The sequence below is a fragment of the Dermacoccus sp. Tok2021 genome (assembly GCF_019895135.1).
GTDB lineage: Bacteria > Actinomycetota > Actinomycetes > Actinomycetales > Dermatophilaceae > Dermacoccus > Dermacoccus abyssi.
The window spans coordinates 111,978-159,731 of sequence record NZ_JAGTHU010000003.1 but is presented as its reverse complement, the minus strand read 5'-3'; the positions used below and the strand labels follow the sequence as shown (position 1 = coordinate 159,731).

General features: G+C 67.9%; 38 protein-coding genes and 4 tRNA genes (1 of these 42 cut by a window edge). 30 read left to right on the top strand and 12 right to left on the bottom strand.

Going from position 1 to position 47,754, the window contains the following annotated elements; all coding sequences use genetic code 11:
- Positions 1 to 225 precede the first annotated feature (225 nt).
- The 4 genes from K9D12_RS03625 (at position 226) to pepN (ending at position 5,633) form a co-directional block, all read left to right on the top strand.
- A complete protein-coding gene (locus K9D12_RS03625) occupies positions 226 to 1,473 on the top strand; it encodes a proton-conducting transporter membrane subunit (protein ID WP_223059507.1) in 1,248 nt (415 codons plus the stop codon).
- 130 nt (positions 1,474 to 1,603) lie between these two features.
- On the top strand, positions 1,604 to 2,515 hold the full coding sequence (gene htpX / locus K9D12_RS03620; protein WP_047310428.1) for a zinc metalloprotease HtpX: 912 nt from the start codon (positions 1,604 to 1,606) through the stop codon (positions 2,513 to 2,515).
- A 31-nt stretch (positions 2,516 to 2,546) separates the two neighbouring features.
- A complete protein-coding gene (locus K9D12_RS03615; protein WP_223059506.1) occupies positions 2,547 to 3,014 on the top strand; it encodes a GNAT family N-acetyltransferase in 468 nt (155 codons plus the stop codon).
- Positions 3,015 to 3,116: 102 nt separating this feature from the next.
- Positions 3,117 to 5,633, top strand: coding sequence for an aminopeptidase N (gene pepN / locus K9D12_RS03610; RefSeq protein ID WP_223059505.1), 2,517 nt, complete (start codon positions 3,117 to 3,119; stop codon positions 5,631 to 5,633).
- A gap of 98 nt (positions 5,634 to 5,731) precedes the next feature.
- Here the strand turns inward: pepN and K9D12_RS03605 are convergent, their stop codons facing one another.
- Genes K9D12_RS03605 through K9D12_RS03590 form a run of 4 tightly spaced genes read right to left on the bottom strand, consistent with a single transcriptional unit; the run spans position 5,732 to position 9,314 of the window.
- The gene (locus K9D12_RS03605) at positions 5,732 to 6,184 is read right to left on the bottom strand and encodes a MaoC family dehydratase (protein WP_047310426.1); all 453 of its coding nucleotides are present in this window, start codon (positions 6,182 to 6,184) and stop codon (positions 5,732 to 5,734) included.
- Positions 6,185 to 6,195: 11 nt separating this feature from the next.
- Entirely contained in the window at positions 6,196 to 6,948 is a 753-nt protein-coding gene (locus K9D12_RS03600) for an SDR family oxidoreductase (protein WP_222617816.1), read from the bottom strand.
- Between the two features lie 41 nt (positions 6,949 to 6,989).
- Positions 6,990 to 7,748 carry an SDR family oxidoreductase gene (locus K9D12_RS03595; RefSeq protein WP_193642449.1) on the bottom strand — a complete coding sequence of 253 codons (759 nt, stop codon included), beginning with the start codon at positions 7,746 to 7,748 and terminating at the stop codon, positions 6,990 to 6,992.
- A 45-nt stretch (positions 7,749 to 7,793) separates the two neighbouring features.
- The gene (locus K9D12_RS03590) at positions 7,794 to 9,314 is read right to left on the bottom strand and encodes a long-chain fatty acid--CoA ligase (RefSeq protein ID WP_225910884.1); all 1,521 of its coding nucleotides are present in this window, start codon (positions 9,312 to 9,314) and stop codon (positions 7,794 to 7,796) included.
- A 192-nt stretch (positions 9,315 to 9,506) separates the two neighbouring features.
- Between K9D12_RS03590 and K9D12_RS03585 the strand changes: the two genes are divergently transcribed.
- On the top strand, positions 9,507 to 10,040 hold the full coding sequence (locus K9D12_RS03585; protein ID WP_223059503.1) for an isochorismatase family protein: 534 nt from the start codon (positions 9,507 to 9,509) through the stop codon (positions 10,038 to 10,040).
- Between the two features lie 168 nt (positions 10,041 to 10,208).
- On the opposite strand, the gene K9D12_RS03580 is transcribed toward K9D12_RS03585, so the two are convergent.
- On the bottom strand, positions 10,209 to 11,363 hold the full coding sequence (locus K9D12_RS03580) for an acyl-CoA dehydrogenase family protein (RefSeq protein ID WP_047310422.1): 1,155 nt from the start codon (positions 11,361 to 11,363) through the stop codon (positions 10,209 to 10,211).
- A 220-nt stretch (positions 11,364 to 11,583) separates the two neighbouring features.
- On the opposite strand from K9D12_RS03580, the gene K9D12_RS03575 reads away from it, so the two are divergent.
- Positions 11,584 to 13,272, top strand: a complete 1,689-nt coding sequence (locus tag K9D12_RS03575) for a TIGR03767 family metallophosphoesterase (RefSeq protein WP_223059502.1) — start codon at positions 11,584 to 11,586, stop codon at positions 13,270 to 13,272.
- A gap of 10 nt (positions 13,273 to 13,282) precedes the next feature.
- On the opposite strand, the gene K9D12_RS03570 is transcribed toward K9D12_RS03575, so the two are convergent.
- A complete protein-coding gene (locus K9D12_RS03570; protein WP_223059501.1) occupies positions 13,283 to 13,783 on the bottom strand; it encodes a hypothetical protein in 501 nt (166 codons plus the stop codon).
- A gap of 7 nt (positions 13,784 to 13,790) precedes the next feature.
- Entirely contained in the window at positions 13,791 to 14,291 is a 501-nt protein-coding gene (locus K9D12_RS03565; protein ID WP_129664264.1) for a YajQ family cyclic di-GMP-binding protein, read from the bottom strand.
- Between the two features lie 162 nt (positions 14,292 to 14,453).
- On the opposite strand from K9D12_RS03565, the gene K9D12_RS03560 reads away from it, so the two are divergent.
- Positions 14,454 to 14,534, top strand: a tRNA-Tyr gene (locus K9D12_RS03560).
- 62 nt (positions 14,535 to 14,596) lie between these two features.
- On the opposite strand, the gene K9D12_RS03555 is transcribed toward K9D12_RS03560, so the two are convergent.
- The 3 genes from K9D12_RS03555 to K9D12_RS03545 all read right to left on the bottom strand — a co-directional run bounded on the left by K9D12_RS03555 (position 14,597) and on the right by K9D12_RS03545 (position 17,933).
- Positions 14,597 to 14,953, bottom strand: a complete 357-nt coding sequence (locus K9D12_RS03555) for a DUF952 domain-containing protein (protein ID WP_047310418.1) — start codon at positions 14,951 to 14,953, stop codon at positions 14,597 to 14,599.
- Positions 14,954 to 15,078: 125 nt separating this feature from the next.
- Entirely contained in the window at positions 15,079 to 17,130 is a 2,052-nt protein-coding gene (locus K9D12_RS03550; protein ID WP_052946730.1) for an acyl-CoA dehydrogenase, read from the bottom strand.
- Positions 17,131 to 17,207: 77 nt separating this feature from the next.
- Positions 17,208 to 17,933: a TetR/AcrR family transcriptional regulator gene (locus K9D12_RS03545; protein ID WP_223059500.1), complete on the bottom strand. Its 726-nt coding sequence runs from the start codon at positions 17,931 to 17,933 to the stop codon at positions 17,208 to 17,210.
- A gap of 132 nt (positions 17,934 to 18,065) precedes the next feature.
- On the opposite strand from K9D12_RS03545, the gene K9D12_RS03540 reads away from it, so the two are divergent.
- From K9D12_RS03540 to K9D12_RS03500, 9 genes are all read left to right on the top strand, one after another.
- Entirely contained in the window at positions 18,066 to 19,346 is a 1,281-nt protein-coding gene (locus K9D12_RS03540; protein WP_223059499.1) for an acetyl-CoA C-acetyltransferase, read from the top strand.
- Positions 19,346 to 20,710: a 3-oxoacyl-ACP reductase gene (locus tag K9D12_RS03535; RefSeq protein ID WP_047310415.1), complete on the top strand. Its 1,365-nt coding sequence runs from the start codon at positions 19,346 to 19,348 to the stop codon at positions 20,708 to 20,710. Before K9D12_RS03540 ends, K9D12_RS03535 begins: the two co-directional genes overlap by 1 nt.
- A 1-nt stretch (position 20,711) precedes the next feature.
- The gene (locus K9D12_RS03530; RefSeq protein ID WP_197078918.1) at positions 20,712 to 21,578 is read left to right on the top strand and encodes a MaoC/PaaZ C-terminal domain-containing protein; all 867 of its coding nucleotides are present in this window, start codon (positions 20,712 to 20,714) and stop codon (positions 21,576 to 21,578) included.
- A 430-nt stretch (positions 21,579 to 22,008) separates the two neighbouring features.
- Positions 22,009 to 22,081 (top strand) — tRNA-Thr (locus K9D12_RS03525).
- A 40-nt stretch (positions 22,082 to 22,121) separates the two neighbouring features.
- A tRNA-Met gene (locus tag K9D12_RS03520) sits at positions 22,122 to 22,198 on the top strand.
- A 46-nt stretch (positions 22,199 to 22,244) separates the two neighbouring features.
- Positions 22,245 to 22,415, top strand: coding sequence for a 50S ribosomal protein L33 (gene rpmG, locus K9D12_RS03515; protein WP_047311061.1), 171 nt, complete (start codon positions 22,245 to 22,247; stop codon positions 22,413 to 22,415).
- Between the two features lie 132 nt (positions 22,416 to 22,547).
- Entirely contained in the window at positions 22,548 to 22,970 is a 423-nt protein-coding gene (locus tag K9D12_RS03510) for a MaoC family dehydratase N-terminal domain-containing protein (RefSeq protein ID WP_047310414.1), read from the top strand.
- Positions 22,967 to 23,392 carry a MaoC/PaaZ C-terminal domain-containing protein gene (locus tag K9D12_RS03505; protein ID WP_223059498.1) on the top strand — a complete coding sequence of 142 codons (426 nt, stop codon included), beginning with the start codon at positions 22,967 to 22,969 and terminating at the stop codon, positions 23,390 to 23,392. Before K9D12_RS03510 ends, K9D12_RS03505 begins: the two co-directional genes overlap by 4 nt.
- Before the next feature lie 11 nt (positions 23,393 to 23,403).
- A complete protein-coding gene (locus tag K9D12_RS03500) occupies positions 23,404 to 24,510 on the top strand; it encodes a UDP-N-acetylmuramate dehydrogenase (RefSeq protein WP_223059497.1) in 1,107 nt (368 codons plus the stop codon).
- A gap of 3 nt (positions 24,511 to 24,513) precedes the next feature.
- Here K9D12_RS03500 and K9D12_RS03495 read toward each other — a convergent pair whose 3' ends face one another.
- Entirely contained in the window at positions 24,514 to 25,578 is a 1,065-nt protein-coding gene (locus K9D12_RS03495) for an adenosine deaminase (protein WP_223059496.1), read from the bottom strand.
- Between the two features lie 156 nt (positions 25,579 to 25,734).
- On the opposite strand from K9D12_RS03495, the gene K9D12_RS03490 reads away from it, so the two are divergent.
- The 5 genes from K9D12_RS03490 to rplA all read left to right on the top strand — a co-directional run bounded on the left by K9D12_RS03490 (position 25,735) and on the right by rplA (position 28,567).
- Positions 25,735 to 25,807, top strand: a tRNA-Trp gene (locus K9D12_RS03490).
- A gap of 30 nt (positions 25,808 to 25,837) precedes the next feature.
- A complete protein-coding gene (secE, locus tag K9D12_RS03485) occupies positions 25,838 to 26,089 on the top strand; it encodes a preprotein translocase subunit SecE (RefSeq protein ID WP_223059495.1) in 252 nt (83 codons plus the stop codon).
- A 118-nt stretch (positions 26,090 to 26,207) separates the two neighbouring features.
- Entirely contained in the window at positions 26,208 to 27,035 is an 828-nt protein-coding gene (gene nusG, locus K9D12_RS03480; protein ID WP_047310410.1) for a transcription termination/antitermination protein NusG, read from the top strand.
- A gap of 98 nt (positions 27,036 to 27,133) precedes the next feature.
- Complete coding sequence (gene rplK, locus K9D12_RS03475; RefSeq protein WP_047310409.1) at positions 27,134 to 27,562, top strand: 50S ribosomal protein L11; 429 nt, start codon at positions 27,134 to 27,136, stop codon at positions 27,560 to 27,562.
- 285 nt (positions 27,563 to 27,847) lie between these two features.
- On the top strand, positions 27,848 to 28,567 hold the full coding sequence (rplA, locus tag K9D12_RS03470) for a 50S ribosomal protein L1 (RefSeq protein WP_187035911.1): 720 nt from the start codon (positions 27,848 to 27,850) through the stop codon (positions 28,565 to 28,567).
- A 70-nt stretch (positions 28,568 to 28,637) separates the two neighbouring features.
- Here rplA and K9D12_RS03465 read toward each other — a convergent pair whose 3' ends face one another.
- Complete coding sequence (locus K9D12_RS03465; RefSeq protein WP_223059494.1) at positions 28,638 to 31,028, bottom strand: lamin tail domain-containing protein; 2,391 nt, start codon at positions 31,026 to 31,028, stop codon at positions 28,638 to 28,640.
- A gap of 402 nt (positions 31,029 to 31,430) precedes the next feature.
- On the opposite strand from K9D12_RS03465, the gene rplJ reads away from it, so the two are divergent.
- From rplJ to tuf, 9 genes are all read left to right on the top strand, one after another.
- Positions 31,431 to 32,021: a 50S ribosomal protein L10 gene (rplJ, locus tag K9D12_RS03460; RefSeq protein WP_047310406.1), complete on the top strand. Its 591-nt coding sequence runs from the start codon at positions 31,431 to 31,433 to the stop codon at positions 32,019 to 32,021.
- A 102-nt stretch (positions 32,022 to 32,123) separates the two neighbouring features.
- Positions 32,124 to 32,510: a 50S ribosomal protein L7/L12 gene (rplL, locus tag K9D12_RS03455; RefSeq protein WP_129664284.1), complete on the top strand. Its 387-nt coding sequence runs from the start codon at positions 32,124 to 32,126 to the stop codon at positions 32,508 to 32,510.
- A 134-nt stretch (positions 32,511 to 32,644) separates the two neighbouring features.
- Positions 32,645 to 36,160 carry an ABC transporter ATP-binding protein gene (locus K9D12_RS03450; protein ID WP_223059493.1) on the top strand — a complete coding sequence of 1,172 codons (3,516 nt, stop codon included), beginning with the start codon at positions 32,645 to 32,647 and terminating at the stop codon, positions 36,158 to 36,160.
- A 467-nt stretch (positions 36,161 to 36,627) separates the two neighbouring features.
- Entirely contained in the window at positions 36,628 to 40,113 is a 3,486-nt protein-coding gene (gene rpoB, locus K9D12_RS03445) for a DNA-directed RNA polymerase subunit beta (RefSeq protein ID WP_187035904.1), read from the top strand.
- A 150-nt stretch (positions 40,114 to 40,263) separates the two neighbouring features.
- Entirely contained in the window at positions 40,264 to 44,160 is a 3,897-nt protein-coding gene (locus tag K9D12_RS03440; protein WP_047310402.1) for a DNA-directed RNA polymerase subunit beta', read from the top strand.
- Between the two features lie 354 nt (positions 44,161 to 44,514).
- Positions 44,515 to 44,889 carry a 30S ribosomal protein S12 gene (gene rpsL / locus K9D12_RS03435; RefSeq protein ID WP_047310400.1) on the top strand — a complete coding sequence of 125 codons (375 nt, stop codon included), beginning with the start codon at positions 44,515 to 44,517 and terminating at the stop codon, positions 44,887 to 44,889.
- A complete protein-coding gene (gene rpsG / locus K9D12_RS03430) occupies positions 44,889 to 45,359 on the top strand; it encodes a 30S ribosomal protein S7 (protein ID WP_047310399.1) in 471 nt (156 codons plus the stop codon). The genes rpsL and rpsG overlap by 1 nt, the downstream gene beginning before the upstream one ends.
- A 99-nt stretch (positions 45,360 to 45,458) precedes the next feature.
- The gene (fusA, locus tag K9D12_RS03425) at positions 45,459 to 47,573 is read left to right on the top strand and encodes an elongation factor G (RefSeq protein WP_047310398.1); all 2,115 of its coding nucleotides are present in this window, start codon (positions 45,459 to 45,461) and stop codon (positions 47,571 to 47,573) included.
- Between the two features lie 119 nt (positions 47,574 to 47,692).
- Positions 47,693 to 47,754: the beginning of an elongation factor Tu gene (gene tuf, locus K9D12_RS03420; RefSeq protein WP_047310397.1), read on the top strand. Its footprint extends 1,135 nt past the window's final position; the window shows 62 of its 1,197 coding nt (coding positions 1-62); it begins with the start codon at positions 47,693 to 47,695; its stop codon lies off the right edge, out of view.

Here is a 47,754-nt window from a genome sequence, read left to right as displayed (position 1 = left end):
GCGCCGGCGTATCAGCGAGCTGGAGAAGAACGCCGCGAAGAAGCGCGGGGGGGGGGGGGGGGGGGGGGGGCGGGGGGGGCGCGGCGGGCCCCCCCCCCCCCCCCGGGGGGGGGGGGGCGCCGGGCCCCCCCCCCCACGAGCCTGTGCGACGCCTCGGGCGGCTGCTACTGGCAGGCCGACCAGACCGGCGTCGGTCTGCAGGGCCTGGCGCTCGCCTCCGCGGCGGTGGTCGCGGTGCTCGCCCTCGCCGAGAAGACCAGCGACGTGCCCGGCACGAAGGGCCACCCCGCTGTGCGGGCGATGCTCGTGCTCGCCGCGACGGCCGGCTGCGTCGGCGTCGTTGCGGCCCGTGATCTCGGCTCCTATCTCGTGCTCATCGAGCTCGCCACGATTCCCAGCGTCGCGCTCGTCGCTCTGCGTGGGGGCCGGCAGGCCGCTCACGGCGCCCTCACCTTGCTCGTGACGGCCCTCGTCTCGTTCGCCGTCCTCGCCCTCGGCGCGGCCGTGTGGTTCGCGGCCACGGGTACGGCGTCGATGACCGGCGACCAGGTGCTCGACGCCTTCGCCGACCCGGCCCGCAAGCCCCTCGTCGTCCTCGCGATGATGCTCGTCATCGCGGGTGTCGGCTTCAAACTCTCCCTCGCTCCGTTCCACGCGTGGACGCCGGAGGCGTTCGAGGGCTCGGGCTCCTGGGTCGCGGCTTTCCTTGCCACGACGTCCAAGGTCGGTGCTCTCGGCGGCATGCTCGTCGTGCTGCGCGCCGCGTCGTCGCTCGGCTCGTCCGCGCTCACGGCGCTCGCCGTCGTCGCGGCCCTGTCGATGACGGTCGGCAACGTCATGGCTTGGCGTCAGGACGGCGCGCTGCGCTTCATAGCGTGGTCGACGGTGGCGCAGGCCGGCTGGGTCGTGCTGCCGATGACGGTCGTCGCCGGTGGTTCCGTCACCGCGGCCGCCGCCTACCTCGCGCTCTACACGATCGGAACGCTCGCTGTCTTCGTCGTCCTGGCGGCCCTCGAGGACGCCCGTTCGCGCGAGTACGAGACGACGATCGGTGACCTGCGCGGCCTGTTCCGCACCCGCCCGATGATGGCCGCGACGCTCGCGCTCGGCCTTCTCGCCCTGGCCGGGCTGCCGCCGAGCATCATCGGCGTCGTTGCGAAGATCGTGGCGCTCAAGCCGGTCGTCGCCGGGGGAGTGTGGTGGCTCGTCGTCATCGCTCTGGTCAACGCCGTGCTCGGCGTGGCGGTGTACCTGCGCTGGATCGCCGCGATGTTCGCGCCCGTCGCCACCCCCGCGCCCGAGAACGACGACGTCTCCGAGGAGGCAGCCGCTGTGGCGGCGCTGTCGGGCAACGAACCCGAACTCACGCCCTTGCCGCGCCCCAAGAAGATCTACGGCGTGCTCGCCGCGCTCGGCTCGCTCGCCGTCGTGACGACGAGCCTCGCGCCGAACGTCCTCCTCGCCCTCTTCTGACGCGCTCCGCCGCACAGGCTGTGATCTTTGGCTCGGTCTGTGACCTGCGCCGGTCACAGATCGGGCCAGAGTTCACATCTGGGGCCGACCGCGCCGGAACATCCGCACCCGAGCCTTCGTTGAACCGGACATGCACAGGCATTTCAACGGGCTGAAGACGGCCGCGCTGTTCGGGCTCATCTGGGCTCTGCTGCTCGGCCTCGGCGCGGTGATCGGCAACGGCCGCTACATCGGTGTGTTCGCCGTCATCGGTCTCGCGATGAACTTCTACGCGTACTGGAACTCCGGCAAGCTTGCCATCCGCGCGATGCAGGCCTACCCGGTGAGCGAGACGCAGGCGCCCGCGATGTACCGCATCGTGCGTGAGCTGTCGACGAAGGCCGGCAAGCCGATGCCCGAGCTGTACATCTCGCCGACGCAGGCACCCAACGCGTTTGCCACGGGCCGCAACCCGAACAACGCGAAGGTCTGCTGCACCGAGGGCATCCTCGGCCTGCTCGACGAGCGTGAACTGCGTGGTGTGCTGGGCCACGAGCTCATGCACGTCTACAACCGCGACATCCTCACATCGTCCGTCGCCGGAGCCCTCGCCGGCCTCATCACGAGCGTCGCGCAGATGATGATGTTCTTCGGCGGCGGCTCGAGCAGCGAGAACCGCCCGAACCCCATCGTCATGCTCTTCATGGCGTTCCTCGCGCCGCTCGCAGCGTCGGTCATCCAGATGGCCATCAGCCGCACGCGTGAGTTCGACGCCGACGAGGACGGTTCCAAGCTGACGGGCGACCCGCTCGCGCTCGCCTCGGCGCTCGCCAAGCTCGAAGCGGGAGTCGCCTCGGCCCCGCTCGCGCCGACACCGCAGCTGCAGAACGCGAGCCACGCGTTCATCGCCAACCCGTTCCGCGCGCAGGACATCTCGCGCATGTTTTCCACGCACCCGAAGACGGCCGACCGCATCGAGCGCCTCGAGCAGATGGCCGGCCAGCGCATCCGGATGCCCCAGCGGTTCGACGGGCCCTACCGGCCCGGTCCGCACCAGGGCTGAGCGTCGAGCGCTGCCTCGATACTGTGATCGCATGAGCGGCGAAGGAATGGCCCGGCGCGCGGGGCGTCGGGATGTTGACGCGTTGGTGGCGCTTCGAGCGGAGATGTTCACCGCCATGGGCGCCGAGGGCACCCGCGCCTGGCAGCCAGAGGCCCGACGCTGGTTCGCCGAACGCCTGGACAGCCCTGACCACGGGTTCTTCGTCGTGGAAGCCGACGGCGAGGTCGTGGCAGGTGCCGTCGGGGCCGTCCGTGACGTGGCGCCTTCACCGGCGGTTCCGCACGGCCGCGACGTTCTCATCAGCAATGTGTGTACCTTTGCCGACCACCGCGGGCGCGGCTTCGGGCGTCAGGCCTTCGACGCGGTGCTGGCGTGGGCCAGAGGAACGGGTGTGGGTCGGGCCGAACTCATGGCCACCGAGGCGGGCCGCGTCTTGTACGAGCGCGCCGGCTTCACCGAGGTGGCCTTCCCCGCGATGCGCGTCACGCTCACGTCGTAAGGAACGTTCGAGGAGCCAGCCCGTGAGGCGTTCGGCTTTCGGCGTGTCGCGACGCGTTCGCGCTCCCCTCGACGACTCGGTCGCGGGTGGCAGGATGAGCCCATGACGCTGACCCGTGACGAAGCCCGCGAGCGCTCGCAGATCGTTCGCCCCGAGCACTACGACATCGAGCTGGATCTCGACCGGGGCCCACGAGAGTTCGCCTCGACGACGCGGCTGACGTTCACGGCGCAGAACGGTGCCTCGACGTTTGCCGACCTCGACCCGGTGAGCCTCGAGTCGGCGATGCTCAACGGCCGCAAGCTGCCCGCGTCGGCCCTCGAGGGACGCCGTCTGCACCTGACGGATCTCGCCGAGCACAACGAACTCGTCGTCACCGCTACGATGCGCTACGGCCGCGACGGCCAGGGGCTGCACCGTGCCGAGGACCCGGCGGACGGCGAGGCCTATGTCTACGGTCACCTCTTCATGGATGCTGCGCCGCGCGTCTACGCGTGTTTCGATCAGCCCGACCTCAAGGCGCCCTACGACGTCACGGTGCGCGCCCCCGGCGGCTGGAGCGTCGTGGCGAACGGAGCGATGCGTGAGGTCGAACCCGGGCTCTGGCGTGCCGAGACGACGAAGCCACTGGCCACCTACTTCGTCACCGTCTGTGCCGGCCCGTTCGCCACGGTGACCGACGAGCACGACGGCATCCGCCTCGGCATCCACGCCCGCGCGTCGCTGCGAGACCACCTCGAAGCGCAGGCGCCCGAGATGCTCACGGTGACGAAGCAGTCGTTCGACCACTACCACTCGCTCTTCGGCATCCGGTACCCGTTCGGGGAGTACCACCAGGTGTTCGTGCCCGAGTTCAACGCGGGCGCCATGGAGAACCCCGGCTGCGTCACGTTCCGCGACCAGCTCGTCTTCACCGGGGCGGCCGGGCGCACCGAGCATCTCGTGCGCGCCAACACGATCAGCCACGAGATGGCGCACATGTGGTTCGGCGATCTCGTCACGATGCAGTGGTGGGACGACCTGTGGCTCAACGAATCCTTCGCCGAGTACATGGCGAACCGGACGCTCGAGGCCGCCACCGAGTTCGACGACACCTGGGTCGACGTCGCAGCCTCCCGCAAGGCCTGGGGATACGCGGCGGAGCGCTCGCCGTCCACGCACCCCGTCGCGGGGGCACCCGCCCACGACACGGACACGGCCCTGCAGAACTTCGACGGCATCTCCTACGCCAAGGGCTCGGCCGTTCTGCGTCAGCTCATCCACCACATCGGGGACGACGCGTTCGTCGCCGGGGTGCGCGCTCACCTCGAGCGTCACGCCTTCGCGAACGCCACCCTCGCGGACTTCCTCGAGGCACTCTCGCAGGCGGCGGGACGCGACCTCACCGAATGGGCGCAGGCGTGGCTCGAGACGGCCGGAATGGACACGTTGCGGATCGAGCATGACGGCGACAACGTGGGCGAGACCGCGAGCCCCCGACTCGTCATCACGCCCGACCCGGATCGCCCTGCGACGCGTGTTCACACGGTGCGCGTCGCCGCCTACGACCAGGCGGGCGCCGAGGTGTTCGCCGACGATCTGCACGGCGTGAGCGGGCGCGTGAAGCTGCCGAACATCGCCGCTGCTACGGGAGGCGAGAGCGTTGCACTCGTCGTGCCGAACGCGGGTGACCTCACGTGGGCGGGTGTGGCGTTCGACAACGCGAGCCTCGAGGCCATGGCGGGGGCGCTACCGGGAATCGACGACGCGACGACGCGCGCCATGATCTGGACGGCGCTCGCGCACGGCCTGGCCCGCGCCGAGGTGGCGCCCGAGCAGATCCTCGCGATAGCCGAGGCCGCGCTTCCGGCCGAGACGCAGATGCCCGTGCTCGACGTCGCCACCTCGCTCGCTCTGGGCGCAGTCGTCGGTCGTTTCCTGCCGTGGTCCGAGCGTCCGGCTGCGCTCGCCGGGCTCGCGGACCTTGCCGAGCGCATGCTGGCCGAGGCCGACGGTGAACACGACCCGCGCACCCTCGCGGGCGCGCGCCTGTTGGCCGGTACGGGTGACGCCGGGCGCCTCACGCCGTGGTTCCGGGGAGAAGACCTGCCCGCCGGGCTCGACGGTGACACTCCGTTCCGTTGGCGGGTGGCGCGCCGCCTCGCGCAGCTCGACGCCGTCACGATCGACGATCTCGACGAGGCGCTCGCCGCCGACAACACGATGTCCGGCCGCCTGGGCTACCTCACAGCTCGCGCGTCGTTCCCGGACGCCGCGACGAAGGTGTGGGCCTGGGAGGAGCTCACGGCAGCGCCGAGCGAGGATTCGCCGGCTCACAGCAACTACGAGATGAACGCGCTCGCCTCCGGTTTCTGGTCGGCCGACGACGAGGCCACTCTCGCGCCGTACGTGGAGCGCTACGTCAGCGACATCCCGCGCATGCGGGAGTGGGTGGGGGAGGACGCCCTCGCCCGCGTCGCCTCGCTCGCGTTCCCCGCCGCCCTCGCGAGCGAGGAGCTCGACGTCGAGGTGCGCCGGATGCTCGATCAGCAGCTCCCGGCGTCGGTGCGCCGCTCGGTTGTCGATGCGCACGCCACGATGCGCGAGGTCATCGCCTCCCGCGCCGTCTTCGCCCGCTGACGGGCGGTTCATTTCCGGACAGGACGGGGGAAGACGAACGAGGCCCGACCACGGAGCAGGGACTCCGGGTCGGGCCTCGCGTCAGCCGCGAACGCGCGTCAGGGCACGATGACCGACAGCGTCTGTGCGACGCAGGCCGGGCGCTCCTCGCCCTCGATCTCGACGGTGAACGTCATGGCCACCTGGGCGCCCTTGGGCGACTCCTTGACCTCGTCGAGCACGGCGGTGCCGCGCACACGCGAGCCGACGGGAACCGGCTGCGTGAAACGCACCTTGTTCGAGCCGTAGTTGACGGCCATCGAGATGTTCTCGATCGACCAGATCTCGGCAGCCAGCATCGGCACGAGGCTCAGCGTGAGGTAGCCGTGAGCGATCGTCGTGCCGAACGGGCCGGCCTTCGCCTTCTCCGGGTCGACGTGGATCCACTGATGGTCGCCCGTCGCCTCGGCGAACTGGTCGACCATCGTCTGGGTGACCTCGTGCCACTCGCTCGAGCCGAGTTCCTCGCCGACGGCGGCCTTGAGTTCCTCGAGTCCGTTGAACGTACGCATGAGCTCCTCCTTCAGTTCAGGGGTCCGCCGGCGACGTAGAGCACCTGGCCGGAGACGTACCCGGAGCGCTCGTCGCAGAAGAACGACGCCGCGTTGGCGATGTCCTCGGGGCGGCCCACCTTCTTGACGGCCGTGGCGTCCGCCGCGCCCTTCATGAAGTCGTCGAACGGCACGCCGACACGCTCGGCGGTGGCCGCCGTCATGTCCGTGGCGATGAAGCCCGGAGCGATGGCGTTGACGGTGACGCCGAACTTGCCGAGCTCGATGGCGAGGGTCTTCGTGAAGCCCTGCAGACCGGCCTTGGCGGCCGAGTAGTTGGCCTGACCGCGGTTGCCGAGCGCCGAGCTCGACGACAGGTTGACGATGCGGCCGAAGCCTTCCTTCGTCATGTGGGCCTGGGCCTCGCGGGCCATGAGGAAGCTGCCGCGCAGGTGAACGCCCATGACCATGTCCCAGTCGTCGACGCTCATCTTGAACAGCAGGTTGTCGCGCAGGATGCCGGCGTTGTTGATGAGCACGGTGGGGGCACCGAGCTCGTCGGCGACGCGCTGGACGGCCTTCTTGACGCTCTCCTCGTCGGAGACGTCGGCGCCGACGGCGATGGCCTTGCCGCCAGCGGACGTGATGGCCTCAACCGTCGAGGCGCACGCGCTCTCGTCGAGGTCGATGACGGCAACCTGCAAGCCGTCGGAGGCGAGACGCTGGGCGACGGCCGCGCCGATGCCGCGCGCGGCACCGGTGACGATGGCGGTTCGCTGGGTCATGGGGATGTCCTTTCGTCGGGAGTTCGAGGGTTTCGGGATGCTCAGAAGCCGCCGGTGAGCGTGATGCCACCGTCGATCGGCAGCGTCTGGCCCGTCACCCAGGCCGCATCCTCGGAGGCGAGGAAGGCGACGGGGCCGGCGATGTCCTCGGGGCGGCCGAGGCGCTTGAGCGGGTACGGCTTGGCGACCTCGTCCTCACGGCCCTCGTAGAGGGCCTTGGCGAAGTCGGTCTTGACGACGGCGGGGGCCACGGCGTTGACGCGCACCGTGGGGCCGAGCTCGACGGCCAGCTCCTCGGTGAGGTGGATGAGGCCGGCCTTCGTCACGCCGTAGTAGGCGATGCCGGGGGCCGTGCGCAGGCCGGCGATGCTGGCCAGGTTGACGACGGAGCCGCCGTTCTCCTTCATCCACAGGTTCCACGCGGTGCGCGTCCAGGACAGCGTGGCGAGGAGGTTGACCTCGGAGATCTTCGTGGCCGCTGAGTCGTCGAGGTCCATGAGGCCACCGAAGACGGGGTTGATGCCCGTGTTGTTGACGAGCACGTCGAGGCGGCCCCAGGTGTCGAGCGCGGTGCGCACGACGTCCTCCTGGTGCTCCTTGTCCTGAGCCTTGCCCGCGCGCGCCAGCGCGGCGTCACCGAGCTGGGCGACGGCGGCGTCGAGAGCCTCCTGGCCGCGCGCCGTGATGATGACGTTGGCGCCCTCGTCGACGAGGCGCTGCGCGATGGCAAGGCCGATGCCGCGGCTCGCTCCGGTAACGATGGCCACCTTGCCCTCGAAGCGCTTGGTCTGTACTGGCATGCGCGATGCTTCCTCTCGATGCTTATTGAGCGTTGCTCAACAACTCTATTCCCCGGTGGAGTACTTGGTGCGCAATTCGCGCTTGAGAACCTTCATGCTCGGCCCGAGCGGCAGCTCGCCGACGATCTCGACGCGGCGCGGGTACTTGTGCGATCCGAGGCGCTCGCGGCTCCAGGCGATGATCTCGTCGCCGTCGAGTCGGGCCCCTTCGCTCGGCACGATGACGGCCATGATCTCCTCGCCGTACTGCTCGTCCGGCACTCCGATGACGGCGACCTGGTCGACGCCCTCGTGGCGCATGAGCGCTTCCTCGACCTCGCGCGGGTAAACGTTGTAGCCGCCGCGGATGACGAGGTCCTTCGTGCGGTCGACGATGCGCAGGCGCCCCGACTCGTCCTGGATGCCGATGTCGCCAGTGCGGAACCAGCCGTCCTGCAGCACCTCGCGGGTGGCGGCCTCGTTGTTCCAGTAGCCCGCGAAGACGGCGTGGCCGCGGACGATGACCTCGCCGCGCTCCCCGGCGGGCACGAACTCGATGTGGTCGGGCACGGTGACGTCGGCGATGGCGATGTCGATGCCCCACAGGCTGTGGCCGACGCTGCCGGCCTCGACGCCGAGTTGCTCCTGGTTCGACGTGATGGACGGCGAGGTCTCGCTCAGGCCGTAACCCTCGTGAATCTTGGTCGAGAAGGTGGCCTCGAAGCGCTCGAGCACGGCGACCGGCAGGGAGGCGCCGCCACTGACGGCGTCCTCGAGTTGCGGCACCGGAATGTCGGGGTTCTCCGCCACCGCGGCGAGAAGCTGGATGTACATCGTCGGCACCGCGCAGATCATCGTGACGCCCTCGCGGTTCATGATCTCGAGGGCCTCCCTCGCGTCGAAGCGCGGCTGGAGCACGAGCGTCGCGGTGTGGCGGAAGCCCGCGTTGAGCGAGACCGACTGGCCGAAGACGTGGAAGAGCGGCAGGCACCCGAGGGCGATCGTGCCGGGCGGCACGCCGTTGCCGTCGAAGGCGCTGACGGTGGCGTTCATCACGAGGTTGAGGTGGGTGAGGATGGCCCCCTTGGGGCGTCCGGTCGTGCCGCTCGTGAAGAAGATGACGGCCGGGTCGAGCGGCTCGCGCGTGACGAACGTGGTGAGTGGCTCGGCGTCGGTGCCGTACGTCGTGATGTCGTGGGTCGGCACGCCCGTCATCTCGGCAGCCTTGGTGGCCGCAGCGGCGACGGCCGGGTGGTACATGAGGTGGCTCGCCTCGGCGGTGTCGATGAGATACGCCGCCTCGCGGCCCTGCAGAAGCGTCGGAATGGGAACGACGACGCCGCCCGCAGCGAGGATTCCGTAGTACGAGGTGACGAACTCGATGACGTTCGGCGCGAGCAGAGCGACGCGGTCGCCGGGCTGCACGCCGTCGGCCACGAGCTGTGCTGCCGTGCGGCGCGCCCGCTGCCACGTCTCGGCGTACGTGAGGCGCTGCTCTCCCTGGACGAGGGCGACGGCGTCCGGCTCTCGACGGGCCGGCTCGGCGAGAACGCTGGCCAGGGAGAGGGTCGTGGAAACGTAAGGCATGTCGGACATGGAGAAACCCCCGCGAGATGAAACGTCGATGTGCTCTGAATCACATCACATCGGTGATGCTGCAACAACTATTGAGCGTTGCTCAATAGTTCCCGGTCCAGTCGGCTGTCGTGAATTGAACTCCCTACGATGCGCCTTCCCGGAATCGCTGGGTTGTCGGTGGCCGTGTGTAGCGTGAACGTCATGGGCGAACGAGTGTTACTGGTGGTCGACGTGCAGGTCGACGTCATGGAGGAGTCGGTCGGTTCCGACGCCGTCATCGCGAACGTGGCGAAACTGGTCGAGGCGGCTCGCGCCGCCGACGTTCCCGTCGTGTGGGTGCAGCACTCCGACGCAGGGCTCGCGAAGGGGAGTGCCGAATGGCAGATCGTGCCGCAGCTCTCGCCCGCCGACGACGAGGCGATCGTGCACAAGACGTGGAGCGACTCCTTCGTCGAGACCGACCTGGCTCAGCAGCTGGAGGCGCTGGGGGCTCGCGAGATCGTCCTCGCGGGCGCGCAGACCGACGCGTGCATCCGCAGCACGTTCTACGGCGGCATCCACCGCGGCTACGACGTGACGCTGGTCTCCGACGCGCACACCACCGGTGACATGCGGGAACGGGGCGCCGAGTTCTCGCCCGAGCAGTCGATCGCCGTGCTCAACGAACACGCCGCCTCCACCAAGCAGCCCGCCGCAACGGGGGCCGTCACGACGACGGCCGAAGCGTTCGCCTGAGGGGAAACGTCGAAGGGCCGGTTCGAGCAGACGCTCGAACCGGCCCTTCTCGTCAGATTTCTACGAGCTCAGAGAGATTTTCTCTGGCTTGTTCTGTCGGTGTCTACCTGCGGCCGAGGGGCGAGCTCGCTTGCGCTCGCGGGCCCCTCAACCTCCGGTTCCCGCTTCTCAGAGTCCCAGGTCACGCCCGATGATCATCTTCATGATCTCGTTCGAGCCGGCCCAGATCTTGTGGACGCGAGCGTCACGCCACGCACGTGCCACGCGGTACTCGTTCATGTAGCCGTAGCCACCGTGCAACTGCACGCACTCGTCGAGTACGTCGCACTGCACCTGGGCGGCCCACCACTTCGCCTTCGCGGCGTCGACGGCCGTCAGCTTGCCCTCGGCGTGCGCGGCGACACAGTCGTCGATGTACGCCTCGGAGACCTCGATCTTCGTCACCATCTCGGCGATCTTGAACGTGTTGTGCTGGAACGAGCCGATGGGCTGACCGAAAGCCTTGCGGTCCTTGCAGTACTGGATCGTCTCGGCGAGGATCTGCTTCGCGTTCGCGATGTTGGCGATGGCGTTGCCGATGCGCTCCTGCGGCAGGTGCTTCATCATCGCGATGAAGCCGAGGTCCTGCGGGCCGAGCAGCGCGTCGGCGGGCAGACGCACATTGTCGAAGAACAGCTCGGAGGTGTCGGACTCGACCTGGCCGACCTTGTCGAGCTTGTTGCCCTTCGTGAAGCCCTCGGTGCCGGCCTCGACGAGGAACAGCGAGATGCCCTTGGCGCCCTTGCTCGGGTCCGTGCGTGCCGCCACAACGGCGACGTCGCACTGGTGGCCGTTCGTGATGAACGTCTTCGAACCGTTGAGGATCCAGTCGCCCGAACCGTCGTCGGCCTTGACGGCGATCGACTTGAGGTTGGCGAGGTCCGAACCGCCCGACGGCTCCGTCATGCCGATCGACAGGATCAGCTCACCCGTCGCGACCCGCGGCAGGTACTTCTGCTTCTGCTCCTCGGTGCCGAGGCTGACGATGTACGGCGCGGTGACATCCGAGTGGATGCCGAAGCACGACGCGACGGCGGCGGTGAACTTGCTGATCTCTTCGGCGAAGATCGCGTTGAAGCGGTAGTCGTCGATGCCGGCGCCGCCGTACTCCTCCGGGATGCACAGGCCGAAGAAGCCCTGCTTGCCGGCCTCTTCCCAGATGTCACGCGCGATGACGTGATCGCGGATCATCTCCTCGGCACGCGGGGCGAGGGTGCGCTCGACGAACTCGCGGGCGGAGGAGCGGAACGCCTCGTGGTCTTCGTCGTAAATGTTGCGGGGCATGGTCGCAGCCTTTCGATACTGATGGGTAGCTCCAGCCATGCTACGACGCCGACGATGGCGGCGCCTCCCACCCCGCTTCCCTACGCAGGCGTAAGCCGCGGGGCCTCACGAAACGCTCCCGAGGGGCCGTTCATTCGACGTTCAGTTGCGGGTTACTGGGGAGTAGAGGCGGCCGGGCACGATGTTCTGACGATCGCCCAGCCCGAGAAGAGGTCTCCCCGTGTCCGACATCTCCCGCCGCAGTGTCCTCAAGGGTGCCTCAGGCTCCCTCGCCGCCCTCGCCTTCGCCGGCGTCGCCACCGATCGCCAGGTTGCCTACGCGGCGTCGCGAAGCGTGCTCACCAAGGGCACGACGCTGGCGAACGTCGCGACGCCGAAGGCCTCGTCGGGTTACGCGCGCCTCACTGCCGGGCCGGGTTGGGCACTCGTCGTGCGCGACGAGTTGGTCGCAGCCAAGCCGAACCGCGACGACACCCGTAAGGCGCTCGCGAGCATCGTTCAGTTCACCGACCTGCACATGATCGACGCCCAGAGCCCGGTGCGCTTCGAGTGGTTGAGCACGGTCAACGGCAGCGCGTTCCGCCCGCAGGAGCCGCTCGGCTCGCACGGTGGGGCGCAGCTCGTCAAGCGCATCAACGATCTGGCGAAGGGGCCCTTCTCCGGGCGCGTCTTCGACTGCGTCGTCTCCACCGGCGACAACACCGACAACCACGAGTCGGTCGAACTCGACTGGTTCCTCGCCGTGATGAACGGTGGAACGATTCGGCAGAACACCGGTGCCGCCACCGAGTGGGAGGGCGTCGCCACCGGCGGTGACGAGCAGTTCTACAACGTGAGCGACGACGCCGTGCGCGACCGGTACAAGGAGGCCGGCTTCCCGACGGTGCCCGGATTCTTCGCCCGCGCCGTTGCGCCGCACCGCAGCCACGGCCTCAAGACGCCGTGGTTCAGCGTCTTCGGGAACCACGACGACTCGATGAGCGGGGTGCTGCCGAGCGACTGGGCGGCCGTCGCGAAGCTCTACACGAGCGACAAGAAGTTCATGGGGTTCAAGGCGTCAACCTCGAACACGCAGCTACGTCGTGCCTACACCGGCGCCTCGCGCACCCTGCCGCAGACATCGTCGATGACGACGCGCAGCGTGACGCCGGACGCCCGTCGCGCGCCGTTCACGCCCGTCGAGTACATGAAGGCGCACCTGCCGAGCGGAGGACACGGCTTCACCGAGGAGAACGTCGCCACGGGCCGTGGCTACTACGCGTTCCGCATCGCCGACGGCGTCACCGGCATCGCCATGGATTCGACGAACCGCGCGGGCTGGACCGAGGGCAGCCTCGGTGACGAGCAGTTCCGCTGGCTGCAGCGCCGTCTGGAGGCCGGCAGCAGCCGGTTCTTCGATGTCTGGGGCGCCGAGCAGAAGCGTCAGGTCGACGACGAGTTGTTCGTCCTGTTCAGCCACCACACGAGCGAGTCGATGAACAACCTGCTCCTCGACCCGGGCAAGCCCGAGATCCGCCACGGTGGCCTCGAAGTCGTCAACACCCTGAAGCGCTTCCCGAACGTCATCGCCTGGGTCAACGGCCACACTCACGTCAACAGCATCACCGCGCGCCGTCACCGCGATGCCGAGCGCAGCTTCTGGGAGATCAACACGGCCAGCCACGTCGACTTCCCCCAGCTCGCCCGCATCATCGAGGTCTGCGACAACGCCGACGGCACGCTGAGCCTCTTCACGACGCTCGTCGAGTCGGCGGCGCCGTACCAGGCCTCCTACTCCGACGGCTCCCAGGCTGCGCTGGCGTCCCTCTACCGCGAACTGTCGTACAACGACATCAACGCCGAGCGCGAGGGGCTGGGCACCCCGGCCGACCGCAACACCGAACTCCTCCTGCCCAACCCACTGCACTGACCGGCGGCTCTCAGCTGCGTAGCGCCCGTCCCGCGCGCACGCGGGAGGCGACGGCCCCGAGGATCCACAGGAACGTGATGAGGGCTCCCGTCGAGGCAAGAACCCGCACGAACGCGGGCTCCTCCGGGTAGGTCGCGACGAACACCGCCACCGCCAGGGCGAGCACGAGCAGGCACGTCGTCAGCGGGAAGGTCTCGACGAGCATCTGCGCCTGCTCCTCCTCGTCCTCCTCGTCCCGGGCGGAACCCAACAGCTTCGTCGGGGTGGGCGCGGCAGGGCGCAACGTGGCCATCCGACGATGGTGTCCACGCCCCATGAGCGCGAGCGCGACGAGTGAGACGACGAGTGTCACGGCGGACGAGGCCAGGCGTGCTCCGTGTGCCCAGGCGACCGTTTCCTCGTCGTCGGCCAGCGTGTCGACGAGGCGTTCGCCACCGGCCGCGGCGAGAACGACGAGAACGAGCACGAGTGCCCACGTCCGTAGCGCGTAGGACTCGCGGAGGGAGGTCATGGCCGGGTCAGCGGTAGTTCGTGAACTGCAGGGCCACGTCGAGGTCGGCGCCGCGAAGGAGCTGCTGCACGGTCTGCAGGTCGTCACGGCTCTTGCTCGTGACGCGCAGTTCGTCACCCTCGATACGTGCCTTGACCGTCTTGGGGCCCTCGTCACGGATGAGCTTGCTGATCTTTTTGGCGTTTTCCGACGAGATGCCCTCCTTGAGGGCGGCCTCGAGTCGGTACTCCTTGCCGGAGAGCTTCGGCGTCGGCTCGTCGCTGCCGTAGTCGAGCGTCTTGAGCGAGACACCGCGCTTGACGAGCTTCGTCTGCAGCACGTCGAGAACGGCGAGGGTGCGCTCCTCGGAGTTGGCCTTCATGACGATCGAGTCGCCGGACAGCTCGACGGAGGCGCCGACGTTCTTGAAGTCGTAGCGCGACGAGATCTCCTTGGCCGCCTGGTTGACGGCGTTCGCGACTTCCTGCTTGTCGATCTTGCTGACGATGTCGAACGAGCTGTCTGCCACGGTGTCTCCTCGGGTCGCGGGTGAGTGCTTTCTCCAGCGCCACGATAGAGCCCGACATGCCGGTTAGGGGAGGCGGCCGGCGAAGGTGGGGTCGCGGGGGTGTGACGCGCGAGCCGATTCGCCCAGCCTCCCGCCTCTTTGCTATGGTTTCCGAGCACGCGAGCCAGGTTGCCCGAGCGGCCAATGGGAGCGGACTGTAAATCCGTCGCGAAAGCTTCGAAGGTTCGAATCCTTCACCTGGCACCCCAGTGCACGAAGGCCCCGCAGCATCAGCTGCGGGGCCTTCGTCTTGTCCTTGCTGCTGTTCACGCCTGCGTGCCGGGCAACTCGAGCGATTCGACAGAGCTGACAGCGTTGACGGGCAGCACGCCGCCGTACACGTGCGCGAAGCGCTCACTCTCGGGGTCGTCGGGCGCCGCCGGTTCGACGCGCACCTCGAGGCCCGCCTCGGCCAGGGCCTCCGGGTCGAGCGTGAGCAGGACGAGCGGCGCGTCGACGTCGGAGTAGAAGCGCTCGAGGGTCGGGCGAACCTGCTCGGGGAAGCTCGCGTGCAGGTAGCCCACGGCGTCGATGCTCATGCCGAGCGTCGACGTCGCGTAGGTGCCCTCACGCTGCGCCTCGTCCCACTCGTCGGCCAGGGCGATGTGATGGATCGTCTGCATGATCCGACCCTAACGGCGCTCGCGGCAGGCCCGGTCGCCGTGACGTAGCGAGCGCTGACGGACACCGACGGCGGCCCAGCTACGTTGAGCCGGGCCGCCGTCTGAGGTGGTGCGAGGATTTCGTGTCAGCGGGTGACGCCGGCGCGGTCCTGGCCGAGGTCGATGAGGTCGTTCTCGAGCCAGCCCTCGGGGATGCCGAACGCCTCCGTCAGCATGACGGCGTGCGGGCGCAGCTCGCCGCACAGCGAGTTGATGCGCGTCGTGACGGCCTTGGAGCGCGCCACCGAGAGGCGGCCGTGCTCCATGAACCAGCCCTTGTCCTCCTCGATCGACGACAGGGCGTAGAGGTCGAAGACCTTCGCCATGAGGTCGCGGGCCGAGCCGTCCTCCATCGCCTCGAGGCCGTCCTGGAAGGCCTCGAAGACGCGCAGGTCGATGTCGGCCTTCGCGGCGGCGAGGATGTGGTCCTGGGCGTTGTTGAACACCTCGAAGCCGTTGTCCTTGCCGGCCTTGCGCAGACGCATCGCCGCCGTCTCGAGCAGGTGGCTCGCGCGCTCGGAGAACATCGATTCCTGCCAGCCGCGCGAGTCGAGAGCGGTCTCGTCGTTGCGCGGCGTGGCGCCGTCGATGAGCTTCTGCAGGCCGGCGCGCTTGAGCGTGTTCTCCACGAGACCCTCGACGGTCTGGGAGGCCACGCGGGCGATCATGCCGGCGATGTCGAGGTCGCCCCAGCTGTCGCGGTACTCGGTGAGCAGACCCTTGGCGACGAGCTGCATGAGCACGGTGTTGTCGCCCTCGAAGGTGGCGAAGACGTCGACGTCCGCGCGCATCTGCGTCAGGCCGTTGACGGCCATGTACCCGGCGCCACCGCAGGCCTCGCGGCAGGCCTGGATGGTGTCGAGCGCGTGCCAGGTCGTCTGCGCCTTCATGCCGGCCACCCACGACTCGAGTTCGCGCTGGGCGTCCTCGTGGTCGGGGCCGGGCGTGCCGCCCTCGGCGGATTTGGCCGCGTCCTCGAGCTCCTGCAGGCGCGAGGTCATGGCGTTCTGCGCGAACCGCAGCGCGTACGACTTCGCCAGGCGCGGCAGCAGCTTGCGCTGGTGCGCGAGGTAGTCGAGGACGACGATCTCCTGCTCCTCACCCGGAGCGGCGAACTGACGGCGCTGGTCGCCGTAGCGGATGGCGATGGCCAGCGCCTTCTGCGCCGCGGAACCCGAGCCGCCACCGACGCAGACGCGGCCGCGCACGAGGGTGCCGAGCATCGTGAAGAAGCGTCGGTTGACGTTGTCGATCTCGGAGACGTAGGCGCCGGTCTCGTCGATGCCGCCGAACTTGTCGAGCAGGTTCTCGCGCGGCACGCGGACGTGGTCGAACGCGATGGTGCCGTTGTCGACGCCCGGCAGGCCGCCCTTGGCGCCGTTGTCGCCGATCGTGACGCCGGGCATCGGGTTGCCCTCGTCGTCGCGGATACGCACGAACAGGGCGTGCACGCCGTGCTCGCCGCTCTCCTCCTCGCCGTCCGGGACGTCGCCGACCTGCGGCACGACGAGCTGGGCGAAGACCACGGCCGCCTTGCCGTCCTTCGCGGCGTTGCCGATGTAGGTCTTCGTCGCGGAGACGGTGGGGGAGTGAATGACGATCTCGTCGGTCTCGATGTCGTACGTCGCGGTCGTCTCGACCTCTGCGACGTTGGAACCGTGGCCGATCTCCGTCATGGCGAAGCAGCCCATGAGGCGCCCCGACATGATGTCGGGCAGGTACGCCGAGAGGTGACGCTCGGTGCCGAGGCGGGCGAGCGCGCCGCCGAACAGGCCGAACTGGACGCCGAGTTTGATGAGGAGCGACAGGTCGCCGAAGGCTTGCATCTCGAACGCGACGCAGGAGGCGCCGTAGTCGAGGGTGCCGCCGTGCTCGGTGGGGAAGCCGATGGAGCCGTAGCCCATGTCCGCGAGGGCGAGTACCTGACGGGTGACGCGCTCGCGCTGGACGTCGATCGGCTCGCCCGGGGTGCCCGTGATGGCGTCGGCCGGCAGTTCGCGGCGCACGCGCTCGCGAAGGTCGCGCCACGGGCCGTCGAGCGCGGCGCGCAGGACGTCGACGTCGGCCTGTGCGCCGAGCGGTTCGGCGGCGTTCGGGTTCTCGTGACGGGGAGTGGTGTCGTTCGTGGTCGTGCTCATGTCGTCCTCCTGGGACGCGGTGTTGCGTGACGCGTCGGTCTGGGTGGGATGAAGGGCATCGTCTGGTCAGGATCGTGTCATCGACGGCGCGGGTGTGGGGCCGATCCGTCGGAAGTCGGGAGCTCGCCGTGGCCGGCCAGGCCGGTGTGGGCGAACGCTGCGAGGTGGCGCGCGAGGTCCGTACGCGTGAGGCCGTCGGGGTTTTCGAGCCAGCGATCGGCCGACTCCTTGACCATGCCGACGAGCGCCCAGGCCAGCGCCCGATTCCGCCCCTGGGCGTGGGCGTCGTCCGGCTGTAACTGCGCGAGCAGGTGGGTGAGGTTGTCCGCAATACGCCCCGAGAGGCCGGTGACCGGGTCGCTCGCCGGCAGGTCGTCGGGAAGCGTGACGTCGGGGCGGCGCACGACGAAGCGGTAGACCTCGGGGTCGCGTTCGACGAGGCGCAGGTAGCTGTCGATGACCGCGCCGAGGATCCGGGGGAGGTTGACCTCGGCCGTCGTGGCGAAGCCGCCGGACGAGGCGGTGGCCTGCTCGATCTCGGCGAGGATGCGGGCGTCAACGGATTCACAGACCGCGAGGTAGACCCCGTGTCGGTCGCCGAGGTGGCGGTAGATGACGGTCTTGCTCGTGCCCGCCTGCGCGGCGATCTCCTCCATGCCGACGCCGGCGCCGTGCGTGCGGATGGCCCGCACGGTGGCGTCGACGAGCTCACGGCGCCTGGCGACGCGGTGGGCGGCCCAGCGCACGTCGCGCCCGTCGCGGGGCGTCTGGCCGTGGTCGGAGGTGCTCGAAGGGGCGGACATGTCCCAGAGGGTATCGCGTACCGCGCGTACCTGCTACTGTCCGTATCGGTAAGTTTCAATGAGCACTTCTACTCACGTCGAATCGCGAACGCGGCTCGGCGACCAGGGTTCTCACGACCATCGGAGCGAGAAATGACCACGATCCGTGACGCCTACGTCATCGGCGGCAACCGCATCCCCTTCGCACGCTCGGGCGGTGCCTACCTCAAGGCGAGCAACCAGGACATGCTGACGGCGGCCATCGACGGCCTCGTCTCGCGCTACTCCCTGGCCGGCGAGCGCCTCGGTGAGGTCGTCGCGGGCGCCGTCATCAAGCACGCGCGCGACTTCAACCTCACCCGCGAGTCGGTTCTCGGCAGCCACCTGGCGCCGACGACGCCGGCCTACGACATTCAGCAGGCCTGCGCCACCGGCCTCGAGGCCGCCATCCTCGTGTCGAACAAGATCAAGCTCGGCCAGATCGACTCCGCCATCACCGGCGGCACCGACACGACGTCGGACGCCCCGCTGGCCCTCAACGACGGCCTGCGCAAGACGCTGATGAAGGCCAACTACGCGAAGACGACGGGTGACCGCCTCAAGGCGCTCGCCTCGATCCGCCTGAACCAGCTGGCCCCGGAGCAGCCGCGCAACGAGGAGCCGCGCACCGGCCTCACCATGGGTGACCACATGGCCATCACGGCCGAGAAGTGGGGCATCACCCGCGAGGCTCAGGACGAGCTCGCGGCCGCCAGCCACCAGAACATGGCCGCTGCGTACGATCGCGGTTTCTTCGACGACCTCATCACGCCCTTCCTGGGCCTGGCGAAGGACAACAACCTCCGTCCCGACAGCACGGCGGAGAAGCTCGCCAAGCTCAAGCCGGTCTTCGGCAAGGGCGAGAACCGCACGATGACCGCCGGCAACTCGACGCCGCTCACCGACGGTGCCTCGGCCGTTCTGTTCGGCAGCGAGGAGTGGGCCAAGGAGCGCAACCTGCCGCTGCTCGCCCGCTTCGTCGACGGTGAGGGCGCCGCGGTGGACTACGTCAACGGTGACGAGGGCCTGCTCATGGCTCCCGCCTACGCCGTGCCGCGCCTGCTGGAGCGCAACGGTCTGTCCCTGCAGGACTTCGACTTCTACGAGATCCACGAGGCCTTCGCCTCGACCGTCCTCGCGACGCTCAAGGCGTGGGAGGACCCGGAGTTCTGCAAGGAGAAGCTCGGTCTCGACGCGCCCCTGGGCTCGATCGACCGCAGCAAGCTCAACGTCAACGGCTCGTCGCTCGCGGCGGGTCACCCGTTCGCTGCCACGGGTGGGCGCATCATCGCCCAGCTCGCGAAGCAGCTGCACGAAAAGGGCTCCGGCCGCGGCCTCATCTCCGTGTGTGCCGCCGGTGGCCAGGGCGTCGTCGCGATTCTGGAGGCAGTGTGATGGCTGACGGTTACTCGAACTTCGTCAACAACGGTTTCGGCAAGAAGCTCGCCAAGCAGCTGGGGCTTCCCCAGCCGCCGGTGCTGCGCCGCTACGAGGTGGGCCAGGCCCTCCTCGACGGCCCCGCCGCCGTCGGTGTCGTCGGCGCCGGTGTCGCTGCCGCCAACGCCGCCGCGATCATCCGCTCGTCCGACGCCACGGTCGTCGAGGCCACGCCCGACGCGTCCTACGGCGACAAGCTGGGCGCCCTCGTCATCGACGTGACAGACGCCAAGACGCTGGCCGACCTCGAGGCGTTCCGCGCCATTGCCGTGCCCGCCGTCAAGGCGCTCGGTCGTTCGGCTCGCGTCATCGTCCTCGCGACGACGCCGAGCGAGATCGACGACGTCGAGGCCGCCGCCACCGCTCAGGCGTTCGAGGGCATCACGCGCTCGATCGGCAAGGAGCTGCGTGCCGGCGCTTCGGCCAACCTGTTCTGGGTCGACCCGAACGCTCAGGGCGACAGCTCGGTGCTCGCCGCGCCGCTGCGCTTCTTCCTCTCGAGCCGCTCGGCGTACGTCTCCGGCCAGCCGGTGCGCATTCGCAAGCACGGCGTCCAGGAGGTGCTCGACTGGCACCGTCCGTTCGACGGTCAGGTCGCCGTCGTCACCGGCGCCGCTCGCGGTATCGGTGCGCAGATCGCGCGCGTCTTCGCCCGCGCCGGTGCGCACGTCATCGCCGTCGACATCCCCGCCGCCGGTGACGCCCTGAGCAAGGTCGCCAACGAGATCGGCGGTACGTCGCTCGGCCTCGACATCACGACGCCGGACGCCGGTCACAAGATCGCCGAGGCCGTGGCGCGCAAGGCCGACAAGCTGGACGTCATCGTCCACAACGCCGGCATCACGCGCGACAAGCTGTTCGTCAACACCGACGCCGACCGCTGGGGTTCCGTCATCGACGTCAACCTCGCCTCGCAGCTGCGCATCAACGAGGTGCTCCTCGACCCGGCCACCAAGGGCGGGCTCAAGGACGGCGGCCGCATCGTCTCCGTCGCCTCCACCTCGGGCATCGGCGGTAACCGTGGCCAGGCCAACTACGCCGCGTCGAAGGCCGGTGTCATCGGTCTCGTCCGTGAGCTGTCGGAGCACCTCGCCGACCGCAACATCACGGTCAACGCCGTCGCGCCGGGCTTCATCGAGACCGACATGACGTCCAAGATCCCCGTCGCCACGCGCGAGGTGGGTCGTCGACTCAACTCGATGCTCCAGGGCGGCCAGCCGGTCGACGTGGGCGAGGCCATCGCCTTCTTCGCCGAGCCGGGTTCCGCGGGTGTGACCGGCCAGGTTCTGCGCGTGTGCGGTCAGAGCCAGATCGGAGCCTGACGTGGCATCTGCTCGGACGATCGAACTGAAGGGCGAGCCCAAGCTCGGACCGATGTTCGCGAAGGCCGTGGCCACGGGCGGGCGCCGGAAGGGCAAGACCCTGCCGGACCTCGAGGTCGTGCGCCGGGACGTGACGCCGAGCGTTACCGACGTCGCCGACTACGACGCCGTCTGCGGGTTCGCTTTGAGCAACCGCCTGCCGAGCACGTACCTGCACGTGCTCGTCTTCCCGCTGCAGGTCGCGCTCATGTCCGACGAGGCCTTCCCGTTCCCGCTCATGGGCAGCGTGCACCTCGAGAACACCATTACGCAGCACCGTCCGGTGCTGCTCGGTGAGACGCTCGAACTGCGCGCTCGTGCCGAGAACCTGCGTCCGCACTTCCGCGGCGCGCAGGCCGACCTCATCGGTGAGGTCTACGTCGGCGGCGAGCTCGTGTGGGAAGGGCGTTCGACGTACCTCTTCCGCGGCCGCAAGGTCGAGGGCGAGGTGCCGCCGAAGGTGGACGAGCCGGACGCCGTCGAGGGCTTCGGAGCCACGTGGCGCCTCGGGGGAGACCTCGGGCGTCGCTACGCCAAGGTCTCGGGCGACGTGAACCCGATTCACATGAATCCGCTTGCCGCCAAGGCGCTCGGTTTCCCGACGACGATCGTGCACGGCATGTGGAGCAAGGCGCGCATGCTCGCGGCGATCGAGAACCGCTTGCCGGACGCCTACGAGGCGACGATGAGCTTCCGCAAGCCGCTGCTCATCCCTAGCACGGTGTCGTTCGTGGCCGAGGGTGCGCGCGACGGCGGTTTCGACCTTGCCCTGCGCAACGCGAAGAAGCGCACGGAACACGTGCGCGGATCGGTGCGTCCGCTCGCCTGAGCCGCATCGGATCGCGGCGCAAAAGAAGCGCCGAAAAAACGCCTCGGGGCGTCGGGAACTTTCCCGGCGCCCCGAGGCGTTTGTCCGGGTGTCCTCGCGTGGAGCCTGACGTCCACGTCGAGGGCAAGGGTGAACAAGGTGCAGACGGCGGGGCCACCTCTGGGGGAGGCCCCGCCGTCATCTTTTGGACGAACGGCCTCAGGCGGCCCCAAACGGCCCAGAGTGGCCCGAGTGGCCTCGGCGCAGCGTCGGGAATGCCCGGGTGCCGGTCGGTGTTACACGGTCGTAGCGATGGCGTCACGAAGCGGCGTCGTGTGTGGTCGAGAACACCCGCATCCGCAGGTCATCTCGATTTCACTTTGGTTACCCACCCGTGTAAGGTCTTCCTCGCGCCCAAAACGTGTCGAGCCTTCGATACCGGTGGCGCGAGGCCCCTATAGCTCAGTCGGCAGAGCGTCTCCATGGTAAGGAGAAGGTCAACGGTTCGATTCCGTTTGGGGGCTCGCTTGAATGTTTCGGGCTCGCCCGGAAGGTTCACGGCGCGGCGGGGTAGCTCAGCTGGTTAGAGCGCACGACTCATAATCGTGAGGTCGCGGGATCGAGTCCCGCTCCCGCTACCAATCTCCATGACAACAGATTTCGACTTTCCGAGAGCAGGTGTGGGACATGGCCTCCAAGAGCGCTGACGTTCGCCCGAAGATCACGATGGCTTGCACCGTGTGCAAGGAGCGCAACTACATCACCAAGAAGAACCGTCGGAACAACCCCGACCGTCTCGAACTGGCGAAGTTCTGCAAGCGCTGCGTGAAGCACACGGCGCACCGCGAGACCCGCTGATCTCGCGCACGAAACATCCACGAAGGGTCGTCATCGCACGGTGACGGCCCTTCGTCATGTCTGAGCCGCTCGCGCAGGTGCGGCGTCGGCAGCGACTTCCGGGTAGCCCTGCGGGGCGCTTACGGTCGAGCCATGGCAGTGAATCCGGCCGTCGAGGGCCGCACCTATTCCATTCCGGAGCCGCACGTCGTGACGCAGGACGAGCTCGACGCCTTTGCTGCGGCCGTTCGCTCGCCCGGCGCCAGCTCGGGCGCTACGTCACAGGCTGCGCCCCTGACGTTCGCCGTCACGATCGCGCAGCGCGCCGAGGCCGAGTTCATGGTCGATCCGGAGGCGAACGTCGACTTCTCGCGGCTCGTCCACGGCGAGGAGGGCTTCACCTACCACGCACCGATCGTCGCGGGCGACGAACTCGCCGCCACCACCACGGTGCGCCGGGTGCGCTCGGCCGGCGGGCACGACATGGTGACGCTCGAGACGGGCGTCGAGACCACTGCGGGCGAGCCCCGCGTCACGACGACGAGTGTCGTCGTCATTCGAGGGGAGCAGGCATGAGCACCGTGACATCCCCCGCCGACGCCGAGGTCGGTGACGAGGTCTGGTCGACGACCCACCGTCTGCTGCGAGCCGACCTCGTGGCCTATGCCAACGCGAGTGGCGATCAGAACCCCATCCACCAGGACGAGGAGTTTGCCCGCTCCGTCGGTCTGCCCGACGTCATCGCGCACGGCATGCTCACCATGGGCCTCGTGGCTTCCGCCGTCGAGACGGTAGCGGCGGGGCGTGAGGTCGCATCCTTCACGACGCGCTTCGCCGCCCCGGTCGTCGTGCCGGCCGGTGACGACGGCGTCGAGGTGGCGCTCGTTCTCACGGTCGCCGCAACGGACGAGTCCGCTGGCACAGTGACGCTCGATGCGGCCGTGTCGGTGGCAGGCACTAAGGTCTTGAACCGAGCCCGAGCGGTCGTCAACATCTGAGTGAGGTCTTCGTGCAGGAGCAGTTCGACATCCCCCTGGCATCGCTGACGACGATGCACGTCGGCGGCCCCGCACGCCGCCTCGTCGTGGCCGAGACCATCGACGAGATCGTCGACGCCGTGCGCGAGACCGACGACGCGGGCGAGCCCCTGCTCGTTCTCTCCGGCGGCTCCAACCTGCTCATCGCCGACGAGGGCTTCCCCGGAACGGTCGTCAAGATCGCCAACCAGGGCCTCGAGATCGAGCACGACTCAGACTGCGGTGGCGTCACCGTCCGCGTCGGTGCCGGCGTCGTGTGGGACGACTTCGTGCGGGAGGCGGGTGAGCGCGACTGGTCGGGCATCGAGGCGCTCTCCGGCATTCCCGGTCTCGTCGGTGCCACCCCGGTGCAGAACGTCGGCGCCTACGGCCAGGAGGTCGCCCAGACGATCTCCAGCGTGCGCACCTACGACCGGGTGACGCAGCAGATCAAGACCTTCGCGAACGCCGACTGCGAGTTCACCTACCGCCACAGCATCTTCAAGAGCACCCCGTATCGCGACGGTGACAAGAGCGGGCGCTACGTCGTGCTCGACGTCTCGTTCCAGCTGCGCAAGGCAGACCGCAGCCAGCCCATCGCGTACGCCGACCTCGCGGCCGGCCTGGGCGTCGAGCAGGGCGAGCGCGTGCCGCTCGCCGACGCGCGTGCAGGCGTTCTCGCGCAGCGCGCGAAGCGCGGCATGGTGCTCGAGGCAGGCGATCACGACACGTGGTCGTGCGGCTCGTTCTTCACCAACCCCATCGTCACGCGTGAGCAAATGGACTCGATCGTCGCGCGCGCCGAGGAGCGCCTCGGCGCCGACGGCCCGGTGCCTCCGCAGTTCCCCGCGGGCGCGGCGCACCACGACATGCTCAAGACGTCGGCCGCGTGGCTCATCGACAAGGGCGGCTTCGGCAAGGGCTACAACATGCCGGGCCCCGCGGCCCTCTCGACGAAGCACACGCTCGCCCTGACGAACCGCGGTACGGCCACTGCTGCCGATGTCGCAGCGCTCGCCCGCGTCGTCGTCGACGGTGTGGAGGAGGCCTTCGGCGTCCGTCTCGTGCCCGAGCCCGTCTGGGTCGGCCTCACGCTCTGAGCGTCACGCCTCGTTCGGCCGGGGCGAGCCGGCGGGCTGGGCGAGCAGCCACGCATCGATGTCGGCGTTCGCGCGCTGCACGACGTCCTGCGGTGCTCGGGAGATGGCGAAGCTGTCGCGTGCCAGCTGCGCGAGTTCGGCGTCGCTGAAGCCGTGGACGTCGCGCGCCGTGCGGTACTGATCGCTCAGGCGCGAGCCGAACAGCAGGGGATCGTCCGCGCCGAGCGCCATCTTGGCGCCGGCGTCGAAGAGGCGGCGCAGGGGCACGTCACGTGCTTCCTCGTAGACGCCGAGCGCGACGTTGCTGCCGGGACACACCTCGAGGCCCACACCGTCGTCGACGACCCTGCGCAGGACGTCATCGGAATCCGCACTACGCACCCCGTGGCCGAGGCGGTCGGGACGCAGCGCATCGAGCGTTTCCGTGACCGCGTCGGGGCCGAGCAGCTCACCGCCGTGGGGGAGCGAGGCGAGCCCGGCGTCCCGGGCGATGCGGAAGGCCGGCGCGAAGCTCTCGGTGTCACCGCGGCGCTCGTCGTTACTCAACCCGAAGCCGACAACCGGGCCTGCGTTCCTCGCGGCGAGCCGGGCGAGTGTGCGGGCGTCGAAGGGGTGCTTGAGGCGCGAGGCAGCCACGACGACGCCGACGCCGATGTCGTGGCGCTCGGACGCCTTCTGCGCTTCGTCGAGCACGATCTCCAGCGCGGGTGTGATTCCGCCGACGAAGGGGGCGTAGGAGGTGGGGTCGACCTGGATCTCCAGCCATCGCGAACCCTCCGCGGCGTCTGTGGCCGCGGCCTCGTCCACGATGCGTCGCATGTCGTCCTCCGAGCGCACGCAGGCGCGGGCCGCGTCGTAGAGGCGCTGGAACCGGAACCAGCCGCGTTCGTCCATGGCCGAGGCGAGCGTCGGCGGCCAGTGGGCCGTGAGGCTCTCCGGAAGGCGAACTCGGTGAGCGACGCTGAGGTCGAGCAGCGTGTCGAACGCCATCGAGCCAGTGAAGTGCAGATGCAGGTGGGCCTTCGGGAGGGTGTCGATGTCGCGGGCGGTCCTGGTCGTTCCGGTCACGCCCTCATCCTGTCACCGAGCACGTACGTTCCCGAGCGTGGCGCAGCCTCGCGGCCGTGGGGCCACCCCGATTTCCACCCAGCGCCGTTCGTCCCGTAGACTCGTGCGCCGGTAGACCGGACACCCATTCGGGATACCGCGCGGGGCAACCCGCGAAGGGCACTAGCTCAATTGGCAGAGCACCGGTCTCCAAAACCGGGGGTTGGGGGTTCAAGTCCCTCGTGCCCTGCACAGCGCACTGATCCGGAAGGGTGACACTGTGGCAGACAACGACGCAGCGACGAGCACGGCCGTCGCAGGCGAGCGTGAGCGCCGCGGTTTCTTCGGCCGCACCCTGTTGTTCGTCCGACAGGTGATCGACGAGATGCGCAAGGTCGTCTACCCCACGCGTGACGAACTCACCAGCTTCACGATTGCCGTCCTGGTGTTCCTCGCGGTCATCATGGCCTACGTCAACGGTCTAGACTGGATGTTCACGCGTGCGGTGTCGTGGGTCTTCGGCTCCGGCTGATCCCCGAGACATCACGAGAGTCGCCGCCTGGGCGCCCGCTTCGCGGGAGGCACGGGCGGCGCGCTTGTGTGGCGCACCACTTGAATGTAGTTCCCCTCATGTGAAGGAAGCAGGGTCGATGACCGAGCAGAACCCCGAGCAGCTCTCGCCCGCCGCTCGAGAAGAGGCCGAGTACGCGGCCGACGCCGCACAGACGCCGGACGCCGATCTCACGCCCGAGCTCGGCGAGATCGGCAAGCTGCCGACGGCCGACGAAGCCGACGAGGAGAACGCCGCGCGCACCGAGGACGAGGCGTCCGCTTCCGAGGACGGCGCCGACGAGGCTGCCGTCGACCCGCGCGAGGCCTTCATCGCCGACCTCAAGTCGCAGTTCGGTGACTGGTACGTCATCCACTCCTACGCCGGCTACGAGAAGCGCGTGAAGACGAACCTCGAGCAGCGCATCACGAGCCTCAACATGGAGGACTACATCTTCCAGATCGAGGTGCCGATCGAGGAGTACACCGAGATCCGCAACGGTCAGAAGAAGTCCGGCACGCGCGTTCGCATGCCCGGATACGTCCTCGTGCGCATGGACCTCACCGACGAGTCGTGGGGCGCCGTGCGTCACACGCCGGGCGTCACCGGCTTCGTGGGCAACGCCCACCAGCCGTCGCCGCTGTCGATCGACGAGGTCGTCACGATGCTAAACCCGACGTTCGACGAGCCGGAGAAGGCTTCCGACGCCGCTGCCACGGGAGGCGCCAAGGGCGGCTCGGGCACGGCCCCGGTTGCTGTCGACTTCACCGTCGGCGAGTCCGTCACCGTCATGGAGGGCCCGTTCGAGACGCTGCCGGCGACGATCTCCGAGATCAACGCTGACACCGCGAAGCTCAAGGTCCTCGTCTCCATCTTCGGCCGCGAAACGCCGGTCGAACTGGGCTTCAACCAGGTCGCCAAGATCTGATCAGCCCCACCTGTTCCTCTCGTCGCCCGTCCGGGTGACGAGGATGCAACCGGGTCATCGCCCACGGCGTCGGCCCACAACACGAAAGAGGTGGCACCATGCCCCCGAAGAAGAAGGTTTCCGGCTTCATCAAGCTGCAGATCCAGGCCGGCGCGGCTACGCCGGCACCGCCGGTCGGTCCGGCGCTGGGTCAGCACGGCGTCAACATCATGGAGTTCGTCAAGGCGTACAACGCCGCGACGGAATCCCAGCGTGGCAACGTCATCCCGGTCGAGATCACGGTCTACGAAGACCGCTCCTTCACGTTCATCACGAAGACGCCGCCGGCTGCTGAGCTCATCAAGAAGGCTGCGGGCGTGCAGAAGGGCTCCGGCGAGCCCCACAAGACGAAGGTCGCTCACCTGAGCAAGGACCAGATCCGCGAGATCGCCGAGATGAAGATGCAGGACCTGAACGCCAACGACATCGACATGGCCTCGCGCATCATTGCCGGGACCGCGCGCTCGATGGGTATTACGACGGACTGAAAGTGCACCGACGGAACGGACGCCGCGCGTTCGCTTCGTAGGTGACGATCCGGCGGTGTGCTTTCAGTCCAGAAAATATGGCCTGATCTCCACCGCTGTCGTCCTCGAAGGGCTTGGCTCACCGATTTCGGTGGGCTGGGCCCTTCGGCTATCCTTGAAGGGTTGCCCTTGTGGCATCAGCGGCGTTCGGAGCCTTTCCGTCCGTCGTGAACCTCACGGTTCGAAAGTGGTTGGGCCCGCGCTGGTCCGTACAACCACGACCTCCACCTGTTCCAAGGAGAACTCATGAAGCGCAGCAAGGCTTACCGCGCGGCCGAAGAGAAGATCGAGGCCGGCAAGCTCTACTCCCCGCTCGAGGCGGTTCGTATCGCCAAGTCGACGAACGAGACGAAGTTCGACGCCACCGTCGAGGTCGCGATGCGTCTCGGTGTCGACCCGCGCAAGGCCGACCAGATGGTGCGCGGCACGGTCAACCTGCCGCACGGCACGGGTAAGACGGCCCGCGTCCTCGTCTTCGCGAACGGCGACAAGGCAGCTGCGGCTGAGGCCGCCGGCGCCGACTTCGTCGGTTCGGACGACCTCATCGCCAAGGTTCAGGGCGGCTGGACGGACTTCGACGCCGTCGTCGCCACGCCGGACCTCATGGGCAAGGTCGGTCGTCTCGGTAAGGTCCTCGGCCCCCGCGGTCTCATGCCGAACCCGAAGACGGGCACGGTGACGATGGACGTCGCCAAGGCCGTCTCCGACATCAAGGGCGGAAAGATCGAGTTCCGCGTCGACAAGCACGCGAACCTTCACTTCATCATCGGCAAGGCCTCGTTCGACGAGCGCGCCCTCGTCGAGAACTACGCGGCTGCGCTGGAGGAGATCCTGCGCCTCAAGCCGTCCGCGTCGAAGGGTCGCTACATCACGAAGGCCACGCTGGCCACCACGATGGGCCCCGGCATCCTGCTGGACCAGTCGCGCACGCGCAACCTCATGGAGGAGCCGGCCGACCAGGCCTGATCTTTCTCGTTGACGCACGAGGCCCCACCGAGTCGAACTCGGCGGGGCCTCTTGCGTTGTGCTGATCGGATCAGTTGGGGCGGATCTGCAGTCGCACCACCTGCGGGTCGTGGTCGGAGTCCTGGTCGGTGAACTCGCTGTTCGTGTGCACGATGTCGTAGCTGTAGGGCGCGCCCTTCCAGCCCTTGGGGCTGCGCGTCAGCTGCGGCGAGACGAGGATGTGGTCGAGGATCTGACTGTTGCCCTCGTAGACGTAGCTGTAGCGCTCGTTCGCGGGGAGCGTGCGCGGCAGGTCCGTCATCGCGTTCGCTCCGGAGCCGACGAGGATGTCGGTGGTGCGGCTGAACTCGAAGTCGTTGATGTCGCCGAGGGCGACGATTCGTGCGTCGGGGTCGGCTGCGAGGAGCTGGTCGGTGAAGGTTCGCACCGCCTGCGCCTGGGCGTGGCGCTGGGTCTCGGAGGAGCGAACGGGTTGCTGCCACCGACCGAACAGCGGGTCGTCGCCGCCCTTGGAGTTGAAGTGATTGGCGATGACGAAGACGTTCTCGCCGCGGAAGCGGAACTGGCCGACGAGTGGTTTGCGGGAGTCCGCGAAGGCGGGGTTCGTCGGGTCGATGCGGCCGGGGGAGACGGTGAGCGCCGCCTTCTTGCCGCGCCCGATGACCTGCGTGGCCGTCGTCGCGGACGGGTTGCCGGCGTCGACGAAGTCGATGTCGCGGTCGGTGCGGAAGAGGAAGACCTGACGGATGTTGCCGCCGGGCGCGCCGCCGTCCTGGCCGTCCTCGGGGTTGACCCACCGTGCCTCGTAGGCGGGACCGCCCCTGGCCTTGATCGTGTCGACGAGCTTGCGCACGGTGGTGGAGGAGTCCACGGTGCCGTCGTTCTGCACCCCGTTGTTGTCCTGGATCTCCTCGAGCGCGAGGACGTCGGGCGAGCGGAGGTTGGTCGTCACCTGGTCGGCGAGGCGGTCGTACTTGTCCTGCTGGTCGCTGGGCGCGAGATTCTCGACGTTGAACGTGGCGACGGCGAGCTGGTTGTTCGACTGTGCGCTCGTCGTCTCGCGGGTGAGGCCGGACGTCATGTGGCCGGCGGGCGTCGTGACGAGGACGTGGGGCATGGCGAAGGCGTAGTCCATGATGCCCATGGTCGTGCCCGTGTAGGTGTCGCCGACGTTGGCTGCGGGGATGGAGTTCGCCGGGATGAGCGAGTCGTCGAGAACGAGGCGCATGGCGTTGGGGCGGTCGTATCCGCCGTACACGACGCCGCCGCGCGGGCTGGTGGTGGCGCTGACGTTCTGGCCGGGCACGACGGGTGTCTCGCCGTAGCGCGCGTTCGTGGGGCCGACGGCGCGCGCATCGTCGAGAGCCACCTTCATGCCCTCGAGGGACTCGTTGAAGTCGATGGAGTGCCGGGCCGGGTCGAAGACGGCGGAGTCGTACTCGACGCTCTTGGGGTCGCCCGCTTCGATCGTCTGCTGCGGTGCGATGCGGTCCTTGCCGATCCACACGGCCGGAATCGCCTGGCCGTGGCCGGTGACGGAGACCTTCGGGCTCGAGATCTGGGTCGTCGTGAGGTTGTCGTTGCCGGATGCGCCGCCGGGGCGGAACTCGGTGACCACGCCGGCGACCTCGACGGCGTCACCGACGCTCTGCGCCGGCGCCGACCTGGTGTAGACGAAGACAGCATCGCTCGTGGCGTCGTTCTCGTCGCTGGGCGCCTGCATCCAGAAGCCGGTGCGCGAGGTCGCCGTGATGACACCGGCAACGCCGCTCACGCGCTGATCGCGCAGCGGGGAGAGGTGCGACGATCCCTGGATCTCCTGAATGGTCGTGGCCGATGGGGCTGGCGGCTGCACGGCAGAGCACGAGCTCGCGCCGGCGGCAGCGCCCGCCGGAGAGGGCGCCCCGGTGGCGAAGTCACTCGCGTTGTCGTCGGTGTCTGTGCACTCGCTGCGGCGTGCGACGGAGGTGGTGTTCGACGTCGCGGGAGCCGGGGCTCCTTCGGCGACCGCCGCATTGCCCCAGCCGACGAGGTCGACGGTGGCGCCATCGGCGTTGACGAGGGCGACGCGACCGGCGGAGGAGGACATGGGGATGCGGCCCGTCACGTCGGCGTTCGGAAGGGCCGCGGCCGAGGTGTTCGCTCCGTCAGCCTCCTGGACGAGGAAGTGGTGGCCCGCCGGGACCGAGCCGGTGAGGGGCGTCGTCTGCGCGCTCGTGCCTGAGGCGGACCAGTACTGCACGCTCCACCCGGTGAGGTCGATCGCCGTGCCGGAGGCGTTGTACAGCTCGACGAAGTCGCTGCGCAGCGGAGCGCCGGAGTTGCCGCCGCCCCCAAAGACCTCGGAGACGAGGACGGTCGAGGACGCGGCTTGCGCGGGGCTGAACGCGGTGCCGAGCGCGCCGACCACGACGAGGGCGGCCGTGCCGGCGAGGAACCGGCGGGGAGGGTGCTGACCCATGGGGATGCCTTCCAAGGAGTTTTCAGGGTGCGCCGAAAAACATACGCTGCCAAAGGAGTTCGCGGAGCGCGCCCGATGCGTCCGGTGGATGAACAGCAGGTGTGCTGTCGACGACGTCCGTGCCGTCCGGGCAAGACGGCGCCCTCGATTTGGTCGCTGGCACCGCGCCCGGTAGTCTCTTGCGTACCAATGACCGCCGGTTGTCATGAGTTGCTTCTCGAAGCGGCGCACGACCGAAGGCCTCACGGAAGTGAGCAGCCCGCGCAGGTGAGCTAAGCCGTCCATCGTGATCGCCTCTTCGAGTGTGATCGTCGGTGACATACGAGCCTCAGCGCGCCTGCGCCTGAGGCTCTTTTTCATGTGCGCCCTCACGACTGGCATTCACCACCGAAGGAGGCACGCATGGCTACTGCCGCAAAGGATGCAGCCATTGCCGAGCTCGCGGACAACTTCCGCAACTCGGATGCTGCCGTGCTGACGGAGTACCGCGGCCTGACCGTGGCGCAGATCACCGATCTGCGTAACTCCATTCGTGAGCACGCCACTTACTCCGTGGTGAAGAACACGCTGACCGCTCGTGCGGCTGCCGAGGCCGGAGTCACGGCCTTCGACGGCCAGCTCCAGGGCCCGTCCGCTATCGCCTTCGTCACCGGTGACCCGGTGGAGACGGCGAAGAAGCTGCGTGACTTCGCCAAGGCCAACCCTCTCCTCGTCATCAAGGGCGGCGTCCTTGACGGCAAGGCCATGTCGGCCGAGGAGATCAACAAGCTTGCGGACCTCGAGTCCCGCGAGACCCTGCTCGCCAAGCTGGCCGGGGGCTTCCAGGCCTCGCTCAGCCAGGCGGTTTACCTCTTCGCGGCCCCGCTGTCGCAGAGCGCTCGTGCAATCGAGGCCCTGCGCGCGAAGGTCGAGACCGAGGGCCCGGTTTCCGACGCAGCTCCGGCTGCCGAAGAGGCCACCGCAGACGTCGCCGAGGGTGGCGACGAGGCCTGATCTCGACACCCGTCGAGCAGGTCGCACCCAACACAACGCCACTCACGGCACGGATCGCCAGAGAACATCTGGGATCCGACAAGAACAGAAAGGACGCCCATCATGGCGAAGCTCTCCAACGACGAGCTCCTTGAGGCTTTCAAGGAAATGACGCTCATCGAGCTCTCCGAGTTCGTGACGCTCTTCGAGGACACGTTCAACGTCACCGCTGCTGCCCCGGTTGCAGTTGCCGGTGCCGCTCCGGCTGCCGGTGGCGACGCTGCCGCTGCCGAGGAGAAGGACGAGTTCGACGTCATCCTGGCCGCTGCCGGTGACAAGAAGATCCAGGTCATCAAGGAGGTCCGCGCCCTGACGTCCCTCGGTCTGAAGGAGGCCAAGGACCTCGTTGACGGTGCTCCGAAGCCCGTTCTCGAGGGTGTCAACAAGGAGACCGCGGACAAGGCCAAGGAGTCCCTCGAGGGCGCCGGCGCCACCGTCGAGCTCAAGTGATCTCGTCCCAGGCTCGCCTGGGATCGTGAACTCCGACCATCGGGTCGCACCTGCGGGTGCGCCCCGATGGTCGTTTGTGTCGGGGCAATATTCGTGTGCGGTCGTCACCGGCTGCCTCTAATGTGTTCCGGGCCATGAGTCAGCAGTCAGCGTCCGCCCCCACCCGATCGGCTTCCGAAGCCCATCGGGCTCCTGTCGACTGGCGACGCCTGCGTGGCCCCGCCGCTGTGATCGCGCTCGTTGCGCTGGCCGTCTCGTCGGTGGGTCCCTCGATCGCGGCGCTCCTCGCAGGGCGGCTCGCGGAACATCCCGAGGGCGGGCTCGTCGCGTGGCTGGCCGTGCTCCTGCTCGGCAGCGCCGTGCTCAACACGGTGGGTCGATACGTGTGGGCCACCGTCGTCGACCGGGCTGCCGGCGCGCTGCGCCAGGACCTCGTCGACGCCGTGCTCCACCAGCCCCTCGCGGCGCTGTCGGAGCAGGCCGTGGGAGAAGTGCTCGACCGCGTCGACGACGACACCCACGAGGTGAACAACCTCGTGCGCATGCAGCTGTGGATGGTGCTCAACACCGTCTTCGCGCTCGTGCCCATGTGGGTCGTGGCGGGCGTGTCCTGGACTCCCGCGTGGGTGATGTTCCCGCTCTTCGCCGCGGGGGCCTTCTGGCTCATCAAGCCCCTGCTGGGCAAGATCGCCGAGCGGAAGGTCATCGAGGAAGCCCAGTGGACAGAGCACGCCGCTGCGTTCGAAGAGGGCGTGGCCGCGCGTGACGACATCCGCACCAACCTCGGCCAGGGCTTCGTCCTCGCCAACATCGTGCGCCTGTCGTCGGTGGTGCACCGTCGTTTCCAGGACGTGCTGCGCCTCGAAGTCGGCGTCATCCTTCGCTCCGGGCTGACGCTGCATCTCCTGCTCGCCGTGGCGATGGCGGTCAGTGTCGTTCTCGCCTCGCGCGGTGACCTCGCGGTCTCGCAGGTTGTGACGCTCGTGCTCGTGACGAGCACCTTCGTCGGGCGGGTCGGGCGCCTCGCCGAGCAGCTTCCCGACCTGCAGGCCGGCCTCGGCGCCATCACCCGACTGCGTCAGCTCATGGCGGTCGAGCCCGAGCGCGTCGAGGGCGATCCGGTCCCCGACGGCGATCTCAGCCTCGAGTTCCGCGACCTCACGTTCTCCTACACGGGGGACGACGTCGTCCTCGAGAACGTCGACCTGCGGCTTCCCGCCGGTGCGACGCTCGCGCTCGTCGGGCGCACGGGTTCCGGCAAGTCGACGCTCGCGAGCCTCGTCTCCAGGGCCGTCGAGCCGCCTGCGAGCCAGGTGTTCGTCGGCGGACGTGATGTGCTCGAGCTCGACGTCGACGCCCTGCGCGCCGCTGTGGGGACGGTGACCCAGAAGACCGACATCCTCGCAGGCACGCTGGCCGAGAACGTCACGCTCTTCGGCGAGGCGGACAATGCCCGGGTGACGGCGATCATGGCCGAGCTCGGGTTGAGCGACTGGGTCGAGGGACTGCCGAACGGCATCGACACCCTGCTCGGCCCGGGAGGCATCACGCTCTCGGCGGGGGAGGCGCAACTCGTCGCCTTCGCCCGCCTGCTCGCACGCGACGTCGAGGTCGTCATCCTCGACGAGGCCACGGCGCGGATGGATCCGGTGACGGAGGCGCGCGTGGTCGCGGCGTCGGAGCGGCTGCTCAAGAACCGCACCGGGGTCATCATCGCCCACCGCCTCTCGACCATCGAACGCGCTGACTTCGTCGCGGTGCTCGAGCGCGGCCGCGTGGCGCAGTTCGGCACGCACGACGAGCTGTCGCAGGCAACGGGCCACTTCAGCCGCCTCCTCGAGGCTGCGGAGGCAGCCGACGCTTCGGTACCCGAGGCCGATACGCCTGACGCGCCGTCGGCGCCGGACGATCAACCCGTTCTGCGAGCCCGTCGACGCACTGACGTGCCTGCCGCTCGCAAGGTCGACCCCGCCCCTCCGCTGTGGCGGGGTATCCGTGACGCGCTCCTGGTCAAGCCCCTGTGGGGCGCCATCCCGGGGCTGGGCTTCCTCGCCTTCTCCCTCGTCGGTTCGGTGGGAGCCATCACCGGTTGGGTGTGGGGAACGACGGTCGAGGCCCTCGTCGCGGATGCTGAGTGGCGCCCCTGGCTCGTCGCCTCCCTCGTCGCGGTGCTGCTCGGGCCGGGCATCCTCGCGTGGGCCGTTTCGCGCTACCCCCGGTGGTGGATCGAGGTGCTCCTTCGAGTGCGACTCAACGTGCTGCTCGGTCAGACGGCAACGTCGCGGCTGGAGGCCACCCCGCCCGGCGAGGTCGTGGCCCGAGCGATGGACGCCGACCGCTTCGTGAAATACGCCGACCGCTGGGTCGACTTCCTCAACGGTCTGGCCATCGTCGCGGTGACGTCGCTCGTGTCCGGCACACCGCTCACCGGTGCCGTGCTCGCCGCCATCATGCTCGTCTCCTCCGCTGCTTCGGCCCTCGGCCGTCCCCTCGCAGGAAGTTCCGCCGCTGCGGCGTCGAAGAGCCGTGCCCGCTTCGGCCGGGCGCTGGTCTCCGTCGTCGAGTCGGCGCGCACCGTGAAGCTGGCGGGGCGTCTGCGGGAGGCGCGCGAGCACCTGCGCCAGGTGGACGCGGGCCGCGTCGACGCCGCCGTGCGGGAGCACCGCATCGCCGCCGTGCTCCAGGGCGTTCCGCTCGTCGCGATCGAAGCCGGTGTCGTCATCGCCTGGGCCGGCGTCGTCTGGGACGTCTGGAGCCTCGCGACGGGCCTCCTCGTCGCGAACGCGGCGATGGGGTTCGAGTGGTTCGGCCAGGTGGCCAGCGCCGTGGTCACGGAGGCTCCCGGCACCCGGGCGTGGCAGCAGGCCACGGTGGCCTACGCGGGTGGTCGTGACATCACGTCGCTGCCGAAGGGCGTCGACCTCGCGGCGGGCCGGGCCCCGGCGCCCCAAGAGGAGCCGGGGGAACCGCTCGAGAGCCTGCGCCTCGAGCACCTCTCGGCCGTGCACGACGACGGCACGCTGGGCGTCGAGGACGTCTCGCTCACCGTGGAGGCGGGCGAACTCGTCCTCGTCCTCGGTCAGGTGGGCGCAGGAAAGTCGAGCCTGCTCGGCGCGCTCGCCGGGCTCGTGCGCCACACCGGCGAACTGCGGTGGAACGGGAAGGTCGTCGAGGACGAGGAGAGCTTCCTGCGGCCGGGCCAGGTGGCGTACGTGTCCCAGACGCCCCGCGTTCTGTCGGGCACCTTTGGTGACAACATCCGTCTCGGTCTGCCGCGACGGTACGACGAGGCCGTCGCCGATGCCCGTCTCGTGCCCGACATCGAGCGGGCCGGGGGTGTCGATGCGCTGGTCGGTCACCGCGGCCTGCGGCTGTCGGGCGGGCAGGTGCAACGTCTCGCCCTGGCGCGCGCACTCGCCACCAACGCCGAACTCATCGTCGCCGACGACGTCTCGAGCGCCCTCGACGCCACCACCGAGCTGGAGTTGTGGAACGCGCTGCGCGAGCGAGGCTCCACCGTCATCGGGGCGAGTTCGAAGCGGGCCGCACTGGCCCGGGCCGACCGCGTCGTCGTGCTCGTGGACGGGCGCGTCGCCGCTGTCGGTCCGTGGTCCAGGCTGAGTGGGCGGTTCGGGGCTCTGGCGGGCTAGCCGGAGCCTCGGGCGCCCGCTCGGCGACCTGCCGCGAATCACCCGGATGGGGTGTCATCACGGGGGTTTTGCCGGTCGCTCGGGCGCGGCGCGGTGTGGGTGCTTGACTGGCGAGCCCGGCTGAGCCATCCTCATGTAACTCAATACGAGCCTCGGGGGAGAGGCTCGTTCCATATCGACTCAGGTGGAGCGCGACGCACGAAGCGAACGCTCGACGACGTCGAACTTGCATGTCCCCGGCCGGGGGACTATTCTGCTATTTTGCGCTGCCTTGTCTCTGGGCACCCTCGAAAACCAACGAAGCACGACGACGAGATCGACTGTTCGACCGGCTGCGGCCGCGTCGCGTCCCGGTCACCACGACGGGTGGGTTCGATCCTCGCGCTCGAGTGCGTTGGGGTTCGGGTTCCGTCCGGGGCTGAGGGCACGTATTAGCCGCTCTGTTAGGCCTGTGGAAGGAACACTCCTTGGCTGCCTCGCGCACCGCGACCCAGACTCTGTCCTCGGCGAAGACTGCCTCCGGCCGTCTCACCTTCGCCAAAATTCGTGAGCCCCTCGAAATCCCGGATCTGCTCGCGTTGCAGACCGAGAGCTTCGACTGGCTCCTCGGCAACGAGAAGTGGCAGGCCCGCGTGGCCGCCGCCAAGGCCGAGGGCCGTGTCGACGTCCCCGAGCGCTCCGGTCTCGAGGAGATCTTCGAGGAGATCTCCCCGATCGAAGACTTCTCCGGCTCCATGTCGCTGAGCTTCCGCGACCACCGCTTCGAGGACGTCAAGTACTCGATCGACGAGTGCAAGGAGCGCGACATGACGTACGCGGCTCCCCTCTTCGTCACCGCCGAGTTCATGAACGCCGAGACCGGCGAGATCAAGAGCCAGACGGTCTTCATGGGCGACTTCCCGCTCATGACCGACCGCGGCACCTTCGTCATCAACGGCACCGAGCGTGTCGTCGTCTCGCAGCTCGTGCGCAGCCCCGGCGTGTACTTCGAGCGCAGCATCGACAAGACCTCCGACAAGGAGATCTACACGGCCAAGGTCATCCCGAGCCGCGGTGCCTGGCTCGAGTTCGAGGTCGACAAGCGCGACATGGTCGGCGTTCGCGTCGACCGCAAGCGCAAGCAGTCCGTCACCGTCCTGCTCAAGGCCCTCGGCTGGACCGAGGCTCAGATCCTCGAGGAGTTCGGCCAGTACGAGTCGATGCGCGCCACCCTGGAGAAGGACCACACGGCCGACCAGGACGCCGCGCTGCTCGAGATCTACCGCAAGCTGCGTCCGGGCGAACCGCCGACGCGTGAGGCCGCTCAGCAGCTGCTCGACAACCTGTACTTCAACGGCAAGCGTTACGACCTCGCGAAGGTCGGCCGCTACAAGGTCAACAAGAAGCTCGGTGTCGACGGCGGCCTCGAGGACTCGACGCTGTCGGTCGACGACGTCGTGGCCACCATCAAGTACATCGTCGCGCTGCACGCCGGCGAGGACACGATGAAGGGCAAGCGTCACGGCGAGGACGTCGACGTGCGTGTCGAGGTCGACGACATCGACCACTTCGGCAACCGTCGCCTCCGCAACGTCGGTGAGCTCATCCAGAACCAGGTCCGCACGGGTCTTTCCCGTATGGAGCGCGTGGTTCGTGAGCGCATGACGACGCAGGACGTCGAGGCCATCACGCCGCAGACCCTGATCAACATCCGCCCGGTCGTGGCGTCGATCAAGGAGTTCTTCGGCACCTCGCAGCTGTCGCAGTTCATGGACCAGAACAACCCGCTCGCCGGTCTGACGCACAAGCGTCGTCTCTCCGCGCTGGGCCCGGGTGGTCTCTCCCGTGACCGCGCCGGCATGGAGGTCCGTGACGTCCACCCGTCGCACTACGGCCGCATGTGCCCGATCGAGACGCCGGAAGGCCCGAACATCGGCCTCATCGGTTCGCTCGCGTCGTACGGTCGCATCAACCCGTTCGGATTTGTCGAGACCCCGTACCGCAAGGTCGAGAACGGCAAGGTCTCCGACGAGGTCGTCTACCTGTCCGCCGACGAGGAGGACACCTACGTCATCGCGCAGGCCAACGCCCCGCTGACGCAGGACAACGAGTTCGTCGAGGATCGCGTCATGGCCCGCACCAAGGGCGGCGAGGCGAGCGACGTCGCGCGCGACGAGGTCGACTTCATGGACGTGTCCGCACGTCAGATGGTCTCGGCCGCCACCGCGCTCATCCCGTTCCTCGAGCACGACGACGCCAACCGCGCCCTCATGGGTGCCAACATGCAGCGTCAGGCCGTGCCGCTCGTGCGCTCGGAGGCCCCGCTCGTGGGTACCGGCATCGAGTACCGCGCGGCACTCGACTCGGGTGACGTCGTGCGTGCGACGAAGGCCGGTGTCGTGCAGGAGGTCTCCGCCGACCTCGTGACCGTCGCCAACGACGACGCCACGTACAGCACCTACCGCATCGCGAAGTTCACGCGTTCGAACCAGGGCACCTGCTACAACCAGCGTGTCGTGGTCACCGAGGGTGAGCGTCTGGAGGAAGGCGCTGTCATCGCCGATGGTCCCGCGACCGACGGTGGCGAGATGTCGCTCGGTAAGAACCTGCTCGTGGCGTTCATGCCGTGGGAGGGCTACAACTACGAGGACGCCATCATCCTCAGCCAGCGTCTCGTCCAGGACGACACTCTCTCCTCGATCCACATCGAGGAGCACGAGATCGACGCTCGTGACACGAAGCTCGGCCCGGAGGAGATCACGCGGGACATCCCGAACGTCTCCGAGGAGGTCCTCGCCGACCTCGACGAGCGCGGCATCATCCGCATCGGCGCCGAGGTCCGCGACGGCGACCTGCTCGTCGGCAAGGTCACGCCCAAGGGTGAGACCGAGCTGACGCCGGAGGAGCGCCTCCTGCGCGCCATCTTCGGTGAGAAGGCCCGCGAGGTCCGTGACACGTCCATGAAGGTCCCGCACGGCGAGACCGGCACGGTCATCGGCGTCAAGGTCTTCGACCGCGAGGAGGGCGACGAGCTTCCCCCGGGCGTCAACCAGCTCGTGCGTGTGTACGTCGCGAACAAGCGCAAGATCACCGACGGTGACAAGCTCGCCGGCCGTCACGGCAACAAGGGCGTCATCTCGAAGATCCTGCCGGTCGAGGACATGCCGTTCCTCGAGGACGGCACGCCGGTCGACGTCGTGCTCAACCCGCTCGGTGTTCCGTCCCGAATGAACCCGGGTCAGGTCCTCGAGCTGCACATGGGCTGGGCCGCGTCGCGTGGCTGGAACATCGAGGGCACGCCGGAGTGGGCCGCCAAGATCCCCGAGGACGCGCGTCAGGCCGGCGCCAACACGCGTATCGCCACCCCGGTGTTCGACGGTGCGCGAGAGGCCGAGATCCGCGGTCTGCTCGACTCGACGAACAAGACCCGTGACGGCGTGCGTCTCATCGACAACTCCGGCAAGGCGCAGCTGTTCGACGGTCGTTCCGGCGAGCCGTTCCCGGACCCGGTGTCGGTGGGCTACATGTACATCCTCAAGCTCCACCACCTGGTGGACGAGAAGATCCACGCCCGTTCGACCGGTCCGTACTCGATGATCACCCAGCAGCCGCTCGGCGGTAAGGCGCAGTTCGGTGGTCAGCGATTCGGCGAGATGGAGGTGTGGGCCCTGGAGGCGTACGGCGCCGCCTACGCGCTGCAGGAGCTGCTCACCATCAAGTCGGACGACGTCAGCGGCCGCGTCAAGGTGTACGAGGCCATCGTCAAGGGCGAGAACATCCCCGAGCCCGGCATTCCGGAATCGTTCAAGGTTCTCATCAAGGAAATGCAGTCGCTCTGCCTCAACGTTGAGGTCCTCAGCAGCGACGGCACGGCGATCGACCTTCGCGACTCGGAGCAGGAAGTCTTCCGCGCTGCCGAGGAGCTGGGTATCGACCTGTCGCGCCGCGAGCCGAGCAGCGTCGAGGAAGTCTGATCACGGCCAGACCGGGGCGCGCTCGTGCCGAGCGTGACGAGCGCGCCCCGGTCCCCGGCAGACGTTAGGTCCCGCGCCTATCGGCGTGCGGACAACCACAACAGCAACGATCAGACTTTTCAGATTTAGGCGAGAGAAGGAATCAGCACAGTGCTGGACGTCAACTTCTTCGATGAGCTTCGTATCGGCCTCGCGACCGCGGACGACATCCGCACGTGGTCGCACGGCGAGGTCAAGAAGCCCGAAACCATCAACTACCGCACCCTCAAGCCCGAGAAGGACGGCCTCTTCTGCGAGAAGATCTTCGGCCCGACTCGCGACTGGGAGTGCTACTGCGGTAAGTACAAGCGTGTCCGCTTCAAGGGCATCATCTGTGAGCGCTGTGGCGTCGAGGTCACCCGTTCCGCGGTTCGCCGTGAGCGCATGGGTCACATCGAGCTCGCCGCTCCGGTGACGCACATCTGGTACTTCAAGGGTGTCCCGAGCCGCCTGGGCTACCTGCTCGACCTCGCCCCGAAGGACCTCGAGAAGGTCATCTACTTCGCGGCCTACATGATCACCTCGGTCGACGAGGAGCAGCGTCACGCCGACCTGCCGTCGCTCGAGAACCAGATCGAGGTCGAGAAGAAGGAACTCGAGAACCGTCGCGACGGCGACATCAACACGCGTTCGTCCAAGCTCGAGGCCGACCTCGCGGAACTCGAGAAGGAGGGCGCCAAGGCTGACGCCCGCCGCAAGGTGCGCGAGTCCGCCGAGCGCGAGATGACGCAGATCCGCAAGCGTGCGGACCAGCAGATCGAGCGCCTCGAGCAGGTCTGGGACCGCTTCAAGAACCTCAAGGTCCAAGACCTCGAGGGCGACGAGGTCCTCTACCGCGAGATGCGCGACCGTTTCGGTCTGTACTTCGAGGGCGGCATGGGCGCCGCTGCACTGCAGAAGCGCCTCGAGAACTTCGACCTCGACGCCGAGGCCGAACTGCTGCGCGAGATCATCGCCACGGGCAAGGGCCAGAAGAAGACGCGTGCGCTCAAGCGCCTGCGCGTCGTCACGGCCTTCCAGCAGACCGAGAACAAGCCTGCCGGCATGGTTCTCAACTGCGTTCCGGTCATCCCGCCGGACCTGCGCCCGATGGTTCAGCTCGACGGTGGCCGTTTCGCGACGTCCGACCTCAACGACCTGTACCGCCGCGTGATCAACCGCAACAACCGACTCAAGCGACTGCTCGACCTCGGTGCGCCGGAGATCATCGTCAACAACGAGAAGCGCATGCTTCAGGAGGCCGTCGACGCGCTGTTCGACAACGGCCGCCGTGGTCGTCCGGTCACCGGTCCGGGCAACCGTCCGCTCAAGTCGCTCTCCGACATGCTCAAGGGCAAGCAGGGTCGCTTCCGTCAGAACCTGCTCGGTAAGCGCGTCGACTACTCCGGCCGTTCGGTCATCGTCGTCGGCCCGACTTTGAAGCTGCACCAGTGTGGTCTGCCCAAGCAGATGGCGCTCGAGCTGTTCAAGCCGTTCGTCATGAAGCGTCTGGTCGACCTCGAGCACGCGCAGAACATCAAGTCGGCCAAGCGCATGGTCGAGCGTGCTCGCCCGGTCGTGTGGGACGTCCTCGAAGAGGTCATCCGTGAGCACCCCGTGCTGCTCAACCGTGCACCGACGCTGCACCGTCTCGGCATCCAGGCGTTCGAGCCCCAGCTCGTCGAGGGCAAGGCCGTCCAGATCCACCCGCTCGTCTGCTCGGCCTTCAACGCCGACTTCGACGGTGACCAGATGGCCGTCCACGTGCCGCTGAGCTCCGAGGCGCAGGCCGAGGCCCGCATCCTCATGCTCTCGAGCAACAACATCCTCAAGCCCGCCGACGGTCGTCCCGTGACGATGCCGACGCAGGACATGATCATCGGCCTGTTCCACCTCACCTCCGAGGTGCTCGACGCCGACGAGATCAAGGACGAGGACATCCGTTCGTTCTCGACCGTCGCCGAAGCCCGCATGGCCTTCGACGCCGGCGAGATCAAGATCGGCACGCCGATCTCGGTTCGCCTTCGCGACTTCGTTCCGACGGCCGGCACCTCGCTGCCCGAGGGCGTCGAGGCCGACGAGAACGGCTTCGTCTCCGAGCTGCGTATCCGTACGACGCTCGGTCGCGCGATCTTCAACGGCACGCTGCCCGAGGACTACGAGTACATCAACAAGCCCGTCGACAAGAAGGTCCTCTCGGCCATCGTCAACGACCTTGCGGAGCGTTACTCGAAGGTCCAGGTCGCAGCGTCGCTCGACGCTCTGAAGGAGACCGGTTTCCACTGGGCCACGCGCTCGGGTACGACCGTCGCCATCTCGGACGTCGTCATGCCGTCGAACAAGAACGAGATCCTCGAGGGCTACGACGCGAAGGCCGCGAAGGTCCAGCTCCAGTTCGACCGTGGTCTCATCACGGACGACGAGCGCCGTCAGGAGCTCATCGAGATCTGGACGCAGGCGGCCAACGAGGTCTCCAAGCAGATGGAGAACAACTTCCCGAAGGACAACCCGATTTACCGCATGGTGAACTCGGGTGCCCGAGGTAACTGGTTCCAGCTGCGTCAGCTCGCGGGTATGCGTGGCCTCATGGCCAACCCGAAGGGCGAGATCATCCCGCGTCCGATCAAGGCCAACTTCCGTGAGGGCCTGTCGGTGCTGGAGTTCTTCATCTCGACCCACGGTGCTCGTAAGGGTCTGGCCGACACCGCTCTGCGTACGGCTGACTCGGGTTACCTCACGCGTCGTCTCGTCGACGTGTCGCAGGACGTCATCATCCGCGAGGAGGACTGTGGCACGAAGCGCGGTCTCGTCCTGCCGATCGCGCAGCGCAACGCCGACGGCGCGCTCGTCGAGCACGAGGACGTCGAGTCGAGCGTGTACGCACGTAACGTCGCGACCGACATCGAGATCGACGGCAAGACGTACCTGCAGGCCGGTGACGACCTCGGTGACGTCGCGCTGGACGCGCTGATCGAGGCCGGCATCGAAGAGGTCAAGGTCCGCTCGGTCCTCACCTGTGAGTCCCGCGTCGGTACGTGTGCGAAGTGCTACGGCCGTTCGCTGGCCACCGGCAAGCTCGTCGACATCGGTGAGGCCGTCGGTATCATCGCGGCCCAGTCGATCGGTGAGCCCGGTACCCAGCTGACGATGCGTACCTTCCACACCGGTGGTGCTGCCGGTGACGACATCACGCAGGGTCTGCCCCGAGTCGTCGAGCTCTTCGAAGCTCGTACGCCGAAGGGTGTCGCCCCGATCGCCGAGGCCGCCGGAAAGATCGAGATCGAGGAGACGGACAAGGCCCGTCGAATCCACCTCGTTCCGGACGACGGCTCCGAGCCGCACGCCTACCCGGTGAGCAAGCGTGCGCGCCTGCTCGTCGCGGACGGCGACCGCGTCGAGGTCGGCACGCTGCTCGTGCAGGGTGCGATCGACCCGAAGCAGGTGCTGCGTATCCTCGGCCCGCGTGAGGTGCAGAAGCACCTCGTCGACGAGGTCCAGGGTGTGTACCGCCAGCAGGGTGTGTCGATCCACGACAAGCACATCGAGGTCATCGTGCGCCAGATGCTGCGTCGCGTGACGATCATCGAGGCTGGCGACACCGACCTGCTCCCGGGTGAGCTGGCGGAGCGCGCGCGCTTCGAGGACTCTTCGCGTCAGGCTCTCGCCGAGGGCGGACGTCCGGCGTCGGGTCGTAGCGAGCTCATGGGTATCACGAAGGCGTCGCTGGCCACCGAGTCCTGGCTGTCGGCTGCTTCGTTCCAGGAGACGACGCGCGTCCTCACCGAGGCCGCGATGAACGCCAAGAGTGACCCGCTGCTGGGCCTCAAGGAGAACGTCATCCTCGGTAAGCTCATCCCGGCCGGTACCGGCCTGACGCGCTACCGCAACGTCAAGGTCGAGCCGACGGAAGAGGCGAAGGCCGCGATGTACGCGCTGCCGGACTACCAGCCGTACGACTACCCGGTCTTCGGCCCGGGTTCGGGTGAGGCCGTCCGTCTGGACGACGCTTCGCTCGGCTTCGACAGCTGATGTCCTGACCGACGCACACGACAAGGGGTGCCCGATCGCTGCGCGCGAACGGGCACCCCTCGTGTGTGCAGCGCCCGTGTGCGGCGTGTCGGGTTGCGGTCCAGACCGGATTTGGCCGCGTGCACCCCGACTCGGTACTCTTGAAGGGTGCTTGGGCGGAAGTCTGCCCATTGCCACACCCTCGCCGGGCAGTCGTATGTCAGGCAAGGTCCGCCGGACCGGCGGATCGTCTGCGCGAAAGTGCAGGGGAGGGGTCGCGCCGGACACGCCCGAGAGCGTGGTGCGCGGCATGACAAGGAGCTCGTCGGCCCAGGTCGGCGAGCGGAACAGAAACGACACGTTCGGAGAACCAGGTTGCCTACGATCAACCAGCTCGTCCGTAAGGGTCGCCAGGACAAGGCCGTCAAGGCTGCAACTCCGGCTCTTAAGGGCAGCCCCCAGCGACGCGGTGTCTGCACCCGCGTCTACACCACGACCCCGAAGAAGCCGAACTCGGCTCTTCGCAAGGTCGCCCGCGTCAAGCTCACCTCGGGTATCGAGGTCACGGCCTACATCCCGGGCGTCGGCCACAACCTGCAGGAGCACTCGATCGTGCTCGTGCGTGGCGGCCGTGTGAAGGACCTTCCCGGTGTGCGCTACAAGATCATCCGCGGCTCGCTCGACACCCAGGGTGTCAAGGGCCGTAACCAGGCGCGTAGCCGCTACGGCGCGAAGAAGGAGAAGAAGTAATGCCTCGTAAGGGTCCTGCTCCTAAGCGCCCCCTCGTCGTCGACCCGGTCTACGGTTCGCCGCTCGTCACGCAGCTCGTCAACAAGATCCTCATGGATGGCAAGAAGTCCATCGCTGAGCGCATCGTGTACGACGCCCTCGAAGGCTGCCGTGAGAAGACGGGCACCGACCCGGTCGTCACGCTGAAGCGTGCGCTCGACAACATCCGTCCGTCGCTCGAGGTCAAGTCCCGCCGCGTCGGCGGTGCGACCTACCAGGTGCCGATCGAGGTCAAGCCGGCCCGTGCCACGACGCTCTCGCTGCGTTGGCTCGTCGGCTACTCGCGTCAGCGTCGTGAGAAGACGATGACGGAGCGCCTGATGAACGAGATCCTCGACGCCAGCAACGGCCTGGGTGCCGCTGTCAAGCGTCGCGAGGACACGCACAAGATGGCCGAGTCCAACAAGGCCTTCGCGCACTACCGCTGGTGATCGAGTTGGGGTGGCGGTCCGTTCTCTTCGTAGAATGGATCGGGCCGTCACCCCGGCTCACCCAGTACTGATACTGAACTTCGAACGAGAAGAGACACCGTGGCACAGGACGTGCTGACCGACCTGAAGAAGGTCCGCAACATCGGCATCATGGCGCACATCGACGCCGGCAAGACGACGACGACCGAGCGCATCCTCTTCTACACCGGCGTCAACCACAAGATCGGTGAGACGCACGACGGTGCGTCGACGACCGACTGGATGGAGCAGGAGAAGGAGCGTGGCATCACGATCACGTCCGCTGCTGTGACGTCGTTCTGGGAAGGTACCCAGATCAACATCATCGACACCCCGGGTCACGTGGACTTCACGGTCGAGGTCGAGCGCTCGTTGCGCGTCCTCGACGGTGCCGTCGCTGTCTTCGACGGCAAGGAGGGCGTCGAGCCCCAGTCCGAGACGGTGTGGCGCCAGGCTGACAAGTACGACGTTCCGCGCGTCTGCTTCGTCAACAAGATGGACAAGATGGGCGCTGACTTCTACTTCACCGTCCAGACGATCAAGGACCGCCTCGGTGCGGAGCCGCTCGTGCTCCAGCTGCCGATCGGTGCCGAGAACGACTTCGTCGGTGTCGTCGACCTCATCTACAACCGCGCTCTCGTGTGGCCGGGTGACGCCAAGGGTGACGTCACCATGGGTGCCAAGTACGAGATCCAGGAGATCCCGGACGACCTCAAGGCCAAGGCCGAGGAGTACCGCAACGCGCTCGTCGAGCGTGTCGCCGAGTCCGACGACGACCTCATGGAGAAGTACCTCAGCGGCGAGGAGCTGACCGAGGACGAGATCAAGGCCGGCATCCGCAAGCTCACGGTCAACTCCGAGCTCTACCCGGTCCTGTGTGGCTCCGCATTCAAGAACCGCGGCGTCCAGCCGATGCTCGACGCCGTCGTCGACTACCTCCCGAGCCCGCTCGACGTGCCGCCGATGATCGGCCACGTCCCGGGTGACGAGGAGCAGGAGATCACGCGTAAGCCGGCTCTCGACGAGCCCTTCTCGGCCCTCGCGTTCAAGGTCGCTGCGCACCCGTTCTTCGGTTCGCTCACCTTCATCCGCGTCTACTCGGGCAAGATCTCCGCCGGCTCGCAGGTCGTCAACACGACCAAGGGCAAGAAGGAGCGCATCGGAAAGCTCTTCCAGATGCACGCCAACAAGGAGAACCCGGTCGACGAGGCACAGGCTGGTCACATCTACGCCGCCATCGGTCTCAAGGAGACGACGACGGGTGACACCCTGAGCGACCCGAGCAGCCAGATCGTCCTCGAGTCGATGACGTTCCCGGAGCCGGTCATCTCGGTCGCCATCGAGCCGAAGACGAAGGGTGACCAGGAGAAGCTCTCCACGGCCATCCAGAAGCTGGCTCAGGAAGACCCGACCTTCCAGGTCGAGCTCGACGAGGAGACCGGCCAGACCATCATCCGTGGTATGGGCGAGCTCCACCTCGACATCCTGGTCGACCGCATGAAGCGCGAGTTCAAGGTCGAGGCCAACGTCGGCGCCCCGCAGGTGGCGTACCGCGAGACGATCCGCAAGGCCGTCGCGAAGTACGACTACACGCACAAGAAGCAGACCGGTGGTTCCGGTCAGTTCGCGAAGGTCCAGATCACCTTCGAGCCCCTCGACACGTCCGAGGGCGAGCTCTACGAGTTCGTCAACGCCGTCGTCGGTGGTCGCGTGCCGCGTGAGTACATCCCCAGCGTCGACAACGGCATCCAAGACGCCATGCAGCAGGGTGTCCTCGCCGGTTACCCGCTGGTGGGCCTCAAGGCCACGCTGGTCGACGGTGCCTACCACGACGTCGACTCCTCGGAGATGGCGTTCAAGATCGCCGGCTCCATGGCACTGAAGGAGGCCGTCCGCAAGGCCGACCCGGTGCTGCTCGAGCCGATGATGGCAGTCGAGGTCCGTACGCCCGAGGAGTACATGGGCGACGTGATCGGCGACATCAACTCCCGCCGTGGCCAGATCCAGGCCATGGAGGACGTCAGCGGCGCCAAGGTCGTTCGTGGCCTCGTTCCGCTGTCGGAGATGTTCGGGTACGTTGGTGACCTTCGTTCCAAGACGCAGGGTCGTGCCAACTACACGATGCAGTTCGACTCGTACGCCGAGGTTCCCCGGAGCGTCGCGGACGAGATCATCAAGAAGATCCGGGGCGAGTGAACGGGTCCGTCCCGTCTAGAGACCCGTACCACAACCTGTAAACAACAGACGCGTCCCGGCGCCTTCAACCCCGAAGGCGACAAAGCGTTTGACCAACACAAGTCCTGAGGAGGACCCAAGTGGCGAAGGCGAAGTTCGAGCGGAGCAAGCCGCACGTCAACATCGGCACCATCGGTCACAT

Bases quoted from the DNA above. Each gene is read 5' to 3' on its own strand.
- rplA (WP_187035911.1), top strand. From the start codon at position 27,848: ATGAAGCGCAGCAAGGCTTACCGCGCGGCCGAAGAGAAGATCGAGGCC.
- K9D12_RS03535 (WP_047310415.1), top strand. From the start codon at position 19,346: ATGGCTGACGGTTACTCGAACTTCGTCAACAACGGTTTCGGCAAGAAG.
- htpX (WP_047310428.1), top strand. From the start codon at position 1,604: ATGCACAGGCATTTCAACGGGCTGAAGACGGCCGCGCTGTTCGGGCTC.
- K9D12_RS03555 (WP_047310418.1), bottom strand. From the start codon at position 14,953: ATGCAGACGATCCATCACATCGCCCTGGCCGACGAGTGGGACGAGGCG.
- rpmG (WP_047311061.1), top strand. From the start codon at position 22,245: ATGGCCTCCAAGAGCGCTGACGTTCGCCCGAAGATCACGATGGCTTGC.
- rplL (WP_129664284.1), top strand. From the start codon at position 32,124: ATGGCGAAGCTCTCCAACGACGAGCTCCTTGAGGCTTTCAAGGAAATG.
- K9D12_RS03585 (WP_223059503.1), top strand. From the start codon at position 9,507: ATGGGCGAACGAGTGTTACTGGTGGTCGACGTGCAGGTCGACGTCATG.
- K9D12_RS03510 (WP_047310414.1), top strand. From the start codon at position 22,548: ATGGCAGTGAATCCGGCCGTCGAGGGCCGCACCTATTCCATTCCGGAG.
- rpsG (WP_047310399.1), top strand. From the start codon at position 44,889: ATGCCTCGTAAGGGTCCTGCTCCTAAGCGCCCCCTCGTCGTCGACCCG.
- K9D12_RS03605 (WP_047310426.1), bottom strand. From the start codon at position 6,184: ATGCGTACGTTCAACGGACTCGAGGAACTCAAGGCCGCCGTCGGCGAG.
- K9D12_RS03600 (WP_222617816.1), bottom strand. From the start codon at position 6,948: ATGACCCAGCGAACCGCCATCGTCACCGGTGCCGCGCGCGGCATCGGC.
- K9D12_RS03450 (WP_223059493.1), top strand. From the start codon at position 32,645: ATGAGTCAGCAGTCAGCGTCCGCCCCCACCCGATCGGCTTCCGAAGCC.
- rplJ (WP_047310406.1), top strand. From the start codon at position 31,431: ATGGCTACTGCCGCAAAGGATGCAGCCATTGCCGAGCTCGCGGACAAC.
- K9D12_RS03615 (WP_223059506.1), top strand. From the start codon at position 2,547: ATGAGCGGCGAAGGAATGGCCCGGCGCGCGGGGCGTCGGGATGTTGAC.
- K9D12_RS03540 (WP_223059499.1), top strand. From the start codon at position 18,066: ATGACCACGATCCGTGACGCCTACGTCATCGGCGGCAACCGCATCCCC.
- K9D12_RS03590 (WP_225910884.1), bottom strand. From the start codon at position 9,314: ATGCCTTACGTTTCCACGACCCTCTCCCTGGCCAGCGTTCTCGCCGAG.
- K9D12_RS03550 (WP_052946730.1), bottom strand. From the start codon at position 17,130: ATGAGCACGACCACGAACGACACCACTCCCCGTCACGAGAACCCGAAC.
- K9D12_RS03570 (WP_223059501.1), bottom strand. From the start codon at position 13,783: ATGACCTCCCTCCGCGAGTCCTACGCGCTACGGACGTGGGCACTCGTG.
- K9D12_RS03580 (WP_047310422.1), bottom strand. From the start codon at position 11,363: ATGCCCCGCAACATTTACGACGAAGACCACGAGGCGTTCCGCTCCTCC.
- K9D12_RS03465 (WP_223059494.1), bottom strand. From the start codon at position 31,028: ATGGGTCAGCACCCTCCCCGCCGGTTCCTCGCCGGCACGGCCGCCCTC.
- rplK (WP_047310409.1), top strand. From the start codon at position 27,134: ATGCCCCCGAAGAAGAAGGTTTCCGGCTTCATCAAGCTGCAGATCCAG.
- K9D12_RS03595 (WP_193642449.1), bottom strand. From the start codon at position 7,748: ATGCCAGTACAGACCAAGCGCTTCGAGGGCAAGGTGGCCATCGTTACC.
- pepN (WP_223059505.1), top strand. From the start codon at position 3,117: ATGACGCTGACCCGTGACGAAGCCCGCGAGCGCTCGCAGATCGTTCGC.
- K9D12_RS03545 (WP_223059500.1), bottom strand. From the start codon at position 17,933: ATGTCCGCCCCTTCGAGCACCTCCGACCACGGCCAGACGCCCCGCGAC.
- K9D12_RS03505 (WP_223059498.1), top strand. From the start codon at position 22,967: ATGAGCACCGTGACATCCCCCGCCGACGCCGAGGTCGGTGACGAGGTC.
- nusG (WP_047310410.1), top strand. From the start codon at position 26,208: ATGACCGAGCAGAACCCCGAGCAGCTCTCGCCCGCCGCTCGAGAAGAG.